This is a genomic window from Thermodesulfobacteriota bacterium (genome assembly GCA_035325995.1).
GTDB lineage: Bacteria > Desulfobacterota_D > UBA1144 > Nemesobacterales > UBA2774 > JADLGH01.
The window spans coordinates 1-55869 of the sequence record DAOKYU010000012.1; the positions used below are offsets into that span (position 1 = coordinate 1).

The following is a 55869-nucleotide window of genomic DNA, read 5'->3' on the forward strand; positions in this document are numbered from 1 at the left end:
CGCCGTAAATCACACATGCGTGTGTGGTCAGGCAAAAGTAGAAAACACTTGCACCGCCCTTACCAGCTAGCTCGGAACGTCCCCCGCAAGGCCGCCACACTCGCAGCCTCCACCAGCTTTCGAAGTAGCAGAGTTATCGCTGCTACCACCTGCCACACTTCCACCACCAGCCAGCTCACCTGTTTTGCCTTTCTCCGCCTTTCCTGAAGAAACGAACACTCGAACCCCCTCCCCTCCATACTGATGTTAAAATATAATCCTTCGGTACATCGCACATGAATTTCGAACGAATACTCCTCTCGAACATAGTACTCATACCACTCGGGCTCGCTATCGTGGCCGCCGTCCTCGTAACGTTCCTCCCACTTGCGGGAGTCCTCGGATTCGAGTACTCGGCCATTATGGGTTTCGCCCTCTCGCTGATCTCCGTCTTCATGTCCGCCGAAATCATGGACAGGGACCAGAAGAGCCATTCCGCGGGCCGCCGCCTCTCCGACCGCGTCTCGGCCGTATTCATGATCAACATCATAATGCTCATCGCAGTCTTCCTCGTCGGCCTCGTGAGCTCGCTGATAAAAGACGACTGCAACATACGCGAGGGCGCGGTGTTCTACCTCCTTATAACGTGCGTAAGCGTCTTCTTCTCGGCCTCCCTCGGCATGCTGACGGGCTTCCTCCTCCGGCGGCGCGGCTTCATCGTCGGGGCGCTGATCATAATCGGCACCATAGTCTATTCCCTCTACGTCCTCTACAGCGAGCCGTCCCTCTTCGTCTATAACCCCGTCTTCGGATTCTTCCCGGGCCCGATCTACGACGCAGTCCTCCCGGTGACGACCACACTCCTCGCGGCCAGGGCGATTACGGTCCTCTGGGGCTGCCTCTTCCTCGCCCTGCTCTCCATAGCGAACGGCCTCGGCTACAGCCGTATCGGTGCGTGGGACTTCGTGAAGCTGATAGCGCTCGTCGCGCTCCTCGCCGCGGCGCACGTCTACAGGTCCGAGCTCGGCATCAGCTTCTCCCGCGAATACATCACGGAAGAGATACTCCCCGCCTCCATCGAAACCAGCCACTTCGTAATCTACTACGACCCCGGCTCGCCCGCGGCCAGGCACATCGATCTCATCGCCGACGAGCACGAATGGCGCTACGCCCAGCTCGCCGAATACCTCGACGTCAACTCCGCCGACAAGATTCGCTCCTACATCTACCCGAACGCCCAAACCCGGAAGCGCGTCGTCGGCGCGGGCGACACGACCATCGCAAACCCGATACACAAGGAGATACACCTGGTCTACGACTCCTACCCGCACCAGGTCCTGAAACACGAGCTTGTCCACGTCATGTCCGCCGACTTCGGCCACCGGTTCCTCAAAATAAGCCCGAAAATAGGGCTCCTCGAAGGGCTCGCCGTCGCCGCCGACTGGAGCGGTGACGATTTCACGCCCCATCAATGGTCCAAGCTGATAATCGAGGCCGGGCTCGCCCCCGACATCGAATCGATCACGGGGCTCGGGTTCTGGTACGCCTCGCCCGGCGTGAGCTACACTCTCATGGGCTCCTTTTCGAGGTATCTCATAGACCGGTACGGCATCGAAACATACAAGAAGGTCTACGGCAGCGGCGACTTCTCCGCCTACGGCAAGCCGCTCCGCGAGCTCATCGCCGAATGGGAGGCGTTCCTCGAAACAGTGCCCACGCCGCCCGAGGCCGCCGCAATGGCCGAGGCCCGGTTCGACGCCCCCGGCATCTTCGGAGCCGTCTGTGCGAGGAAGGTCGCCGCGCTCAAGGAAAAGGCCTTCGCCAACTATGCCGCCGGTAACTTATGGAGGGCAGGCGAGATATTCTCCGAGGCGCGAGGGTACGACGAAAACGACCCGATGCTGATTAACGGCCTCGCCTACTCCGCCTACTACTCGGGCGACTACCAGGGGGCTATCGAGATCGCCGGTCAGCCGGCCGGGCTTTCGAAGGTGGACCGCATCGTACTCTCGAACCTGAGAGCCAACGCCCTCTGGCAGGCGGGAGACACGGACGCCGCGCTCGAAATATTCGACGGCATCGAAAAGCGCTATCTCCCCGATGACGTCCAGCGCGAGCTCGACATAAAAATTTCGGCCATCAGGGAAGGCGGCTCGGCCGAAGAAGGCGCAAGGGAATTCTTCGCCACCCGCGACAGGGCCCTTCAGGCCATAGCCATGGAAGAGGCCATACAGGGCGCCCCCGGCTATGCCCCGGCCTACTACCTTATCGGTAGGCAGCTTTTCAACGCCGGCGAGCACACGAAGGCGGTCCCCTACCTCGAAACCGCCCGCTACCTAGGCCTCCCGTCGGACAGGCTCGCGTCCGAGAACCTCCGCCTCCTGGGCACGTCCCTTTTTGCCGAAGGTGACTACGAAGGCGCGGCCGCCGTGTTCCGGGAGCTCGCATCCCTCAGTCCCCGCGACGAATCCTACGCCGCCGACTTCCTCGGAAGGATAAACCGCTCCGAACAAAATATATTGAAGTAAAATCTGAATCCTATATACTCTTACGTTCCTCGATATGAACAGATACAGTCTCGCGGTTCTCATTGCATCGATCGTCGTCGTAATCGACCAGTTCGCGAAGTGGCTCGTCGTGAAATCGATTCCCCTTTACAGCAAGGTAGAGGTCCTGCCGTTCCTCGACTTCACGCACATCCAAAACCCCGGGGCGGCATTCGGCATATTCAGGGACCTCCCCCAGGCCGTGCGCATGCCCCTCTTCGCTGTGGTGCTGATAGCGGCGGTATCGGTCATATTCTATTTCCTCTCCCGCACCGAAAAAGGCGACGGCATGCTGGTATTCGCGCTCTCGCTCATCCTCGGCGGCGCGATAGGCAACTCCATAGACAGGTTCAGGCTCCGTTACGTCACCGACTTCCTCGACTTTCACTGGTTCGGAGACCCGGCCCTCCACTGGCCCCCCTTCAACATCGCCGACTCAGCGATAACCATAGGTGTTATACTCATACTGCTTGACACCTTCATACTCAAACGGGGGAAGTAAGATGTTCACCGGCATCGTCGAAGACACGGGCGTCGTAAAGTCCGTCGACAAAAGAGACGGGGAATCCACGTTCACTATATCCGTAGGGAAGATGGATCTCGGCGAAGCCGCGCTCGGCGACAGCATAGCAGTAAACGGCGCGTGCCTCACCGTCACGACGTTAGGCGGCAACGAATTCACCGTGGACGCCTCGCACGAAACCCTCTCCCGGACGACCCTCGGCGCAATCGCCCCGGGCTCCAGGGTCAACCTCGAGCGCGCCCTCAAATCTGGCGACAGGCTCGGCGGACACATCGTCAACGGTCACGTGGACGGCGTCGGCGAGGTCGTCTCGAAGACGAAGTCCGGCGGCTCGTACGTCTTCAGGTTTTCCATACCCGAAGAGCTCGCGAAATACGTCGTCGAAAAGGGCTCCGTCGCGGTGGACGGCGTAAGCCTCACGGTCAACTCCGCCGAGGGAAGCGAATTCACGGTGAATATCATCCCCTTCACACTGGCCGAGACGACATTCGGCGGCCTCGGGCCCGGCAGCCGCGTCAACATCGAGTGCGACATAATAGCCAAGTACGTCGAAAAACTCTCGACCGGCGCCAGGGGACAGAACTCCGTTTACCAGCCTTCAGATGACTGACATCCCCGTAAAAAACATATTCCTCGTGGGCTTCATGGGCGCGGGCAAAACGGCCGTCGGAAAGGTGCTCGCCGTGAAGACCGGCTACGAATACCGCGACGCCGACAAGCTTGCCGAAACCGAAGCCGGAATGACCGTTACGGAAATATTCGCCGCGCGGGGCGAGGAAGGCTTCAGGGAGCTCGAATCCGGCATACTGGCCCGCCTCGCCGGCGGCGAAAGACAGGTCGTTTCCACGGGCGGCGGCGCCGTCACGAGGCCCGCCAACATGGACGCGATGAGAAAGGGCGGCGTGGTCGTCTACCTACGGGCGAGCCCCGAAACGATATACGAGAGGGTAAGGCACAGTAAAACCCGCCCCCTCCTCCGGGTCGAAAATCCGTTCGAAAGGATAAAGGAGCTCCTCTCGGCGCGGGCGCACCTCTACGAGCTCGCCGACGCCACGGTCACCACCGACGGCCGAGCCCCCGGCGACATAGCCGACGAAATCGTCCGCCTCCTCGCCCCCCGCGGCGCAAAATGAGCGCCCCCGTTGCCACATCCCTAAAATCGTTTAAAATGAAAGGGATATGTACACCGGCTCCCCGAAAGAACCCCGCAGCGCGAAAAACGGCCCCGGGCTCGAATCAGACGACTGGATGGATATTTCGGTACCCATATCGGACGGCATGGTCACGTGGCCCGGCGATCCGCCCGTCAGGATACTCCGGCTCTCCGATATAGAAGACGGCGACGACTGCACGCTTTCGGCCCTGTCCATGTCTGTCCACACGGCGACGCACATGGACGCGCCGTCCCATTTCACGAACCTCCGGCACGGCATAGACGAAATGCCGCTTTCGGCGGTCGTCGGCAACGCCCGCGTCATAGAGATCGATGACCCCGTTTCCGTCAAGGTCGACGAGCTCCGGGCGCATAAAATTAAAAAGGGCGAGCGCATACTCCTCAAAACCCGCAACTCCCGCGAAAGGTGGGACCGTAAACCCTTCGACGAATCCTACGTATTCCTCACGACCGAGGCCGCGCTCTACTTCGTAGACAGGGGCGTGCTCACGATAGGGGTGGATTACCTCTCCATCGGCGGCTACGGCGGCAACATGGCCGAAGTGCACAGGATAATCCTCTCGGCCAAGATATGGGTCATAGAAGGGCTCGACCTCTCCCGCACCGCGCCCGGGCTTTACGAAATGGTCTGCCTCCCGATAAAGATAGACAACTGCGACGGGGCCCCCGCCCGCGCGCTCATAAGGCCCGTCTAGGAACTGGAGGTCGCACACACATAGTGTGTTTTATGAATTCTACCGAGACTATTCTGCTTAATCCGGCAGCACAACCTATCCCGTTCGCGCTGCCTGTCCCGGCGTAGCATGTTTGCGAAGCCGGACCTGTCCCGACGCGGTCTCGACGAAGGCGGGAGCGCGCCCGAGCCCGTCTATCCGTGGCAACTCGCCGCGCACACGGATTATTGCACTATTCCCCCGGCCACCTGCACTATTCCGTCGATGCCTTCAAGCCCCTCTTGGTCCCAGTCTTCGCCTCCGAAGACGCCGAGCTTGTTCGTGCATCCGTCGAATTCGCTGTCCGAGCAGTGCTTGAGCGGGAAATCGCCGCACGCGACGCTCTTGTCCCTCGTTATCTCGACGTAGCCGCCGCCCGAGCCGGACGTAACTCTGAACCCCCAAGCGCCCGAAAACCAAGCGCAGGGTATCGATGCGCCCGGCTTCATCGTGAACGTCAGCTCCCATGTCCCCAGTCCTACAGTCTGTTCGACTTTCAGGGATACGTCGTGCGAGCTCGAGTTCGCAAGGCCGACAGTCCCTCTCCCGAAGGGCGATTCGAAGCTGGCTTCAGCTCCGTTGCCGAGCTTGTCTCCCACGTGGGGCTGATAATGCCAGTCGTGGCTTATCCCCCCCGCGGTAGCGAGAGTCGGCGAATCGAACGACTCCGGGACGTCCTCGATGCCCCTCGCCTGTAGCACGGTCAGATTCTCGGGCGTGTCCTCGTCCGGCAGCACGCGCACGTCGTATATGGCGGTCCTGTTATCGGCGTCGTAGCTGATGTTAAGCAGCTCGAGAGTAACGGAGGCGGGCTCGGGAAGCCCTCCTCCCACCCTTAACACCGAAACAGGGAAGCCGCTCTCCGAGGTCATGGGGATGAAATGCCTCGCGAACGCATTGAACGGCGCACTGCGCGTGTCGACTTCCGGCTCCAATATGACGCCGTAAATCTCGAACGGCACTTGCTCCATGATAAGCGTGTAAAGCCCCTCGTCTCCCTCCTGAGGCACAAGGCTTCCTGACCGCGCTGTCTGGACGTAGTGGTTGATCCGCGTAGGGCCGTCGAGCTCGGCCTGACCTTCCGAGGAATCACAGCCGGTCTGAAACATAGCCGACACCGAGAGGATAATCACGAGAGACACCACCCCTGAGACTGGCTTAATAACGCTAATCATGATTATCCTCCCGTGCTTCTTCTATTTCGATGCTCAGATTAATCAAGTACTAAACCATTAAAAAAAACTATACTGCCTGAATTACAGGGTCGTCAAACGAGAAAGCGTTTCGAGGCGGTGTATATAGTTGCAGAAGCAACGACACCGGGGAAGTGTGCAGCGGCCGCTCACGACGGGTCGTGCGCATTACACTACGATACATCAAAAACTCCTCCCCCTTTGTAAAATGGGGGGGGTGTCACGCCACGCGTGCAGGATATCGAAGTAGCAGCGCATGGCTATTACCATCCGACGCACTTCAGGTGGTTTCGGCATCATCAGCGCTATGCCGAAAAAAGACACTACGTGTCCGGCCCGGCGGACTGTGTCCGCTGACATTCGAAGTAGCAGCGTCGTTGCCATTATCATCAGACGCGCTTCACGTGGTTTCAGCAACTTCGGTGCTACGCCGTAAATCACACATGCGTGTGTGGTCAGGCAAAAGTAGAAAACACTTGCACCGCCCTTACCAGCCAGCTCAGAACGTCCCCTTCAGCCACTGGAGACCCCCAGCAGTAAACAATCGAAGCGGCGACGTCAGAATCAAGCTCAAAATAACTCGTTACAAACTCACCCAAATCATATAGGCCTCCCTCCGTCCCCCCCCTCACCCCAAAACCTCTATCGCCTGGTTCATCAGCTCCTCCGGAAACCTCGCCACCCTCCCGTCTACGAACTGCACCCTGTACGATTTCCCGTGAGCGAGCTCGAACGATTCGACTATCGTCCCCTTAAGGCCCTTCTCGAACCTGTCCTTCTTCCCTTCTATCGGCTGGGTCAGAACCACCGTCAATCCCTTCTTGTACATCCGGCACCTCTTGGTCAGGATTTCACAATAAAATGATGAATATATCCAACTTCCCCCGTTTTATGCAAATCGCGGTCCCTTCGGGACGCACGAGCTTTACACCCCCGCCGGAATCGATATATACTGTCCGGATAGGAGGGCAAGCCAGTGACCGAATTTCTCGACAAGCTCAAGGTCAGGCTCGACAAGGGCCTTTCGACGGTCAACGAAAAATCCAGGGTACTGATAAGCCGGCAGAAGATACGGATTCACATCACCGAGCTCAAGGCCGAGAGGGAGATTCTCATAAAAGAGTTAGGGAAGCTCACCTACGAATCCTGGGAGCCTTCGGGCGGACTCGGCTTCATAAACAACTCTGGAGACGGAAAGGACAGAAAAGCCGAAGACGACTCGCTCCCCGATAAATGGAAGGAATCGGTCTTTACGGTGCTGAGGAGGATATCCACCGGTGAGCTGAAAAGCCTTCTCCTCGAAGATACGGCGAAGCAGTTCAAGATAACCGCGAAAGCCCTCTACGACGAGGTAGACGAGCTCATCCCCGACTCCGAAAAAAAGGGGCAGAACCTCCAGTGGCTCGGGAGGGTGCTCGGCAAGTCGGGCCTCTCGGTGAAGAAGGCCTCACGCAGGATAGACGGCGAGCGCGAAACGGTATACGTATTCGACAGGAAGAAAGTGGCCGGCGTGCTCAAGGACGTCCCCGAAGCCGAAGGCGATGCTGAAAACGCGGGCGGGGATTCGCTAAATCCTGGAAACCCGGACGCACTCGTAAAGAAGTGCAGGAAAATCCACGAAATAGATATCAGGATTTCGGGGCTCGAAAAGGAGCTCAAGGCCGCCCCCGTCAAATAGGGTCATGAGGCCCCGGCGCGGCCCGATTCGGGAGCAGCGGCTTACTATAAAGCCTTGCCGACTGCCTTTTCTATCTCGCCCTTGGGGACGGCGCCTATAATCTGCTCTACGGCCTGGCCGCCTTTAAAGACGATAAGCGTGGGGATGCTTCTTATTCCGAACTTCATGGTCGTCTGCTGGTTCTCGTCCACGTTCAGCTTTCCGACCTTGAGACGGCCCGCGTAGGATGCCGAAATCTCCTCGACGCTCGGAGCGATCGCCCGGCACGGCCCGCACCACGGCGCCCAGAAATCCACCAGTACAGGCGTCTCGCTTTTTATAACTTCCGTTTCGAAATTCGCATCGCTGAGATCGATAATTCCATTGCTGGCCATGTAAAATCTCCTTTCTCGTTAACTTGAAATTATTATATCAGACTTTCCGGCGGTGTCATAACAAAAGGGCGCGGCGCCCAATCTAACCGGTGTAAGCCCTCATTTCCCCCCGACATTCACCCCTCTGTCTTCTAGTATGGTCCCCTTGGCGTAATCGAGCTCGGCGAGCGCTATGTTGTAGCTCGTAATGGCCGTAATCTCCCTCACGCCGGCGTCGATAAGGTCCCTCTGGGCTTCGAGCACCTCGCGCGTCGTCCCTATGCCGACGTTAAGACGCTCCTGCTCGTTGTTCACGACCTCTTCCGCGAGCTGTATCGACACCTTCGCCGCCTCTATGGCGCGGAGGCTGTTCTCTATCTGCCTTATCGCGCTCCTGACGTCGAGGGCGATGTTGTCCTTCGTCTGGCTCAGCGCGATAACGCTCCTGTCGAGCTCCGCCGAAGCCTTTACGTAATTACCGCGAGCAGTCCTGTTAAAGAGCGGATAGGAGAACACCCCTAAAATCTGCCACGTCGTGAAATCCGCCCCCCAGATCTGGTTGAACGCGTCGCTCGGGCTGTCGAACTGGGGCGGAATCGGCTCGGGCTCCTCTTCGAAGCTGAGCCTGTTGGGGTTTTCGTCGCCGCCGAGTCCCTGGAGCTGGACGCTTCCTTCGACCGCGAGCCTCGGCAGCCTCTGGTTGGAATAGTATTTCCTTAGCGTTTCGCGGTTCTCTATTTCCAGCTCCGCCTGCTCCATCTCGGGCCTCTCCTCGTAGGCTATGCCGAGCGACTCCTCCTCGCTGAATTTCCTGACCTCGGTCGTCGGCTCGTCCACGGCCGAGATTCTTATGGCGAGGTCCATGGCCAGCACATTTTTCAGGTTATCCTGCGCCGCCTGGAGCTCGTTCTCGGCCCTTATCACGCTGACCTCCCTCGCCGCCACTTCCGACTCGGCCTGCGTCACGGCCACGGGCGGAAGAACGCCCACGTCCACCTGTATCCTGTTCCTCTCCTTAAGGTCGATCGCGAGGTCGAGGGCCGTCCTTTCGAGGTCGAGGTTTTTCCTGGCGGCGACCACAAGCCAGTATCTCCTTTCGACCTCCAGGAGCACCTGCGCCACCCTCTTTTCAAGCTCTTTCTGCGAGATAGTGCTCGACCTCTTGGCCGTTACGACGAACGCCCTGTTCACGTCCGTGCCGAAGTTCCTCAGGAGCTCCTGCCCTATGCTGAAATTGACGTTGTTAAACCAGTTGGGGCTCAGGTCTTCGAGAGGCGAATTCGTGTCCGTCCGCGTCGTCTGGACGTTAAAGAGATTGTAGAACGTTCCCGTGGGCAGTATGCCTTCCACGTTGGCTTCCAGGCTGAACTGCTTCTGCCTGATGGCCCCGCTCGGTATGAAGGTGCTGAGCTGCGGCGTCTCGCCGTCGTTGTAAAACGAGACGAGGTTAAAGAGCGGGTCGAACGCCCCTTCCTGCGTCTTTATTTCGCCCTCGGATACGACGACGTTCTGCTTCTGTATCTGTATGTCCCTGTTGTTTTCCAGCGCTATTTTTATAGCGTCGCCGAGGGTGAGATCGAGCTCCCCCCCCGTCCCCGAAATAGTGAAAAGAAGAATCAGGAGAGTCTTGGTCATCCACGCCTCCTAGAGATTGAACGGATGTCAGGCTGCCGCTTTTTCATGCAAGAAATAAAAATATATACTAGAATTTGTCCGTAATAGAATGTCCGGTTACGCGGCCAATCTCAAGCTTGACACGCCGGACGCCGACGGGTACGTTGTAAGTAATTACTTACTTACATCCTACCGGGAAGAGCATTAATGTCAACAGATAAAGCCCTCGAAAAAGAGGCGCCGCAGGCGCGCGAAAAATCCACCACGAGAGACAAGCTCCTCGAGGCGGCGATAAAGCTTTTCGCCGAGAAGGGCTTTAACGGGACCACCACAAAAGAAATCGCCGAAAAGGCCGAGGTCAACGAAGCCCTCATCTTCCGCCACTTCTCCACCAAGCGCGACCTCTACGGCACAATCATAGAAAAGAAAATCTTCGAGGAGCCGGGAATTGAGATAACGCTCGAAACCCACAAGGATTCCAAGGACGACGCCCTCGTATTCACGGCGATAGCGACGCGCATGTTCGACAGATGCGGGAAGGACCCGTCCTTCATGCGTCTCCTCCATTTCAGCGCGCTCGAAGGGCACGACCTCTCCGACATGTTCTTCGAAACCTACGTCGAGTACATCAACATGCTCATCTGCGACTATATAGAAACCCGCATAAAGGACGGCGCGCTCCGCAACGTAAACCCGCTCTACGCATCCAAGGCCTTCATAGGCATGGTCGTGAACCAGATAATCGCCCAGGAGCTCTTCGGCGAAAAGAAGCGCGGCAAGATAGACCAGGAGCAGCTCATAGCCACGTTCGTCGGCATATTCCTTAACGGCATAAAGGCCGGCTGACGACAGGCCGAATTATAAAGAAGCCCATTCCCTTGTTTCGGTAATCGCGAAACGCCCCGCCCGGCGGCATCCGCGTGTGTTAACATTAATCCCGCGCACATGAACGAGACGGTCACGAAAACAAACATCGCCGACTGGATACCGCTGGCCGGGCTTTTCGCGCTGTCCGTCGTATTCGCGCGCCCCTTCATCCCCGCCTGGGGGTTCGTCTTCGCCCTCTCTTTCTCCATATTCTTCGGGTTCAAGTGGCTGACGCTCAAAAGGGCCGTCTCGAGCGGCGTAAGGCCGGGGCTCTGCCGCGCCCTCGGCTACGTATTCCTCTGGGTCGGCATGGACGCCGCGAGGTTCCTCGACGAATCACGGCTGCCCCGGGTCCCACGCGCGGGCGAGTGGGCGGCGGCCCTTCTGAAAACGGCCCTCGGATGCGCAATATTCTGGCTCCTCGCCCGCGAGGTGCACGAGTCCCACGCGCTCACCGGCGGCTACGTCGGCTTCACAGGCTTTCTCATCCTCACCTTCTTCGGCGTGTTCCACCTCCTCTCGCTCGCGTGGAGGAGCCTCGGGGCCGACGCCGTGCCCATAATGCGCTCGCCGCTCCTGGCGTCTTCCCCGTCCGATTTCTGGAGCCGGAGATGGAACCTCGCCTTTAAAAACATCGACAGCGAATTCGTCTTCAGGCCCGCCGCCAGGAGGTGGGGGCTAGCCCCCGCTGTGATCGCGGCGTTCCTCTTTTCCGGTGCGCTCCACGACCTCGTAACGTCATTCCCGGTAAACGCCTGGTACGGCGCGCCTACGCTTTATTTCACGATTCAGGCTGCGGGGGTTATACTCGAAAAATCACGGGCGGGCATAAGGGCCGGGCTCGCCTCGGGGCCGAGGGGGCGCGCATTCACGATTGCCCTCGTCCTGTCGCCGGTCCTTCTTCTATTCCACCCGCCCGCGATAGAGCACGCCTTCATACCGTTCATGAGGGCGGCCGGGGCGCTCTAGGAAGCGGCCGCGGGGGACCGACACATGCTGTTCAGCGTAAAGAAAAATTTCCTCCTGTCCGTCGTCCTCGCGCTTGCGCTGGCGGCACTCGCCCTCGCCCTGAAATACGCCCTCGGCCTCGAATGGCAGTCCCCCGGGGCAGTCAATTTTATTCCCGGGTTCGCCCTCGGCCTCGCCGTCATACTCGCCTCCGACCTCGTTCTCGTAATCATTCTCGCCGCGCTTTTCAGAAACGAATTCATAAAGACGTACATGCAAATGGCCGACTACTTCACCGGCCAGCGTGCGCCCGAGATTCTCGCAGGCGGCCTCCTAGCCGCGGGTGAGGAGACGGTCTTCCGCGGCGTCGTGCTCCAGGGGATGGTTCAGCTCATGGGCTCGGGACCGGCCTACGCCGTCCTTGTCTCGTCGATACTCTTTGGCCTCTTCCACGTAATCGCCCGGAAGCGCCTCGCCCTCTTCTCCGTATGGGCCGTGTGGGAAGGCGCGGTCCTCGGCGCGCTCTACCTCTACACCGGCTCGCTCCTCGTCACTGCGGCCGTCCACGCCGCCCACGACGTCCTCGGATTCACGGTCTTCGCCTTGAACCGCAGGCGCGGATTCTTCCTCACCGGGAGGCCCGCCCGGGGCTGACGGCCGACGTTATGGTAATATAATCGCCGCTGTCGGAATTAACCCCAAAGGAGAAAGAAATGAGCTACGAAACCGAGCTAAAAGCCGCCGTCCACGCGGTAGCGAACGCATGCAGGCTCTGCATGAACGTCCAGTCCGCGCTCGTCTCGGCCGAATCCATGACGAAGAAGGACAAGTCGCCCGTGACCGTCGCCGACTTCGGCGCACAGGCGGTCATATGCGGCGAGCTCGTAAATGCCTTCCCCGACGTCCCCATAGCGGGCGAAGAAGATTCCTCCGACCTGAGAACGCCCGAAGGCGAGACGCTCTCGGCACAGGTGCTCGAATACGTAAGCGCCATAGCCCCCGGCGCGACGAAGGACGGCATACTCGGTGCGATAGATTCTGGAAATTACGATGGCGGACCGTCGGGAAGGTTCTGGACACTCGACCCGATAGACGGGACGAAAGGCTTCCTCCGCGGTGAGCAGTACGCCGTCGCGCTCGCGCTGATAGAGGACGGCGAGGTCGTCCTCGGCGTGCTCGGATGCCCTAACCTCCCGCTCGACCTCGGCGATCCCGCCCGCGGGACGGGATGCGTGCTTACGGCAGTAAAGGGCGGCGGCGCCTACATGCGGCCGCTCGAAGGAGGCGAGGCCGTGAGGATTTCGGCCTCGGAGATTTCAGACCCCTCCCTCGCCCCTATATGCGAGTCCGTCGAATCGGCGCACTCGTCCCACGACGAATCAGGCCGCGTGGCAGAGATACTCGGCGTCGGCGTCCCGCCCCTCAGGATCGACAGCCAGTGCAAGTACGCTGTGATCGCCCGCGGCGACGCCTCGATCTACCTCCGTCTCCCGACGCGAAAGGACTACACCGAAAAGATATGGGACCATGCGGCGGGCTCCCTCATAGTCGAGGAAGCGGGCGGAAAGGTGACGGACGTCACGGGAAAGAAGCTCGATTTTTCGCGCGGAAGGACGCTTTCCGAAAACAAGGGCGTCATAGGCACGAACGGCCTCGTGCACGACAGGGTGCTCGCGGCAGTGAAGGAAGTCACGGGCGGCTGAGAGCGGCCGGGGAGCCTAGCTCCTCACCTTGAAACCCCGGGACGCTTCGTCCAGGAGCGCGAGGTCGTCCTCTCCGAGCGTGAACCCCTTGGCTCCGGCGTTGTCTTCGGCCTGACGTACAGAGGTAGCGCCGGGGACCGCGACCACACCATCGCCGCGAAAATTAATGACCCAGTTTATCGCGGCCTGCGAAAGCGTGACGCCGTGCTTCCCCGCCACGCGCCCGAGCGCCTCGACGACCGGCCGCGACGCCTCTACGTGCGAACGGCTCAGCGCCCCGTAATACCTCCTGAAAAAATTCCTCGTCCCGAGGAGCTCCGGGTTCTCGTGGAACTTCCCCGTGAGAATTCCCCGCCCGAGCGGCGAATACGCGATGATCGTCATCCCGAGGTCCCGCGCCGCGTCGAGCACCCCGTTCGTCTCTATCTCCCTCCGGACGAGGCTGTAATTCACCTGGTTCGACACGAGCGCGAGCCCCATACGCGAAAGCTCCATGTGCGCCCTCCTCATGTCCTCGGCCGAAAAGTTGCTGACGCCGACGTACCTGATTCTCCCCTCATCGGCGAGCTTCGCCATCTCCCTCATCTGCGACTTTATAGGCGACAGCGAATACGGATTGTGTACCTGGTGAAGGTCTATGTAGTCCGTTCCGAGGCGCGACAGCCGCTCGCCTATCGTCTTTGTAATCGACCCGGCGGTCCGGAGGAGAGGCCACCACTTGTCCGCTATGACGACGCTCTCCCTCTTTATCCCGAGCGCTTTGAGAGCACGCGCGAGCGATGCCTCGGACTCCCCACTGCCGTAGAGCTCGGCGGTGTCGAACCAGTTCACGCCGCCCTCGACCGAGACCCGTACGATCTCCCTTATGTCGTCGGCCGTGAGCGGCGGCCATAGCAGCCCCGAAAGCCCCCTGCCCCCGCTGAACTGCACCGTGCCGAGGCCGACGGGCGAGATTCCGAGCGGGCTCTGCCCGAGCCTCCTTAACCGCCGCGAGTCTCCTTTCGCCACCTTCACCTCGCTTTTAAATGACCGGGATTCGAAATATAATAGCAGTATGACAGCCGAAAAACGAATAATAGACCTCTCGATAAAGGTCGAGCCCGCGCCCGGCCCCGAGCACCAGCGGCTCGGGATAAAATACGAGCGTCACGAGGACACGGCTGAATATGTCGCAATGCGCCTCGAATGCGAGAGAGAGGACCTTCCCGGCGGCCTCGGCTGGGCGAACGAATACGTCACGCTCGGCACTCACGTCGGCACGCACATGGACGCCCCCTGGCACTACCATCCGGTATCCGAGGGCAGAAAGGCCCGGACGATAGACGAAATGCCCGTCGAATGGTTCTACGGCGACGGCGTCGTCATCGACGTGCGCCATAAAAAGCCGGGCGAGCTGATCTCGACAGGCGACCTCAAGGCCGCGCTCAATAAAACCGGCTACGAGCTGAAACCCTTCGACATTGTCCTCGTCATGACGGGGGCCGACAGGCTCTGGGGCACGCCCGAATACTGGAGCACGTTCCCCGGCCTCGGCAGGGAATCGACCCTCTGGCTCTGTAACCAGGGGATCAGGGTCATGGGAACCGATTCTGCCGGATGGGACAGGCCGTTTAAGGACATGACGGAGGAGTTCAAGCGGACGGGCGACGCGAGTGTCCTCTGGGGGGCGCACTTCGCGGGTATCGAAAAGGAATACTGCCAGATAGAAAAGCTGACCAACCTCGACCTGTTGCCGCCCTTTGGGTTCAAGGTGGCCTGCCCGCCGATAAAGGTAAAGGGAGCGAGCGCCGGATGGGTGCGCCCGATAGCTATTCTCGGGGAGTCTTCGTAACGCCTCCCGGTTTCGGGGCGGCGAAGACGACTGTCCAGTAGGTCTTGTTCTTCGTATCCTTGTTGTGAAAACACGCCCCGCCTATCTCGGTGATGCGCGGCTGCATCAGCACCTCGCAGTGAACGGGGCTCCTCAGCCACGCCGCCACCACCTCCTCGGACGATTCCCTTCCCACGGATATGTTCTCCCCCACCATCAGCCACTCGTAGTCGAGCTTTTCCACCCTGTCCGACACATCCGTCCCGTCAGACCCTTCGTGGCTTACGAAGTCCCCCGTCGCCATGTCCACCGAATGCTCCAGCGCCGCGCGGGCGAGCGTCGGGTTCCATTCCACCCTTCCCGCGGGCGTGAATATCTTGTACCCGCAGTTACGGCTCTGCGACCTGGCCTTGTTTATGAGGACTACCATCTTCTCCTTGATCACGTCGAAGTCCTCGCACCGGTAGGAATCGTTGGCGAGTGTGTAGCGGAGCTCGTTTCCGCCGCACCCGTACAGCAGAAACACCGCGGCGGGAATGAGCAGGAGCCTCTTCAGCATCCTTAAAATTATACTCGGCGGCGGCCGGGGAATCACCCGAAAAATCACCTGTCGATTTTCTCCCACAGCGGACAGGCCGCCGGGAGAGAACCGCTCAGTCCGAAGACTCTTCGTTACTATGCTTGTCGATGAAGCTTTGCCTTCCCGAGCCGTACTTGTACATCTTGTACTTGAGCTCGTTCTTCTTGTAATAGCTCTGGTGGTATTCCTCCGCGGGATAAAATTCCGTGGCTTCCGTTATCCTGACGACGACGGGGTCCTTGAACTTCCCCGACTCGTCGAGCCTCTTCTTCGAAGCCTCGGCCGCCTTCCGCTGGGCTTCGGAGTGATAGAATATCTCCGGCCTGTACTGGCTCCCCCTGTCGGCGAACTGCCCGCCCGCGTCCGTGGGGTCGATGTTCAGCCAGTATACGTCCAGCAGCTCGCCGTAGCTCACGACCGCAGGGTCGAATATGATCTCGACCGCCTCGGCGTGCCCCGTGGCTCCCGTCGATACCTGCCGGTACGTCGGGTTCTTCACGGTCCCGCCCGTGTACCCGGCTATCGTATCGACGACGCCGTCCATCTTGTCGAAGGGAGGCTCGATACACCAGAAGCACCCGCCGGCGAAGGTCGCCTTCTCGTACTTCTTCTCCCCGGCGTCGGTCTTGCCCCCGTCTTCGGCGAACACGTGCGCGGCAAGCGGCGACGCGGCGAGTAAAGCGAATATGAAAAGCAGCGCGGTTCTTTTCATTATTGTCCCCCCCACGGCTTCGCCACGTACCGCTGCGAAGCTCGATTATACATGCTATAAGGATAGCCGGAGAGCCGGAATTTTATACCGGTTTTCGGGAAAGGTCAGCTTAAAAGCCCCCACTTCTTCATCCTGTAGCGGAGCACCTCGCGGGTTATGCCGAGCATCTCCGCCGTCTTCGTCTGGTTCCAGTTGTTGAGGTCGAGCGCCTTTATGATCACCTTCTTCTCTATCTGGTATAGGGACGCGTCCTCTATCGGAACGTCTATCACCATCTTCTCTTCGGAATTCTGCACCTTCAGGCTCTCGCCGTCCTCGAGCTTGAGATACCTCGGGTTAAGCACCCTGTCCTCGCTGAGGAGTACGGCCCGCTCTATCGTGCTGCGGAGCTCCCTCACGTTCCCCGGCCAGTTGTAATTGAGAAACGTCTTCCTGATTTCCTCCGGGATCTCGGTGATGTTCTTACTGAGATCGACGTTGAAGTACGAAACGAAATGATCGGTCAGGTACGGTATGTCGTCTTTCCTGTCCCTTAGTGCCGGCATCTCGAAGCTGAGAACGTTCAGCCTGTGGTAGAGGTCTTCCCTGAAATCCCCCTTCTTTACGAGCGCCTTGAGGTCGTGGTTCGTCGCCGCTATGACGCTTATGTCCACGCTTATGTCACGCGTGCCGCCGAGCCTCCTGAACGAGCGCTCCTCGACGGCCTTCACCAGCTTCGCCTGGAGGGCGAGGCTCATGTCCCCTATCTCGTCGAGGAACACGGTCCCCCCGTCGGCCTGCTCCAATATGCCTTTTTTCAGGTGTTTTGCGTCTGTGAACGCCCCCGCCTCGTGCCCGAATAGCTCGCTTTCGAGAAGCGTCTCCGGTATCGCGGCGCAGTTTAGCTCGATGAACGGCCTCTGCCTCCTTACGCCGTTATAGTGGAGTATCTTCGCCGCGAGCCCCTTCCCCGTCCCGCTCTCCCCGGTGATCAGGATCGTCTTCGGGTCCGTCTCCGTCAGCTTCTTGAACAGCTCTATGATCTCCTTCACCGGCGCGCTCACGCCTATGAACGAATCGAACCCGTACTTCTCCTGCGCGCGCATCGCGGCGGCGCTCACGTTATTCCTGAGCTCGCTCGTCCTTATGGCGTTTCGGACCATGACCTTCAGCTTGTCGAGCGGAAACGGCTTTTCGATAAAATCGTACGCGCCGACCCGTATGGCGGTGACGGCGACCTCGACGTTGCCGTGCGCCGTCATCATTATCGCCGTCGGGGGATGCTCGAACTTCGAGAAGGACTTTAAAACCTCGAGCCCGTCCGTGTCCGGGAGGCGGAGGTCTAAAAGCACGAGGTCCGGATTCTCCCTCTTCGCGATCTCTATCCCCTCCCTCCCCTCGTACGACGTCAGGACCGAATACCCCTCCTGGGTCAACGCCTTGTGCAGTTGTTTACAGAGGAGCCTTTCGTCCTCGATTATAAGTATTAGAGAACTCATTCGTAATCGTTCCTTGTGTGCGGGCGTCGGCTACGAAGCGCGCTTTTCCTCGTTTCCGAGGTCGTTCGGTATCTCCACTATAAACGTGGACCCCTCTCCCACCTTGCTCGAAATGTGGAGCTTCCCCCTGTGGGCCTCGACTATCCGGCTCGATATCGCGAGCCCGAGCCCCGTGCCCGTCTCCTTCGTCGAATAGAAGGGCTGGAGTATACGCTCCGTCTCGTCGTCCGGTATTCCGCACCCCGTGTCCGAAACCTCGATCTCTATCGAGCCGTTCCCGCACCTGGTCCCTACCCTGACCTCGCCGAAACTGCCCGTGGCGTCGATGCTGTTTATGAGGAGATTCAAAATCACCTGCTCTATCTGCTCGTGGTCGACGTAAAACGTATTCGCACACGAGAGCTCTTTTTTAATTAAAACTCCCTTGGCCTTTGCCTTCTTCCCGACGAGGTTGAGCGCCCTCTCGACGATGTCGTTCGGCCCGCATTCCATGAGCTGAAGGCTCTTGGGGTGCCCGAGATCGAAAAGGCCCTTCACTATCCTTTCAAGACGCGATATCTCGTGCAGCACTTCGCTCATCGTCTGCCTGTGCTCCTCGATCTCGGTCTCGTCCATCATGAGCTCGAGCGCGAGCCCTATTCCCGAAAGAGGGTTGCGGACCTCGTGCGCGACGCCCGTCGCGAGCTCGCCTATAGCGGCCAGCTTCTGCGAATGCGCGAGCTGCCGGTGCTTCTCCTCGATCTCGGCCGCCGCCTCGGCGATCTTGAATTCGAGGAGCTCGTTAAACTCCCTCGTCTTCTGAAGGAGCTTCAAAATTTCGTCGTTCTTCCGCTGAAGCTCGCGGCTGTTGCGGTCGATGTTGTCGATCATGTTGTTAAACGCCTTCGCAAGTATCTCGATCTCCCCCGACGCCCCGCCGGCCTTCACCCTCACCGAATAATCCCCCGACGCCACCGACTCCGCCGCGTTGAACAGGCTCATTATCGGCTTCGTTATCATCCTCGGTATGAACACCGTCAGCATCACGCCGAAAAGGAGCGTAAGCCCCACGGCCGTCAGTGTCATAATATACGAAAACTTTATCTGCTTGTCCGATATCCTTATGGCTTCGAGGAGCATCTGGTTGGCGAAGATCCCCTGCTGCCCTTCCTCCTTCGAGGTCAATATCGTGGAAAGCGTTTCGTAACGCCCCCTTATGTTGGACGCGGTCCTGTCCATGTTGTAAATACTGTATATGGAAAGCCCTCCGATAAGCAGCATGAAAAGAAACATCAGCGCGTATCCGAGGGTTATCTGCTTGCTGAGACTCAAGAAATCCTGCCCCTCCCCGCGGTTCCCGGGGATTCTATATATATGTGATTGTACCTGTTTTTATTGACAACTCATATCGATTTTTTCAGTATCCGTAATAGATTAACTCGCGTCCCGGACGATTTTCAGGCAAGGCGGGCGGCCCCGTCCACCGGAATCCCGCGTTCGTGCTCTCCCGCGCCGACGCCGCCTTCCCGGATAAGCACGGCGCGAAACGCATATGGATTATTCCGTAGTTTCAGGTAGATTATAATCCCTCAGAATGGTACTGTTTTTATTGTTCATATGACAATAAAGCGTCTCGGGCTTAATTTTCTCGGAATTACGTCTCTTCTCTTTTTCCTTTCCGGCTGCTATTCCAACAAGGAAGCGGTGCAGGAGCTTTACGACAGGCAAACCGCCCTCGAAGCACGGATGGAAGAGCTCATAAAGGACGTCGATGCCGTGCTTTCGAAGATGGACGCCGACATCCAGGCCGTCGAATCGAGCCAGGCGAAGCTCGCCCGCGATATCGAAAGCATGAAAGAAAAGAACGTCGTCCTCAAGCAGAAGGTCGACAAGGTAGTAGCCAAAAAAGCGGCGAAGAAGGACAAGGCCGCCTCGGCCTCGGCCGCAGCGGCGGCGAAAAAAGAGCCCCCCTCGAATTCGCCCGCGATGATTTATTCCAGGGCGGTCAAGAGCTACAACGACGGAAAATTCGAAGACGCCATACTCGAATACCAGAGGCTGATAGATACATACCCCACAGACAAGCGCGTCCCCGAGGCGTATCTCAGGCAGGGCATGGCGCTTATCAACCTCGGGAGGAAGCAGGAAGCCAAGTACTTCCTGAACGCCCTCATCGACAAGTACCCGAATTCGAGCGAGGCACAGACGGCCCGCGAAAAGCTGAACACGTTATAGCGCCCGAGGGGTTATATCCGTTTTAAGGCCCTTGCCGCACCCGTTCCACGATCTCAGGCTGAAATCGTATCCGTAGTCTTGGTCGCTATCACGAGCTCTTCGTTCGTCGGTATGACGTAAACCCTGACGCGGCTTTTGCCCGTGCCGATGACGAGTGCATTCCGCGAGTTGGCTTCACTGTCGAGCTCCACGCCGAGCCACGAGAGCCCCGCGCATACCTTCTCCCTGACGAGAGCGCTGTTCTCGCCTATCCCGGCGGTGAAAACGAGGGCGTCCAGCCCGCCGAGCGCCGCTGTGAGAGAACCCGTCTCCCGGACTATCCTGTACGCGAAGTAGTCTACCGCGAGTCTAGCCCCCGGCGCGTCGCTCGCCTCGAGGTCCCTCATGTCCGACGATAGCCCCGATATGCCAAGGAGGCCCGATTTTTTGTAGAGGAAACCCTCGACTTCGTCGGCCGTCATGCCCTTTTCCCTCTGCAAATAGAATATCACCCCGGGGTCTATGCCACCGCTCCGCGTGCCCATCGGCAGACCGTCGAGGGCGGTGAACCCCATCGTAGTGGCGACGCTCTTCCCGCCGAGCGTGGCGCACATGCTCGCGCCCGCGCCGAGATGCGCCGTGACGACCCTCCCCGAGGCCGTTTCTGGGCTTATCTCACCGAGCCGCGAAAGCACGTATTCGTACGAGAGGCCGTGAAAGCCGTACCTGACGACGCCTGCTTCGTAATAATCCATGGGGAGCCCGAACATCTGCGCGAGCCCGGGCTGCGTTCTGTGAAACGACGTATCGAAGCACGCGACGTTCGGCACGCCCGGATACGCCCTCATCATCGCGCGTATCCCCGAAACGTTATACGGCTGGTGGAGCGGCGCAAGAGGCTCCAGCCGAGAGAGCTTCGCGACGACTCCATCGTCGATGAGAACCGGGCCCGTAAACCCGGTCCCCCCGTGGACGACCCTGTGCCCGACCGCCGACGGCCCTCCCCCGGGAAGGATGTCCCCGAGCCTCCCTTCGAGCCACCCGAAACACTCGTCGTGCGTGCGCGTCCCGTCTTCGAGGCTGCCCGAGGAAAGCGTGGCCCCCTCGCCGTCCGCGAGGGTATAAAAAGGCTCCCTTCCGATCTCCTCGATCATTCCCCTGCGGCGAAGCGTAAGGCCGCCTCCGCCGTCCGGCTCGTACACGGCGAACTTAATGCTCGACGAGCCCGTATTGATCACAAGCACAGGTTTTTTCATATGGTATCCGTAAAGATTCAGATTTATGCCTTGATCGGCTTTCTCGCGTGCACCATGAGGGCCACGATGGCGCACGACGCGAGCTTCGACCTGAGCGAGTCCGACCTGCTGGTGAGCACTATCGGCACGCGCGCCCCGAGCACGACGCCCGCGCTCTCGGCCCTCGCCATGTACGTGAGCTGCTTTGCGAGCATGTTCCCGGCTTCGAGGTCGGGGACTATCATTATGTCTGCGTCCCCCGCGACCTCCGATTTTATCCCCTTTATGTCCGCGGCCTGCCTGCTTATCGCGTTGTCGAAGGCGAGCGGCCCGTCGAGAATGCCGCCCTCTATTTGCCCCCTGTCCGCCATCTTGCAAAGCGCGGCAGCGTCTACGGTCGACTGTATCTTCGACGTCACCGTCTCGACCGCCGAGAGTATGGCGACCTTCGGCTCGGGCACTCCCATCATCTGCGCGAGCTCTATCGCGTTCCGGCAGATGTCGGCCTTCTCGTCGAGGTCGGGATAGATGTTTATCGCCGCGTCCGAGATTATAAGCGTCTTCGGGTATGTCGGGACGTCCATGACGAAGGCGTGGCTTATGCGCCTCTCCGTCCTGAGCCCGGTGTCCGACTTCACCACTTCCGCGATAAGTTCGTCCGTGTGAAGGCTTCCCTTCATGAGCGCCTCGCACTCCCCCTCCCTCACGAGCCTCATCGCCTCGGCCGCCGAGGCGTGGCTGTGCGGCGCGTCGACGACCCTTAGACCCGATATGTCCAGCCCGTGCTCCTTGGCGATCTTGATTATCCTTTCCACCGGCCCCACGAGGACGGGGACGATCAGGTCCTCCTTCCAGGCCTCTACGGCCGCCGTCAGCGACGACTCGTCGCAGGGGTGCGCGACGGCCGTAAGCGGCGACTCGAGCACGCTGCACTTCTGGACGAAATTCTCGTACTTGTTGAACGTCTTGACTATTATCTCCGGCCCTTCCGTCCGCTCGACGGATATCTTCTCGCGCGGCGCGATAACGGCCGCCGTCCCCGTCATCACGGTCTCGCCCTCGCCGTTCACGCACACGCAGTCGAAATCGACCTTCCCCGTCTCGTCCTCCTTCGAGGCCACCTTCATCGTGAGCGTAATCGTATCCCCCGACGCTATGCGCTTTATGAAATCGAGGCTCTGCGAAACGTACTGCGTCCCCGGGCCGGGGAGCTCCGAGCCCAAAAGGGCTGACGCCAGGAGCCCGCACCACATGCTCGGCGCTATTAGCTTCCCGGAGTTATGCTTCCCCGCAAAGCCCTCGTCCAGGTAGCAGGGGTCCATGTCGCCCGAAAGAGCGGCGAACTTCTCGACGTCGTCCCTGCCGAGCGTCTTCGTTATGCTCGCCGTATCGCCTATTTTTATCTCGTCGAAAGTCTTGTTGGTGATCGTGCCTTCCGTCATCTATGGCCGCTCCTGTAAATAAATTATATCCCCCGCCGCCCTTATAAGTATTCAGGATATGTGTGAAATGGAAGTTAAGACGAAAATTCTACCTGTCCCGCGCGGGCGGGAGGACGGTAAGAACCCTCCCGGCGTAAAGACTCGCGTAGTGTGAAAACCACGATCCGGGCGGGTACCTGAACAGAACGTCGCTCTTCGCGAGGAGGAACATCTCCACCGCGCTCGCCTCCGCCGTCTCGGCGGGCAGCTCGTCGTGGAGCTCGCCGCCGAAGTCGCTCCCGAAGGGCTTTGGATACGTAACGACGCCCCCTATAGAGTGCGTCAGGAGCTCCTCGATGGGCCGGGAATCCGTCGAAAGGAATACGACCCCCTCCCCGCCGCCCGCCATCCCCCGCGCTTTATTTATCCCGTCTATGCACGCCTTGATCCCGGGCGCCCACTCGCTCCAGTAGGGCGTGTGGGCCGACCGGGGGAGGTGCGGGCCGTAATATCTCACGTGAGCCCCCGTAACCTTCCTCCCGGCGAAATTCTTCTCTGCGAAATCGTCGGCGATCCCGGCGAGACGGGGCGCGAGACGAATGGCGTCGAAAAAGGGCTTCAGCTCGTCCCCGGGCCCGTAGCAGCCCTGCGTGACGAGCACGCGCGATTTCACGCCCGAGAGGTCCTTCACTATAGCGTCTATCTCGGCCTCCCTCCTCTCGCTTTCCCGCTTGAGCGCCGTGCCGTCCCCGTCCATTCCGAGCGCCGAGAGCATGCGCGCCCTGAAGAGCCGGGCGTCGGGACGGGGCGAGATGGCGAACATCGCCCTCAGCAAAAGCCTCGAAAGAGCGTCCACGCGGTCGGGGACTATAACCCTGACCCCGCCGATGTTCTCGGGGACCGCGAAGAATCTCGGAAAGGCGTTCTCTCCGGGGTCGCCGAGATAACGCGAATCAGTCCATAGTATGACGAGGCTCCTCCCCGCCGCACGGGCGTAACGCCAGGCGTTCGCCGCGGCGAGGAGATTGTCGCCGAACCCCGAGTTCCTCCGGGAGATGATAAAGCGTCCTCTAGTCAACAAATTGAAAAAGAACATCGCCTCTATTTCCCGAGGGGGAGTAAGATTAATCCATCTCTATTTTTCTTAAAATTCCGGTTTTTGATATAGTCACGATAAATGGAGGCTGCATTGCACTTACAAACTTACCGATGGCAGGTATGGATTTCGATAAAATCTCGCCCATTTCTTCGGCCGTTATGTTGCCGCTGGTGAGTGTAAACATACGGACTTTATGCCTACGAACCATCTCGAATTCAGGTTTTCTGTATCTGATCTTTTTATCTTTGGTAATAACTATCCAGCTGTTCTCACCGGCATGTCTCAGCCATTCTTCATCAGCCGCATCCGGAGGGAAATGATCATCAAGACAATGCACTACAATCTCAATGCCTTCATACTTGTCCTGACTGCTAAGTAAGATATTCGCTACTTTATGCTTGCCCAAGGCCCGGTCGAGGAAGAAAACTAGCTGCTCAGGCGGCCTCTTTCCATATCCGGTATCTGAGCGCTTCCTCGATTTCTTCCTGGCTGCATTCATAATCATTTGTTAACTCATCGATCGATTCGCCTGCTCCGTACCGCTCGATGACGATTTCTATGGGGATACCTTTTCGAGCCAGCATCGGCCTGCCGAAAGAAATTCTGGGATCGATCGAGATGAACCTCGGCTCGTCGGGTTCCCCCCTTCCCGAAAATGGGTAAAGCTTTATAGGAAGACCGTGAATGTCGCGCTCGATCCTTTTCAAGTATTGTTTGATCACGTCGGCTAGGATAATCTGGCCTTCCTGGTTATATACCACGGCCGCCTCGCGCAAAAATAAATCTATTCCGTCGGTTTCGAACTCCTTGTCGGCCAGAGGATGACTGGAACCAAATTGCGAGGAAATGAAATTCAGACCTTTCCTGACTTTCGCCATGGATATTTCATGCTTCCTGCGAATCGAAGCGAGCACATAAGCCTCTATCAGATTTATAAAAGATAAAGAAAGCGGGCGCTCCTGTGCGGGGATAATAAGCGGAGCGAAGTCGCGCTGTCTGCCTATCCACGCCCGAAGTGTAGACACCGGGATCCTCAAATAAGAAGCCGCTTCGGGAACACTGTAGGACGGCATATATCTAATATCTGTCATAGTGTTCTGACTAGTGTTCAAGGTGTCTCTTTCCTCCAGGGCGATAATATCAATATTTATAATACCACCAAGGTATACAAATCAAGCAGTAGCAGATTCGGAATAAAGAAACCTGCCGCGCTGTTTTCACAGGCGGCAGGCTCGCTAAAGGAGGTAATGGGAGAGTACTGTCTTTTCTTCCGGGTTAAAAATACGCCTGGAGCTGGGCCCGGAATATGTTCTCGTCAATGTCCGGAGCGCCCTCCGTAAACGTATTTCTTATGAACGAATAATCGGCCTGGATCTTCCACCTGTGGTCCCTCGACAGGTAGTAGTTGAGGCCCGGGGTTACGGCCCAGCTCGTATTCGAGACGCTTACCCCGGGCGGCACGACGCCCGAGGACGTATCGTAATCTATGTACGAAAACCTTCCCGCGAGCTCGACGGTCTTGGGCAGTAGGAACACGCCGCTCTGAACGTTAAAGCCCTGGTCGTAGGCGGTATCCTGCGAATCGGTATCCGGGGACAGCCACCTGCCGACGTATTCGCCCTCCACGCTGAAGAACGGAACCTTGAAGTTTATGTCGCCCGTCAGTGTCGTGAAGTCCGACTGCGGGAATCCGAGCTCGGCCACCCTCTGGCAAACGAGCCCGTTCGGCGTTTTCCTGTCGCAATTGAGCCCGGGCAGCGTCGATGCCGCCGCGCCGATTACGAACGTCGGGCTCCTGGCGAAGTTCGGCACGGCCTCGTATGCCCTCGCCGTGGCGAACTGGCCGTTGGGGTTGAACTTGGCGTCGTCCCCGCCGATTCCGAGCTGAATCCTCCCCGCGTAAAGGAGGTTCGAATCGACGCTCGTGCCGTTAAGCCCGTCGCCGTTGAATACGCCCAGCGCGTACGAGAAGTTGTTGTTCGCCCCGAGCCCGCCCTGGACCGAGAATCCGCGGTCCCTTTCGAGCGTGAACTGCTCGTTCACTATGGACCTCTCGACGAGCTGGAGCGAGGTGGAAGACGTGAGCTCCTCCCTGTAGAACGGGACCTTCCACTGCCCCACCCTCGGCGCGATTTCCTTCCGGTAAGCGAACGTCAAGTAAGCGTCCCTCAGAATCGTGCCGCTCGACGCGTCGAACATGACGTAATAAAGGAACCACGGCCTGAACGCGTTGCCGTCGAACCTGAACTGAAGCCTCCTCACCCGGAAGTTCGTCGACGTAAGCTCCTCGTCCGTATCGTTGACCGATAGCTGCGCCTGAGCGTTTATCCTGAACCTCAGCTTGTAGTTTCCGTCGTCGCTCTCGAATATAAGGCCCTTGTCGTACTTGGCGAGAAACTTGTTATACCACGCTTCGTCGTCCTTCTTTTGCGACTCGGCGACTTCGGACACCTTCTCCCGGTCCGCCGCCCTTTCGGCCTGTAGCTGCTCTATCTGCTGCTTGAGCGCATCTATCTGCTGCTGGTTTTGCTGCTGCAGTATCTCTATCTGCTGCTTTAGGTCCTCGATCTGCTGCTTCGTCGACTGGGCGCTCGAGCTCGCCGGCGACGCCAGCACCAGCAGCAAGGCGAGCGCCCCGACGTACCTGTTAAACCTGTTTATCATCTAACTATCCTCCTCTCTGTCTTTTTGTATCGACCCGCACTAACGCCCCCTGAATCGGGGCTCCCCTTCCGAGATCCCCTGCCCGGGCTGCGCGTACTTCGTGTATCTTACGCCCGAGCTTCGGGTCCGCTCCAATATGGGCACGCCGAGCGCCCTCGAAAGCCCGCGCCTGAGCGGCTCCAGCTTCTCGCTGAAAGACCTCAGCCCCTTGACGTACTCGGCCGGATTCTCCTGCCAGAGAAGAAACGCGGCGAAGACCCGCTTGAGCCTGTCTTTCACTTCAGCCGACTCGAACGTCCAGTGAAAATCGCCCTCGACCGGGTAAAACGTCTGGAAGAAGAGGAGCTGCTTGATTATGCTCCTGTGGTCCCCCGCGTAATACACGTCGAAAAGCCCCGTTCTCACCCAGCTGTAACCGCTGCCGAAGCTCTCTGCAAAACTATCCTCGAGCCCGAGCCTCGCGCCTGCATACCCCGCGAGGTTCACATAAACGTAAGCCGCCTCCGGAGTAAAATAACCTTTTTCCGGAAATTCCGCGCCGAACCTGTTGAGACTGCCGACGAGATAAATACCGTTATAGCCCCTCGCCGGCCTGAAGCCAAGCTCGGGCTCGAGTTCGAGATCCCCTACGTCCCCGATCTCCGATAATGACGTCCTTATTTTCTCCCATTCCTCGAGCGTTATCCTGATCGTATCTTCGGATTTCATCTTGCTTTCTCCTGTAAAATCCCTGTTTTTGTGCAAAGCTCCGCCGTTAGAGCCTTTTTTCATCCGAAAACCGGCTCGATCCCGCGCGGAGAACCCCCGCGCCCTGTCCCCGGACAACGGCCTGTTTCAGGCCCCCGCCGGATCTCCCCTATGTCCGGTAAATACTATCCCCCGGCGGGTCTACAATAGTACGTAGCCCTGTTCCTTATGAAGTGCTTCCCACGGCCCGCCCCGGCGGCTCCGTTAAAGCCCCTCTCGATCACGTTTTCCATCGCCGTTTCTCCGGTCGGTCTGTATCGCATCGAATCCCGCTTCCCACTTCTCTTAAATACCGCTCTTTATTCGCATACAGCTCCGCCGCCGGGCGCCCGTTCCGCCAGGAAGGCGCGCAATCCCTGCGGAGTCCATCCGCAGCTCCCCCGTAAAGGGCTCGACTCCGCCCCGGCCAAAAGGGGAAATCCGTTTGTAATCAGAAAACCCGGCTAACAGCCCGGCATGGTACGACAATAGTAAGTGCCGCGCAGCCTGAGACCGTACCCGAAAAGCCTTGTCGAAACGATGTAAGCCGGCCTACGCATTCAAGAGCCCCCATCTTTCCCTGACGCGGTTCTCCAGTTTCGTGAATACGAGCCTGTCCACCGTGATGCCGATCACTATGATGATTATCATGACGGCGATAATCTGGCTTATGTCGTTGAGCTCGCGCCCCATGGTAAGCAGGCGTCCGAGCCCTATGCTCACGTACAAGAGCTCCCCGGCCATGAGAGCGCGCCACGCGAACGACCATCCCTGCTTGAGCCCGCTTATTATAGACGGCAGCGCCGCCGGGATGATAACCTTCATGTAAAGGTCGATCCCGTGCGCGCCCATGGTGCGCGCAGCCCTGAGGTATATGGGCGGCACGTTCTTGACGCCCGCATCGACGCCTATAGTCACGGCGAAGAGCGAGCCGAGGACGACGACGAGTATGATCGCGCTCTCGCTGAGCCCGAACCAGAGCAGTGCAATCGGCAGCCAGCATATGCTCGGCAGCGCCTGAAAGCCGAGCACTATGGTGCCGACCGTCTCGTCCAGGACCTTGACCCTCCCGATGGCGAGGCCGATAAGAAGCCCGCCTGCCACCGATATGAAATAACCGATGAGCACCCTCTTCATGCTCGCGAGTATGCCGATGGTAAAGCTGTTGTCCTGGAAGCCGGCGAGGAGCGAATCGAAAACACCCGACGGTGACGGAAAGAGATACGGCGGCCAAATCTTGAGGGCCGCGACCCCCTGCCATATCCCTATAAGAAGAAGATAAAATACGGTAAGGAGAATAATCTTGCGCTTCATCAGACGGCGGCCTCCTGTACTTCATCGACAGCTTCGCCGTTCTCCCTTATCTCGTCCGTTATCCACTTCGTATAAAGAAACACCTCGGGATGACCCGGCTGCCTGGGTCTTTCGATATCTATCTCGTGCTCCGATTTAATCCTGCCGGGGTTCTTCGCGAATACCAGCACCCTGTCGCCGAGTATGACGGCCTCCTCGACGTTATGCGTGACGAATATAATCGTCTTCCGCGACTCGACCCATATCCTCTGGAGCTCGTCCTGGAGCGACTCCCTCGTCTGTATGTCGAGCGCGGCGAACGGCTCGTCCATGAGGAGTATCGCGGGCTCCATAACGAGCGCCCGTGCGAGGGCTACCCTCTGCTTCATGCCCCCCGAAAGCTGGTGAACGTATGAGCCGTGGAAGTTCTCGGCAAGCCCGACGAGCTTCAGGTAATCCTGGGCCATTTCCTTTCGTATCTTGGGCGCGACCCTCCTCAGCTTGAGCCCGAACTCAACGTTCTCCCTCACTGTAAGCCACGGGAAAAGCGCCCCTTCCTGAAAGACCACGACCCTGTCCGACCCCGGCCCTTCGACCCGCTTCCCGTTGGCGAATATCTGCCCGCTCGTCGGCTTGTCGAGCCCGGCGATAAGATTAAGCAGCGTCGACTTTCCGCATCCCGACGAGCCGACTACGGTCACGAACTCCCCGTCCCGGATAGTCAGGTCGATGTCGTTGAGGACCGATACCTTGCCGTCCCCGGAGTTGAAGGTCTTGGAAACGTTTTCGACCTTGAGCCTGGCATCCCTGTCCTCGACCTTCTGGATGAAAATATTCCAGACGCCTTCCTGCTCTACGGTGCGGAAAGGATAGCCCCTTCTCTCGCAAAATCGCGGCGCGTTTTCGAGCGCCGTGGGCTCGTGGTCCGACACCGCCAGCAAGACGTCGTTCTCTCGGAGATCCCTCAGCGTATCCCTTATCACGTTAAGCGGATGCGGGCATATCGCCTGCCTGAGATCGATAACCTTCTCCGGCTTAAGCGAGTCCAGCTTTTTCGGGGGATTCACGGTTTTCATAATCGGTCCTCTGCTATCTTTGCTGCGCATATATTATACTCAGTTCACAGCGGTTTTTGGGGAGCCGACCGTAATCTCCTCGAGCCCCCTCTCCTTTAAAATGCCGTTCAGAATCGTAAGATCGTAGATATCCGCAAGGTCGGGTTTCTTCCTACCGAGGAACCCCAGATCGTACGCATCCGCCGCAACCTCGTACAAAGAGCTCGTAACGGGGTCGTACGTAAACTCGATCCTCGGGAATCCGGCGTTGAGAATGTCATCGGGGAGCGCCTTTCCAGTCTCCCTCTTTATCTCCTCGTTCAAAACCTTCTTCGCCTCTTCGGGATTCTCGTTAATCCAGTTCGTTATGTCGAGGTTCGTTTCGAGCCAGGTCTTTACGAGGTCCGGATGCTTCTTCAGAAACTCCGTGCTCACCATAATATGGGTCGTCACGTACTCCCCGTTCGGCCAAAGGTCCTTCTCGTCGACGAATATTTCGCCCCCGCCCTCGACTATAAGTCTCGATACCCACGGCTCCACGGTCCAGGCCCCGTCGAGGTCCTTCTTGATGAAGAGAGTAAGCTGGTCGGGATTCGCGAGCGGCGCAAGATCGACTGTCCCGCCCTTCTGTTTTAATTTATAGCCTTTTTCCGCCAGCCACGTCCTGAGCGCGACGTCCTGCGTGCCGCCTATTGCGGGGGTCGCCAGCTTCTTGCCGTCGAGGTCCTTGTCCGTCTTGATGCCCGAGTCCTTCCTGACGACGAAAGCCGCGCCTCCGCTGGCCGCACCCGATACTACGCGGAGCGCCTCTCCGTACGATTTGACATATCCGTTTATGGCGGGATTCGGGCCGATGTAGGCTATGTCCAGCTCCCCCGCGAACAGTGCCTCCACGGCCGTGGGCCCCGCGGTGAATATCTTCCAGTCTACATCGGCATCGTCCCCGTAGGCCTTCTCGAAATCCCCTCTGGCCTGCCCTATAACGCCCTGCGCGTGCGTAACGTTGGGGAAATGCCCGGCTCTAATTGTTACCTTCTTACCCTCGGCGCCGTAGCCCGGAACGGCGCCCGCGATGCCTGAAACCAGCACCGCAATCAATAACAACTTCAGATTCATTAAATAATCCTCCCTATTTGGGTTGCTATAAAAGTGGCAAGCCGCGTGCCACCATAAAATATCCTTTATTCGAGGTCGGTTAACCGCACAAAATCGTGTCCTGCACGGCGATCTGTATATATTGTAACCAGAAACACGATAAATTTATGTCCATGTGTTTAAAATTTATACCCCGTTCAGCCCGGGATACGCGGGGAGAGTCAATCCTGTAATACATTTATAACATATTGCGAACCCCTATGCAGCCCCAAAATCCGGCCGAGGCGGACCGTGTCCGCTGACATTCGACGCTCGCAGCGAAGCAATACCCCTCCGGGCCGGCGGGCCACGCCCGCTGGATATCGAAGTGGCAGCGCTTTGCCATTACCACCAGCCGCGCTTCAGGTGGTTTCAGCAACTTCTATGCTACATCGAGAATCCCTTAATATTGCAAGCCGCTCGCGGCGCAGCAATACACTTCCGGGCCGTCAAAATTCGCGTTAAGAAAATCGAGCGGATGAGCGTTAAAAATCCGATGTGGGGCTGTGGGCCGGTGGAGGATTTAGCGAAGAAGCGATGATTTTTAGCAGAATTTTCCCCGGCCCGTGACTTTTGCTACTTTTGGTCAGTCAAAAGTAGAGAATCACTTTTCCATACCTACCAGTCACCACCGTACGTCCCCCACAAGGCCGCCAATTGTGCAGCTTCCACCAGCTTTCGAAGTTGCAGTAGATCCTTTGCCTTTGCCGTTAAAGGGTTCGTAAAGGCAGTGAACTCGAATTTGATTGAAGAGCACCACTATCCCCTCATCCCAATCCACCATATTGCAAGCTGCTCAAAAGCAGCGCAGCAATACCCCTCCGGGCCGTGCGGACTGTGTCCGCAGACAATCGAAGTGGCAGCGCTCTGCCCTTGACACCTGCCGCGCTTCAGGTGATCTCGGCACCTCCCGCGCTATGCCGAAAACGACACTACGTGTCCACGCCTCGCGTGCAGGAATCCGGCGTAGCCGACTTGGAAATTCATAGCAACGCCCGGTCGTCCGTTCTATTTAATCACCAGACTTGCCCCGCCGAAGACATCGAGTGGATGAGCGTTAAAAATCCGACTCCATTATTCTCCCCTCTCCCCTTGGGGAACGAATGCGAGCAAGCGAGCATTCGGACGCCCCCGGCCGACTGCACGAAAGTTTGTCTATTGCAGCTCGAAAGTATCCGAAATCAAAATAGGGATTAAGGGTGAGGGGGTACCTTACAAATTAATCAGAGAAACAGGATTTAGCGAAGGAACGATGATTTTGCACGCCACGCGTGCAGGATTCCGAAGTAGCGAAAGCCTTGCTATCATTTTCTGACGCGCTACAGGTGGTTTCGGCATCATCAGCGCTATGCCGAAAACGACACTACGTGTCCCCGGCCCGGCGGACTGTGTCCGCTGACATTCGAAGTAGCAGCGTCGTTGCCATTATCATCAGACGCGCTTCACGTGGTTTCAGCAACTTCGGTGCTACGCCGAGAAACACACTTGCACCACCCTTACCAGCCAGCTCAGAACTCCCCCTTCATCCACCGGAGACCCTCAGCAGTAAACAATCGAAATAGCAGCATTACGCTATTACCACCAGCCGCACTTCAGGTGACAGCCGAAGGGCATAATTCCGATAAGCCCTCCAAAAGAAATCCGCCGCGGGAAGCGGGGCTTCCCCGGCGGACGAATAGTCCCTCAGTCTCTATTTAATAATTCGTATTACCCCGCCTTCGGAGGCACGTATACCCACAAAAGCTCGGAGCCGTTCTCCGTGCAGTGCACCTCGTACTCCGACGCCGGCGGAAAGCCTATCCACGTCCCCTGGCCGACGGTTTTCGTCTCCCCTTCGCTCAATATCTTGAAGCTCCCCTTCGTAACGAAGTAGGCGACGTGGGTCTCGGAATTCTTCCACTTCTTCAATTCCTCGCCCGAATTGCAGCGGTACCAACCGAACCAGAACGGATACTGCGCGTTCCCGGCAGGAGCGCCGCTAAGCTGGTCGGCAGCCGGCCCGAAGGCGAGCGTCAACATGCCGGTGCTGCCTGGAATCACGTCCCCGCAGCTGAACTGCTTTAAACCGGAATTATCTGTAAAGCCCATCTGTGACACCTCCTGTGGTGGATTTACCTCTTAATCCGTTCTAACACACAGGGTATGGGAGCACAACAAAAAATTGGGGAGGGTCAAAGTTCTTATATCTCCCATGATTTTCAAGCCCGGCTTAAGCCATGCCAATATCCGGTTATTCGGGCAAAACCGCATTAAATTCATTTAAAAAAATCACCGTTATAATATAATCAAGTGCTATAGCACAATTTAAGGGAGGGGGCATGAGTCCTTTCAGATATCTGTTTATAGCTTTAGCTTTGAGTTTTATTATTGCTTTCCCATATAAAGCGTATTCTATGGAGCACATACCTTTCTACGCCACAAATAACAGCGGCGGAGATACGAGTATATGTTGCCATGGTCCGTGGAGACACGCCTGCGATCTGAACTCAAGTGAATCATGTCTTATAAAAGAAGGAGCCGTTGACTATAACTTTTATACGGTAGATGTCACTATATTCTCCCCCTACGGCGCCTGGCTGTGTTGTCTGTCAAACACGGTTTCCGACTGCTCCGGTCCTGTTCAGTCGCCAACGCCGGTCGATTGCATCGGGCAGAATTTTACGCTCGCAAAAGGGGATACCGCGGTATATATTACATTCACCGAGGATTCACTTACCGTGACTCCGGATAATCCCTCCTCCGACGCATCGACCACGCAAGCCCGCGCCTTTGGAGACTCCGACACGTCGACCACGCAGGCAAACCTCGGGGATGACAACACCAGGCCGAGACGGGACCGCGATACGTGGAGTTTCCAGGGCACGGAAGGAGAAAATATAGTAATTACTCTCGAAAATGTCCCCGAGTCGGGGCACAGCGGAGAGCAGGCTACCCTGATTCTTCAAAACAGGGGCTCCACGATAGAAACCAGCACCGCCGAGCTGCCTTTTGAAATCGCGGCGACTTTGCCGTCAACCGGGGAATACGAGCTCGTTGTCAGTCAGAACAATATCCCCGAAGACGTCAGGTTCAGGGGGAAATATTACCTCAGCGTAAAATCCTCCCTCGGGACCGTACGGGACATAAAGCCGTCCGAAGACGTCGAGCAGTAGAAGTCTATGCGACATTTAATCCCTTCCCCCGAGGCGGGGGAAGGTCAGGACTGGGGTCCCACCAAATATCGCGAGCCACGATTCCGAGCGAGCGAGGAATCGGACGTCCTCGGCAGACTGCAAGAAAGTATATCTGGTACTGCTCGGAAGCATCTCAAACCAAAATAGCAGGAACCTATTCAGTTTTCCACCAGCCATCCATTAAGAATCCTTTGCCTTTCCAGTTAAAGTGCTCGTCGAATCTCTAAACCCGCCTCCAATCAATACCCACGCCTGTACCTCATAAAAATGCGCCTCACCTCCCCATCCCCTCCAGCACCCCCCTGCTCTCTTGGGCGAGAACCTCCACCAGCTCCGCCGCCGTGAGCCTCCTCGACATCGGGGCCGCCTGTCCCGCCCATAACGACATAAACCTCGCGTCCCCCTTTGCCTTGGCGGCGGCCCTGATAGGCACGGTGAGGGACTGGTAAACACTAAAATGCGGGACTTCCGCCTCGAGGCTCGCCATATCCTCGAAGAAGCGGTTCCTTATACCGCGCGCGTATTTGCCCGTGTATACCCTCGTGAGGACGGTGCTCGTATCGTCCGATTCATCTATGGCGCGCAGCCACGCCTCCGGAACGGAAGCCTCCGCCGCGCCGAGAAAGGCCGTCCCCATCTGCACGGCCGACGCTCCGAGCGCAAGCGCCGCCACTATCCCCCGGCCGTCCATTATCCCGCCCGACGCGACGACGGGGATATTCACGGCGTCCGCGATCTGCGGCACGAGCGCCATGGTGCCGGTCATCGGCAGGTGCGGCGTATCGGGGAATGTCCCCCTGTGTCCCCCGGCCTCTATACCCTGCGCGACCACGGCCGAGCAGCCGGCCTCTTCGAGCCTCCGGGCCTCGGCGACGGAAGTCGCAGTGCCAATGACGGCGACGCCTCTACTCCGCAGCATCTTTATCTGCGAAGCGTCGGGCATCCCGAACGTGAAGCTGAAAACCGGGACGTCGTTGTCGACAACGACCGCGAGCTGGTCCTCGAATGTATAGCTGTCTTTCGCAGATGATCCCGGCCCGGGGGCGCCGACCTCGGCCGCCATCTCCGACAGCTTTTTTGCCACCCTCGGCGAAGGCGCGGCGGCCGGGGGAGACTCCTCCGGTATGAACAGGTTCACCGAGAAAGGCCTCTCCGCAAGCTCCTTTATTTTCTTGATTCCGGAATCGAGCGCGTCGGGGGTGACGTACCCGCCGGGATACGATCCGAGCCCGCCGGCGTTCGACACGGCTGCCACCAGCTCCGGCGGAACGAGCCCGCCCGCCATGGGGGCCTGGATTATCGGGTGCGTTATACCCAGTCCTTTACAAAATTTCCGCGCGTCTTCCGGCCAGAATCTTTCAGCCATTTCTATCCTCCGTCCAGCGGTACATAAAATTATTGTACCGGACGAAAGCGTTTATGCCCCGGCCTCCGCCAAGGCGCCGTCGAATAAGTTTCAAGTGTGATTCGAATCCCGTGTAGCGGGTCTACGTCCGAAGAGATATTCCCGGTCCGGAAGGCTCCATTTTTTCCCTCGCTCTCTCTATGAGGAGCGGCGAAAGCTCCTTCTCCCAGAATCGCATGAACCCTTCCTGGTTCGGCCCGGCGGGCACCAGCACGACGTGATCGTAACCGGCGTCGGTGTAACGCCCGATTGCGTCGGCGTAAAGCCCGGGATCGGGCCCGCAGACGACCAGGTCCGCGATGTCCTCCTTATGAACGACGCTGCTGTGCGCTTCGAAGTGCGCCACGTTCGGCAGCTCCGCGTTGACGCTCCACCCCGCCGTCCCGAACCTGAGCCGCTCGTATGCTATATCGACGGCCTCCTCCTCGCTTTCCGCCCACGACGCCATCATCTCGGCATATCTCGGGCCGTCCTCGAACCCCCCTGCGTCCGTCCAGTGTTGTATAAGCTTCGAATCGGGCTCGACGGTAAATATCCCCTCGGCCTTGTCCGCGGCGAGCCGCGCGGCTTTTCTCCCGCCTATCGCGACGACTATCTCCGGCGGCTCGGCCGGCAGATCGAACACCTGCGCCTGCTCCAGCTTGAGATGATTCCCCTCGTACGACTGCATGCCCCCCCGCCAGAGGAGGCGTATGATGTCTATGGACTCGGACAGCATCTCGTGCCTTATCCTTACAGGAGGCCATCCGTTCCCGACGACGTGCTCGTTCAGCTTCTCGCCCGAGCCGAGCCCGAGCGTGAACCTCCCCCCGCTCAGTATCGCCATCGTCGCCGCAGCCTGCGCTATTATAGCCGGGTGGTATCTCACGAACGGGCACGTGACGGCCGTGACTATCCCGACGCTCTCCGTGGCCGCCGCGACGCCGCCCAGCACGCTCCATGCATACGGCGAATGCCCCTGGCTCCACAGCCACGGATGGTAATGGTCCGAGATCGCGACGAAATCGAACCCGGCATCCTCCGCGAGCCTCGCGTTATGGATAAGCTCCTTCGGCCCGTGCTCCTCGCTCATAAGCTTATAACCGAATTTAGTCATGATTCCCCCTGCCGGCTCTCCCTTCGTCAAGCCCCGGCAAAAACCTCTATCATCTTTTTATTAAACGCCGGTATGTCGTCCGGCTTCCGGCTGGTCACGAGCTTCCCGTCCACGACCACCTCCTCGTCCCGCCACTCCGCGCCGGCGTTTTTGAGGTCCGATTGTATCGTATGGTACGACGCCATTTTGCGCCCCCTGGTGACGCCCGCGTCGATCAGCGTCCACGGGCCGTGGCATATGGCCGCTACAGGCTTATCGCTATCGAAGAACGATCTCACGAACTCCTGCGCGTCCTGGTTCCTACGGAGATTATCCGGGTTCATCACCCCGCCCGGGAGGAGGAGCGCGTCGAACATGACCGGGTCGGCCTCGGAAAGCTCTTCGTCGACCTTGAAGTCGTCGCCCCAGTCCGTGTGGTTCCACCCCTTCACGTTGCCCCTCTCCGGAGAAACTATCACGGTCTCTGCCCCCGCGCTTTCGAGCGCCTCCTTTGGAGCCGTAAGCTCCACCTGCTCGAACCCGTCCGCCACGAGTATCGCGACCTTCTTTCCTTCGAGATTATTTCCCATTTTCGATTCTCCGTAACGATTTATTGAGCCGCGCGCCCTCCCCGTTACCCCCGCGCGGCTACGTGATACATGTGCAACATGCGTGCCAGTGCGGCGCGCCTGAAAATATCGGGTAATCAGAATGGATTACAGAAAGGTATTATCTTCCGCCGGGAGCATGCTGGAAATTATTTTCCGGAAAGAGCTGTTGAGTAGATAACATTTGTAAAGGCTTTTTAACCGCCCGCTTCCGTCTCGCCTATTCTCTTCATCAGCAGCTTCCGCTCGGGCTTCATCGTCGCGAGTGAAAGGGCCTTCCTGAAATGCCCGGCCGCCGCGGCATTGTTCCCGAGCCTCTCTTCGAGCTCCCCGAGGACGGCGTAGAGTAAGAAATACGATTCGAGCTGCTCACGCCCCGGTATGCCTCTCACCGCTTCGATGCCCGCGCCCGGCCCGTGAACCTCCGCCACGGCTACGGCCCTGTTGAGCGCCGCCACCGGGGAGCTGTCCATGCCGACGAGGATGTCGTAAAAATAGAGGATGCGCTTCCAGTCGGTCGATTCGTAATCCCTCGCGGCGGAGTGGCAGGCGGCTATGCTGGCTTCGAGGTGATAGACGCTTGGCTCCCGCCCCTCCATCGAGCGGACGAGGTGATACATCCCGCGCGCTATCATCCCCTGGTCCCAGAGCGACCTGTCCTGCTCCCTCAGCGTCAGGATATTTCCGTCGCCGTCGGTGCGGGCGTCGAGCCTCGCGGCGTTAAGCAGCATGAGCGACAGGAGCGCGTGAACGTGCGGCCTGTCGCCGACGCGATGTTCCGCCAGTATCCCGCAGAGCCTTATAGCCTCGAGGCAGAGCTCCTTCCGTATGATGCTCTCGCCTTCGGACGCCTTGTAGCCTTCGTTGAAAAGTAGATATATAGTCTCCAGCACCGAGTCGAGCCGCCCCTTAAGCACCTCCCCCGTCGGGAGGTCATAGGGGACGGAAGCGTCCCGGAGCTTCCTCTTCGCCCGCGTGAGCCGCTTCGTCACGGCGGCTTCGGACGTCAGAAAAGCCCGCGCTATTTCCTCGGTGCTGAACCCGCAGAGGGTCTTCAGCGAAAGGGCGACCTGCGCCTCGGGCGGTACGAGCGGATGACAGCACATGAACATCATCCAGAGCCTGTCGTCGCCTATCTCATCCTTGAACGCCACCTGTCCGTCCCCTCCCGCTGCGGGCCCGGCGTCGTCCATGAACCGGGCTATGTCGTCCGTCTTGTTCCGGAACGTCTTGTCCCGCCTCATGAGGTCGAGCGCGAGGTTCTTCGAAACCTGTGTGATCCACGCCGCCGGGTTTCCGGGTATGCCGTAATAGGGCCACGTCTGGAGCGCGCGGGCGAGCGCCTCCTGCACCACGTCTTCCGCGAGGTTAATGTGCCTCGGCCCGAATATCCTCGTCAGCGTCGAAACCATCTTGCCCGCCTCGTGGCGGAAGCAGTGCTCGACTATCCGCGAGACGTCCCCTGGCCCGGCGTTACTGTCCGCGCCGGAATCGCTCATCCGCAGCCTGTCCGCCGGCCTCTACTTCGAGCCGGCCCCGGCCGCACGCGCGGCCTCTTCTTCCCGGCGGAGATTGAGCGCGGCAGCGCATTCGCTCGCCAGCGGCCGGACTTCGACTTCAGCTCCGTAATCGAGGCCCGGGTAGTTCTTGGCGATCTCGACGGCCTCGTCCATGCTGTCCACCGTCAGTATGAAATACCCGGCTATGGCCTCTTTCGATTCGGCGAACGGGCCGTCGGCTACCAGCTTGCCGTTCTTCCCCGAGATCACCTTGCCCTCGAAGTGGAGCGGCTGCCCCGCCCTCGCCTTGCCCTCGGCCGTCAGGCTGTCGAGCCAGCCGTGCATCTTCGTCACTATCTGCTGTATCTCCTCGGGCGAGAGGCCCTTGTGCCATCCCGTGCCCCTGAACAGCATCATGTATTCCGTTACAGGTTCCATGACCATCGTATTTCTCCTTTCCTTCGTTTCTTTCCGTCATGCACATCCGCGGCGGTGCATCCGCGCCGGCCGCGGCGATGCTTACGGCTCCAGGTTAAAGAGCGGCTGTCCAGTCTTCATGTCGAACGGGACGGAATAGTGCTCGTGCGCTATCTTCCATTCCCCGTCCGTCTTCCTGAAGCACTGCGTCACGCGCATCCAGCACGTATTGAAATTCCCGTCCGGCCCCTCGCCGCCGCAGTGAAGGAGACTGTGCGCGAAGGCCAGGCTCCCGTCGGCCGTGACCGTCATCTCGCCGGGCTCGAACATCGACTCCCCGCCCGGGCAAAACTCGAAGCACGCCTTCCAGTGCTTCCCGTACTCGTCCTTGCCGGTGAACCGGAGCTTCTCTACGGCGTCGAAGGACACCACGTCGTCCGCGTATATGGCCATTATCTTATCGAGGTCCTTTTTCCTGACCGCTTCGGACCACTCTTTCACCATGCTCTTGATTTTCGCTTCTTCACTCATAAATGCCTCCCTTCGGCTTTTATATATACGACGTATTCGTCAGGTCATTATGGACACGTTCGCCGCCTGATTTTCAGGGCGCAATAAATTCTCGGCCCGGCTCATAGATATCCCGTCTCGGCCGGTGGATTCTCCCAATCGTTATTCCTCCCGTCCTCGAAGCGGACACTCGCCGCCGAAAGCTCCTCGTCTGTTGCATCGTCGAGGCATGCTATGTTCACGGCGTAGAACTCCCCCGAAAGCTTCTCTCCCTGGAACTCGATGTCGAGATGCGCCCTGCCGAAAGGCTTTATCCCGCACCGGCTGCAGAAGAGGTGATGGATCGTATCGCTCCCGAATCGATAATCCGTAAGCGCCTCCCCGCCCCGGAGCAGCCTGAACTCCGCCTCGGGCACGAGCGTTTTCCAGTACCTCCCCTTCCTGCACACCGAGCAATTGCACTTGCTGGTGCCGTTTTCGAGGTCGGCCTCACACTCGAACGAGACCTCGCCGCAGTGGCAGCTTCCCGAATATTTTTTCTTCATATCGGCTCCTTTCAATCTCTTGTATACGTCAGCAGGACGAGCCCGCCAGCGAACGCCTTCGTCTCCTTAAGCCTGAGCCCGACCCTGTGCCCGACGCCGCCGAACTGCGTCTTCCCGGCCCCGAGGATCACTGGGTTGACGAATATCCTGTACTCGTCCACGAGCCCGGCGGCCGAAAGCGCGGAAACCATGGTCCCGCTCCCGAATATCACGATGTCCTTCCCGCCCTCGGCCTTCATCCTCTCCGTCTCGTGCACGGGGTCGCCCCTGTTCACGACGGCGTTGTTCCACTCAACGCTTGCGAGCGTCCTCGAAAAGACTATCTTCGGAAGGCCGTTCATCGCGTGGATGATCGCCTCGTCGTTCTCGGCGGGCGAGGCGTCCGGCCAGTACCCCGCCATGAGCTCGTACGTCACCCTTCCGAAGAGGAGTATCCCCATCGATCCGAGCCGCTCCTTCGTATAATCCATGAAATCCCCGCCCACGCTGAACCAGTCTATCTCCCCCGACGGGCCCGCGATGAAACCGTCCAAAGATACGAGATTAGAGACGACGACCTTTCTCATCGGCGCTGCTCCTAAACCGTGGGGCTGTACTCGGCGCCGGCCCGCGCGGCCCTTCCGAAAAGAAGGCGTCAACGCTTATAGACCTCGGCCCCGATAGAAGAATTGCAAGCGAAACCATGAACAGGCTGAACGGGTAAGACGCCCCTATCATGAAGCCCTGCGGCAGCGATACCACCGTGGCCACGAGCATATTTATCGCGATCGCCAGCGCCGCGGGGCGCGTGAGAAGCCCGATCGCGATAAGCAGGCCCCCGATCAGCTCCGTATAATTGCTCAGGTGAGCGAGCGGGGCCGAAAAGCCCATCTGCGTAAATGCCTCGAGCGTCGCTTCGAGCCCCATTCCGCCGAACCATCCGAATACCTTCCCCGCCCCGGCGACGAAAAGAATCCCGCCGAGCACGAGGCGGAGAAGCAGAATCGAAATGCTCAACATCGTTTTATTGGTTCCGGTCAGTAAACCCATATATCCTCCGTCCCGGGTGTTATTGTTCTGAAAGCTCTTTTATCTTTTGAATTGCCTTGTCCCAGAGCCCGGAGGTGGCCTCGGCATATTCCCCTGAGACGAAGGACTCTATGGCGAGGATGGTTTTCTCGCCGTTCGCCGAAAGGGTGTAGGCGTCGAAGCACCCGTTCCACTCCGCGTTCCCGGGGCTGTTCGGCGTCTCGGCCCCCTTTACCAGGACGCCGTCGTAAGCTATCTTCAGCCGCTCGCCGAGCGCCCACGCCGTAACCTTCCCCCTAAGCCCGTCCCCCTCGCCGTTCTTCAGATAAAACGTCTCGCCCGGGCCGAACTCCCCGTCGACGTGCGAGCCCTCCGAGAACTCGCTCATCCATATCCCGGCATGCACGGGGGTCGTAAGAACCTCCCACACGCTCTCCCTGGGTGCGTCGATCTCTATAGACTTGTGTATCATTTCCCTGCTCATATCGCTCCCCACTGTCGTCGCGCCCTGCCCTATATCCGCCGTCTATATCGGCCCCTGAAGCTCCCTCAAAAGAGCGGCCATCCTGTCCATCGTCTCGCCCGCGCCCTCTTTCATGCCCGACTGCGCCATCCCGTCCCTGTCCTCGCGGGACTGGAAACGAACGACGTCCCTGAACGTCGTGACGCCGTCCTTCTCCTCGAATGTTATGGTCTCGACGGACTCGTGGCCGGGCATAAGCTCGAAATTAAACGTGTACACGAGCCGCCCCGGCGGCGAAACCTCCCTGTACACCCCGCTGAACGCGAACTCGTTCCCGTCCTTGTCCTGCTGAACGAAGCGCCACTCACCGCCCTCGCGGACGTCCATCTTGTCCACGGTCGTTTTGAGATTCGCCGGGCCCCACCAGCGCGGAACGAGCTCGGGGTCGGTGCTGGCCTTGAAAACGAGATCCCTCGGGGCCCCGAAATCACACGTAAGCACAATCTCCTTATCGCCTTCGAACTCGAAAAATCCGTCTTTCGGCATTTATTCTCTCCCGCGATTTTCGATTACCTTTCGTTTGATGCCGGGGGGCGGGCGCAGATGCCCGGCGCGAAGAATTTCCGGACGCCCGCATCCCGCAAGATAGCCCTCGATATCAAAGCCTAACCTATTTCTCTTCGAGAACTGATAATATATTTCCCGCCGGGTCCTTGAACCACGCGATGCTCATTCCGCCCTCGGTGAGGACGCCGTCCGAATCCGTTTTAATCCCTTCCGTGTCGTACACCTCGAAACGGACTCCCCTGCTCCCGAGCTCCTTCATCATAGATTTCAGGTCGTCAACCCTGAAATTGAGCACCGTGAACGTCGCCGGAGCGTGATCCGGCTTTTCGTAGATCATCGTTCCGCCCTCGCCGCCGACGCTCAGGATCGGCATCCCGTCCACCGCTTCCACCGGTACCCCCAGCGTCTCACCATAAAACTCGCGCGCCTTCTTCAAGTCGTTCACCGAAAAACTGCCGAACATCTTTGCATTCTCTAGCATCTGCCTCTCCTTTTGCTGTTCTCTCCACCAGCCTTCATATACACGACGATCTTTGCGCGCCGTTTTGGACACCCCGCGACCGTCTCATTTAAAAAGGTTACTTAGCAAGCCGGTAATGTGGTAGAATGAAGATATCTATATTCGCAAGGGGGTGATAAGTATGCGGAGCGACATAGATACGAGACTTCTGGATTACTTCCTCTACGAACACGCCGATGTAGACAAGGCCCACAGCCTTGCCACCGTTTCCGAAAAATCCGACGAAAAAGACAAGGACGCCCGGCAGCCCGACGACGACAACAAAGACCGGAATCACTAGAACAGGGAAAGGTTTAAAGGAAGCGATTTAATCAAGCGCGTGCAGGGTGGAGGATTTCTTACATCCCGACGGGAAACTTACATATCCCCGCCTTAGGATATTTTTGCACCCGCTTCGCCCTGACTCGAAGCACTTAAGGACTAAAATCTCACGGGGGCGCTCGGCACTATCACGGCTTATTTCTAAGTATTTCCTACAAGCTCGATTCACTACCTTGCCCTGACAGGCCCCTTCCACCCGCCTTATAAGCCTCGGCCTCGCCCGAAGAAACCCAGCCGCCCCCGAGCGCGCGGTAGAGGTTGACGGCCGCCGTAAGGCGCGCCAGCTTCGCCTGCGCGTATTCGTCCTCCGTCACGAGCTGCGCGTTCTGCGTATCGAGGAGCGTCTGGAAGTCTATGGCCCCCGCGTCGTAGAGGCGGAGCGAAAGACTGTACGCGCGCTGCGCCTGCTCCATCGCGGTCTTGAGAGAAATCTCACGCTCGCGAGTGTACTTCACGGCCGCCAGCGCGTCCTCCACCTCCTGAAACGCCGTCAGGACGCTCCCGAGGTAGAGCTGCGCAAGCTCCCTCTGCTCCGCCGTCGCCAGCTCTAGCCCGCCCTCGAGGCTCCCCCCCTCGAATATCGGCTGGGCTATAGACGCCGCAAGCGACAGAACCATCGTCGCCGGGTCGCCGAAACCGGTCGTCGAAAGGAGGTCCCCCGCCCCGAGCGAGATAGACGGGAAGAACGCCGCCCTCGCCGCGCCTATGTTGGCGTTGGCCGCTATAAGCGACGCCTCCGCCGCCAGAAGGTCCGGCCTCCGTTCGAGGAGCTCCGACGGCTGCCCCGGCGCGATATCCGGCACGCTCACCCCGTCGAGGTTCTCCCGGTCCACGGTAATAGTCTGCGGCGGGGCGCCCAGCAGCACCGCCAGCGCGTTCTCGGCGTTCTTGATACGCTCGGCGATCACGGCCCGCGCCGCCTCGGTGGACGCCACCGCCGTCCGCTGCTGCGCGAGGTCTATCTCCGATTCCGCCCCCTCGCGCACCCGCGCCGTAATAATGCGGAGCACCTCGCGCGATATGCCGAGGTTCGCGTCGGCGATAGCCAGGCGCTCGCGGAGGCTCGCCAGCGTGAAATAACCCGTGGCCACGTCCCCCATAATTGCGAGCTCGAGCGCCCCCTGGTCGTATATCGAGCCTTCGAGCCCGGCCTCCGCCGCGAGCACACGCGCCCTGTTCGCGCCGAACAGGTCCAGCTCGTACGATACGTCCACCCCTGCCTGGAGGAACGTGTCGCTGCCGTTCCTGCCGCTCGTCCGGACGGTCTTCGACCAGTCCGCGTCCGCCCCGAGCCCCGCCGACGGGAGGAGAGTAGCCCCCGCTATCTTGAGAGCAGCGCGCGCCTGCTCTACGCGCTCGACGCCGGCCCCAAGGTCCGTATTGTATTCGAGCGCCCGCGCCATGAGCGCATTAAGCTCCGGGCTCGAAAAAGACTCCCACCATTCGGCGGCCACGTCCACGTTCGTCCGGACCCCGGCCTCCCCCCACGCGGGCGGCGTCTCCACGACGGGGCGCTGATAGGCCGGGACGAAAGAGCAGCCCGAAAGGAACAACGCCGGCGCCAGTAATATTGCGATTATTTTTTTCATTGCTTTTTACTCCGAGCTCAATGCCACTACAGGGTCGAGATGCGCAGCTTTACGCGCCGGAAGATAACCGAACAGGAGCCCCGTCCCCACGGCGCACGCGAACGCCAGCACGGTCGGCCCCGGCGTAAAGGCTATGTTCACGCCGAAAAAGGACAGCACGATACCCGTTGTGTACCCGAGTATGACGCCGACGATACCGCCTATCGTGCACACGACCGACGCCTCGGTGTTGAACTGAAGGAGGATATCCCGCCGCCGCGCGCCGGTAGCCATGCGGATGCCTATCTCCCGCGTACGCTCGACGACGCTGACGAGCATGATGTTCATCACCCCGATACCCCCGACGAGGAGCGAAATCGCCGCGACCGCCCCGAGCAGTATCGTCAGGGTGTTCTGGGTCTCGGTGGCCATCGCCAGGAACGAGGCGGTGTTGCGAACCGAAAAATCGTCCGTCCTGTGCCGCGCCAGCAAAAGCTCGCTTATCTCCGTTTCCGTCTCCTCTATCCGGCCGACGTCCTCTACCTTTATAGTGATCCCGGTCAGATAATTCGACCCGAATATGCGGACCAGCCCTGTCGTGTAGGGCACCCACACGGTATCGTCCTGGTCGCTGCCCCACGGGGCCGCACCCTTGGACTCCATGACGCCGATAACTTCGAACGGTATATTGCCGACGAGTATAAATTTCCCCACGGGGTCCTTGTCGTACGGGAATAACGTCTCCGCCACCGTCGTCCCCAGCACGATCACGGCCGAATACGAATTGACGTCGGCCTCCGTAAAAAACGTGCCGTCCCTGACCGCCCAGTCCCGCGCGACGGGAAACCCGGCCCCGACGCCTTCCACAGTCGTCGCGTAATCGATGTTGCCGAACCGGAGCGTCTTGCGGCTGCTCCGCGACGGCACGACGGTCACTATATTACCCAGCCCCTCGCCTATCGCCTTGGCGTCGGCGGGCACCAGCGTCGCGATGTCCCCCGACGACCGTATCCCCGCGCCCCCGGGCCTCACGTATAAGATGTTGGTGCCGAGAGAGCTGATGCTCTCCAGCACGTTCCGCTTGCTGCCCTCGCCGATCGCGAGCATGGTGATCACGGCGGCCACGCCGATAATAATGCCCAGCAGCGTGAGCGAAGTCCGGAATATATTCACCCTCAAGGACCTGAGGGCCATTTTGACGGACTCCATAGTCTCCACAGCCAGGTTGGCGACGCCGCGCCCGTCCTCCCCGGCGGCCCCCGAAGGGGATTCGATCATTTCTTCAGGGCCGTCGTCGTGCACGACCCTCCCGTCTTCGAGACGTATCTGCCTCCGTGCGTGGCTCGCGACTTCCTCTTCGTGCGTGATGACGATAACGGTGCGGCCCCTCCTGTTGAGCTCTTCGAGGAGGGCCATGACATCCTCGCCGCTCTTCCTGTCGAGCGCCCCCGTCGGCTCGTCCGCCAGTATCACGGGCGGGTCGTTCATCAACGCGCGCGCAACGGCCACCCTCTGCTGCTGCCCCCCCGAAAGCTCGTTCGGGCGGTGGTGCAGACGCTCGCCCAGCCCGAGCTCCGTCAAAAGCTTCCGTGCGCGCTCCTTTCTTCTCCATCCCTCCATACCCGCATAGAGGGCCGGCACTTCCACGTTCTCCCCGGCGTTGGCCGTGGAAAGGAGATTGTAGCGCTGAAAAATAAATCCGAACGTGTTCCGCCTGAGGGCCGCCAGCTCGTCCGGCGACAGCCTCGACACGTCCTTCCCCGATACCTCGTACAGGCCGCCCGTCGCCCTGTCCAGCATCCCGATAATGTTCATGAGGGTGGACTTCCCCGAACCCGACTGCCCCATGATGGCGACGAACTCGCCGGGATGGATTTCGAGGCTTATATCATCCAAAGCCTTGACGGTCGCGTCCCCGCTGCCGAAATAGCGCTTGATATCTTTCAGCCTGATAAGTGGTTCAGCCATTTATAACCTCATCGGCATACGCCTGCCCCCGGCCTCGCCGGGGACGGCCTTGACGTTCTCGAGGACGCGGTCCCCGACGTCGAGCCCTTCGACCACCGCCGCCTGCGTACGGTCCGATAGCCCGATGATAACGGTCCTGGCCACGGGCCCCGAAGGCGTCACGACGTACACCTCGTACGCCTGCCCTTTCTCGTTATCCTCTTCCGGCACACGGCTGCCGAGCGCGCTGACCGGTATAAGCGGCACGTCCTCCGCGCTGGCCAGCACGAAAAACGTCTGCGTCGTCATGCCCGGCAGAAGAACGTGGTCGTCGTTATTCACGTCTACAAGCACGTTATAGAGCACGACGTCGTTGATTTCCTCCGGGGTCGGCAGTATCTGGCGCACCTTCCCCTCCCAGCGTCTCCCCCCCGATCCGAGAGTCGTAAAATACATGGGGACGCCTACCTTTAGCTTCATCACGTCGGCCTCGGCCACCTCCGCCTTGGCCGTCATTATGTCCAGGTTGGCTATCTGCACTATTGTCGGGGTCGTCTGGTTGGCGTTGATCGTCTGCCCCTCCTGCACGAGCTGGTCTACTATCGTGCCGTCCATCGGGGCGTATATTTTGGTATAGCTGAGGTTGGTCCTATCGGCTTCGAGCTGGGACTGCGCTTCCTCTATCTGCGCGTCGAGCGACAAGACCTTCGCCTTCGCGACTTCGAGGGATATCTCGGTGTCCTGCATCACTTCCTTGCTGACGGCCTTGTCGTCGTAAAGGTTCTTGTAGCGCTCGAATTTCCACTCCGCCTGCTTGACGAGAGCCTCCTGCTCCGTCTTCTCCGCCTTGAGCTGATTGAGCCGCGCCAGGGTGGCCTCGACCTGCGCTTCGTAGATGTCGGGATCGATCTCGGCGATGAGGTCTCCCGTCCTGACGTCGTCGCCGATATCGACGTGCATTATTTCGACCTTGCCCGATACCTGCGCTCCGACGTCCACGTAATATCTCGGCTCCAGCGTCCCCTGCGCCGTCACGAGGGACTGAATACCGCCGAGCTTTACCTCCGCAGTGTTTGCGGCCCCGTTCGAGGCGGCGTCCGACTTAAGGTATAACCATGCGCCCCAGGCAATGCCGGCAACCGCACAAACCACGACTAAATAAAGCAGCCTCTTAACGTTCTTGTTCATCGATACCCGCCGGGTCTCATTTGTCTTTATATACGTTGTGAAATGTATAAATCCTTCGATACAGAATATTCTTTTTCCGAAGACGCATACTATCGGGTTTTACGGCGTTTATTCAGATTTATTCAACATTCCCCGGGGAGAGATCATTCCGGCACGGTGCCCGAAATTTCATTCGATACGACACCGCCTCAGACTACATTGGTTTTTATCTTTGAAATATTGTACCGGGCTATGGAGGAATCCTCGATTCCGATATCGAAATTTAGTTCCTTTCCCGCTGCGGCAGACAAACACCGCTACAAGGTTCATTATGAATGATAGATACAATATCACTGCTGGAGATACAAAGCGGCAGCCCATATTATCGAGATAGAGCTATCTAAGAGTAATGACGAAAATAAACATTCATCTTTGGACACAGCAAATCGACTTCAAGATGCTGTTTATTACAGCCTTAGTCGCGACTTTATCTGTAGCAATTATAACAATTCTAATAGCATTGAATATTTCAGACTGAGGTAAGGAAGATGATTATAATCGTGCATGTAATTTATAGGTTTCCTTCAAGAGTCTCAATTATTTTTTCTATCTGATCAATTCTGTATAAAATATCGATTCTGCTTACGCATTCTTCGATAGCTATTTCAAATGATGCAGTGTTACTATTTTCTCTTTTTATTTTCCCGATTGCTTTAGAGCTGCCCATGATTACCTGTCTGATTTTTTGTATTTCTGAACCTATAAACTTAAGATCATGCATTACCGATTCTCTTGTCACATGTTCAGAGTTATTACTAGTTCCCATGATATATAAACCCCCTAAGCTATAGATTCAAAATACTAATTAAACCCGGGACAAACCAGATTACAAATCGATAATATATCATTGATTTGCTAAGCGGAGTGGAATGGAATACGCAACAGCACTCGTCGCATGAGCTCCCGAATATCCCGAGGGTTCCATTCGAACTATCGCTGGAAATCCGGCACAAGAAATCGCCCCTCTCGTAACTTCCCCATTAAGGTGTTAAGGCTGATATGATCCGGTTTCTGTACATCTTTCATGCATCCTCATCCTTGTTAGAAGTTCATCATAGTTACTTGTGATATTACTGTCAATGACACGACCTGATTGACAGGGTTATGTGTGAGCGATTCGTCTGATCTATGGACAAGGATGATTTATAAAATTGATGACCGATTTACGTGATTGCAATAAGTTCAAATTAATAAAAGTAAGAGAGAGGGCTAGAAAGCAACTTCCTGGTTTTATTGGTAGCGGGGGGAGGATTTGAACCTCCGACCTTCGGGTTATGAGAGCTAAATTTGGATAATGCGTGAAATTGCGTTAAGAAGTTCTAGCTTGTGTATCGTACCGTAAATACCCTACTTATTCAAAAGTTGATAGTATATATTATACCAATGAGTAGCGTTAAATAGCGAAATAGTCAGATCGAGCAGGTGACCATTCAAGTGACCACAGAAAACAGAAAGCTTAGAAGTCGGCCGTCATTTTCTGGAGTTAATTTTAAGCTGAACAAAGAGTGGCTTGCCGCTTGTGCTGGCTGGGAAGTGGAAGGGAGGGCCTTAAGACAACATCCAGATAAAAAAACGATTCTCAACGAAGCGGAAAATCTTATAAATACCCCTAATCAATTAATCGAACGGACAAAAATAGACCCATCGGTCATGGAGACTGACAATGGCGTTATTGTAGCGCTAAAACTCTTGAGTCACTTTTCTTGTGCACCTAAATCTGAGAGATCAAAGCAGGCCGCAGATATATTACGAGCGATTGGACGTCTAGATCTATTACCCAGAACGGCAGGAGGTCGACCCGAAACAAACAAGACTTTGAACCTATGGCTTTATTTCTGGCGATATGAGCCAGAAGATTTAATTGATGCCGTAAACGATTACAAAGTGAGGTTGTTATATCTCTTAGGGAAATGCCCTGAAAAGCATGGGCGCAGACAATTAGACGCCCCTAATAAAGTTTTTACACCCAAAGGAAGGCCGCCTATTTATGAATGTTGTATTGAGCATGCTTTCACGGCCGAAACAGGTGAACCGCTTCCAAAAGAATTTGACAGTTATATGTCAGCCACCCCGGATTTAAGCTATATTACACTCCTTTTTTTCCATTATAAGTTTGATGTGCCATTTTGGAAATTACTCGCTTTTTATCGCAGAATTAACGAAAAACGTAAATTTCGTTTCGATCGGAAGGTTACAAAAGAAACAAAACTTGAGTCAGAGTTAGAGCTAAAAATCGCTCGATTTCCTCCCCATCGATACCCATTTTTCGATTTTAATATAGCGGGATATAGGGGACTCGACGATATACCCCAAGACCCCGTAGAGCGGAAAAATATTTTTGAACAAACTCTATTGGGAAGTATATAGGCAATTCCCTAGATGAAATTTCTAATATTCTCAGCCCATTAAACTGTCTACCACCGTAGATGCCTTCCAGTCATTATCGTATTAAAAAAAAACGATAAAGAGGATGAAACATGACTGGAAAGCGGTTAATCGATAAGAAACAACTCGGGGAGAAACATCCCTACCTTTCTAATCAGTGGAGACTCAATTACTTAATACGAACAGGTCAAATTCCGATTGTGAGAATAGGTCGGGGAAGAGGCAGAATCGCATTCGAAGAGTCAGCTATAGATCGGTGGATCGAGGAGCATACTTGCAGAGAGGTGTCTGAATGAGTGGAGTTATACTAGAAGAAATCGAACGGTCTTTGTTAAACGCTATCATAGAGGGCGACATGAGCTTTGACGATCTTAAAGGTATGGGTCTATGCGCCGAAGACTTCAGCAGTGAGACTCACCATCTGATATTCGAGGGCATGGGACGCTTACATGAAAAGCGCGAACCAATAGACGTCCTGAATTTATGTAACGAACTCGACGGAACTTCAAGGCCAAACGGCAGGGCGTGGAGTAGCTATATTACGAACGTTCTAGGTGTAGCCCTTCAGATAGGCGACATCACATATCACGTCAAAAAAATCCAAGAGGCTTCCCGACTAAGGAAACTTTCTGAGGCCGGCTATCGTCTTTATGAGGCAGCACAAAAAGGCGACGCTGAATCCGTCCACAGTTGGCGAAAAAAAATCACAGAATTTAAAACGCCGCAGGAGAAGGATACTGAGGATAAGTGTATTGCCCTGGCTCATCACGACCCGAGACCCAAACCGTGGATAATTAAGGACCTTATTCCTGACGGGTTTCCGAGTATGATTTATGGAGCAGGAGGCATGGGGAAAAGTTTTCTCGCGGCGTACTTGGGAATTGAGGCATGTAGAGGTGGGCAGAGTTTTATGGGCCATAGATTCCCCGAGGAGCCCCTGAACTCATTGATTATAGATTACGAGCTTGATGTGGATGTCCAGACAGAGAGAGTGTCGAAAATCGCCAGTGGTTTGAACCTCGATGGGATACCCGACAATCTTTACTACTACACTCCTACGAAAGCTGCAACCCAAGCATTGCCAGAGTTTCGAGGACTGATCAAGCAACACAACATACGTTTCGTCATAATTGACAGTTGGGGAGGCTCAGGAGTGGATGGTGGCAATCCCGAAGATACGACCGCCTTCCTCACAGATCTTCGGAATCTGAAGATAGCAACCCTAATACTCGACCATCAGGCAAAGACTCAAACCGGTGAGAGTTACGATAACAAGACTGCCTTCGGTTCCGTTTACAAATACAACATGTGTAGGTCCGTCTTCCAGCTATCAAAGATAGGCGAGAGCCAAAATCCGATGACGCTACGGCTGAGACACAAGAAGAGTAACTTTGGCCCGGAGGTGGACGACCTCGTTTTCGATGTGCGTTTTGAGGGGGACCGGGTTCTGTTTACAGAGTCGAGTATGCAGACTCCAGAGGAGCGAGACCTGGAGCGTATCTGCAAGGCTATTGCGACTCTAGAGGTAGAGGGAGAGAGGGTTAATCAGAAGAAACTCGCCGAATGCTTAGAAGGAGTAATAGGCCAAAAGCGATTAAGGCATTTGCTGGAAAAAGGAGATGATGTACTCTGGCAAACATTGCCCGGAGAACGAAACGAAAAGATATATAAATTGAGAACGGCAGAACAGCAATCTAATAATAAGTGCTATTCTGAAATCCTCAAGAATAGCGCTAAAATCGAAAATTACGAACTTCCGAGGTGTTGATTTGATAGATAGCTTGAGAGTCGAAAAAGAGGCTATTACGATCGGTGTGTTAGAGGCTCTTGAAAAGCGATCCACGCCTGGGCTGTATGACTTACTTTACGTTCATGACCGCAAACTCGATAACAGGATCAACCAGCTCGAATATGATATTGACGAGAGTTTTCAAAGCGGCGCGGCTTTAACCGAACTCATGGAAACATTTAGTGGGGTTCTGGGGGCTCATTTAAAGGGGAATATGGCTATTTCAGAGTACGACTTTGGGGAACCCACCATCGTCCAACACAATAGTCAAGCGGATAAAAGAGATGCAAACGCGAGAGTGTCTCGAGAACGGCAGAACGGCAATGATTTAATAACTGCATTTTTGCCGCTCTGGAACTGGCCAGTTTTGACCATTATTATAGCGGTAGCCTACTTTAAATATTACAGTTTTTGGGTGGAGGCGTTTTTTGGTGAATAAGAAGCATATCAGGCTAGCATCGGCGAGAGACGTACACAAACTCCTATCAAAGATGATAAACGAACGAAGGCGAGGAGAGATAGGATCAACAGAGTGTCGTGACATTGGATATCTCGCTAAGATACTTTTGGACAGTATAGAAGCAGGGGAAGTAGAGGAGCGGCTCGCGGAGATAGAGAAGAAGTTGGAGGAGAAGGAACATGAGTGCGAAGGCTAAAGTGAAAGCTCTGGAAAAGAAGTTGAAGAAAATCAAGGAAGCAGAGGACGAGCTAGAAGTTAGCATCGAGCCTGTTGTCTGCAATTGTCCCATAAAAGACGAGGAGGATTGGGAGAGTGAATGTCCGGCCTTTCACGGCGGGACCTGCAAAAGTATTTCAACAGGCTAAAATGTAGTGCGGGGCCGAAAAGCGATTTTAAGGTCTTTTTATTGCGAGTCTTTAGTTGGGTTTTCTTCGATAGAGAAAAGGCCACATTGTTTAAGTTAGAGGGCCAATTCGGGCCACGAAATAAAATCTATATATTTTGTATTTTATATAACGGTTATATCTATCAAAATATTGTCGAGTTTTAATCTAATCATATTGAATCTGTACGCACGAAGGGCAGTAAGGTCGGTCCCATTTGGCGTTTAATTTATAGAAAATCATGCTACGTGAAACAAATCCTTAGTAAAATAGTCTTTAAAATAATCCGTAAATGTCATTTCTCTTTAGTTTTGCCGGTAGCAATGTCCAATTTCTGGATTAAAAATGCTTTTTCCTGAAATATTTAACACTGATCTTGCACCTGTTATATCATGTGTTATAATTCAATTCTACTTCTTGGCTACAGGCTAGCAGCAAAACTGGAGGATCTACCTTGTGGATCGAACAGTACAATTTTGTGATACTTATCAAGGAGGTCCGTATACAGCTTGACCTTAGCCAAGAGAATCTCGCGAGGGAGATCGGGGTAAGCTATGCCACGGTCAACCGGTGGGAAAATGGGCGGTTTCTGCCATCCAGAATGGCATTGAGATTTGTTGAAACCTATTGCGATAAAATGATCGAATTGGGAAGACTACAACTGCCTGAAAATCTATAAAGGAGTTTTTATAAACTCACCTAAAGCCAATAAATGAGCTGACATTTTGTGATTCTGGGAATTTCGTGGAAATGAAACGGGATACTCTGGAACAGGCTCGTGACAGCCTCTTTATTGATAAAATTCAAAGTACATTCAAGGCAGCCGACGCCGATTTACTTAACCAAGCGTACACCTTTTCTCAGGAAAAGTCATGTGGTGATAATTTAACGGGTTATAGGGCAGCCAACCTGCTTTTTGAACAAAGCGCAGACGCGATCACAATCGCCAGCGCCCTGCTTGCACCCCTTATATGGCAAGACCTGATTGATGCCGCTTTTGTCCGGGAGCGATACGGTCCCGACGTCGCCATAGCTGTTGAAGATCTGCATGGTGCATTTTTCCCACCTTTAGATGCCCAGCCTGTAGATGTGAACGCTTTATTGGCCTCCATGACTGGCGTCCCGCGAAAAGCCATTTTATACATTACATTTCGATTGTTGGGTTTGGAATGCAACACCGATGTATCCGACCCAACCGTCCGGAAAATGGCACAAGAGACCATAGACTTTTTGGTGCCTATAGCCGATCGTTTGAGCCTAGGGAATTTACGGCACTGTTTGGAAGACGCATGTTTCCGCATACTAGATCCAAATGGATATGGAGAACTACAGGATCTTGTTAAGCCAATCCAGTTGGAAGACGAGAAGTGTCTTGGAATTCTTCTGACCGGCGTAAAACAGCTTCTAGTAAATAACGGCGTAAGGGGCAAGGTTGAGGGACGTACCAAGAGTCTGTATGGCATACATTCCAAAATGGCACGCACAGGAAAGAGCTTGGACGAAATCATGGACCGTATTGGTATACGGGTCATCGTCACTTCAGTTCCGGAATGCTATACAGTACTGGGTATTGTGCATTCGCACTTCAAGCCTATTCCCGGCACTTTTGATGATTACATAGGACTACCAAAAAACAATGGATATCAATCCCTTCACACCTGCATTTATCCCGTACGAGAAATCTCTCACAAGCCCATCGAGTTTCAGATACGCACCGAGTTGATGCACCGGGATGCCGAGCATGGAACGGCAGCGCATTGGCGTTACAAAAGCAAAGCAGACACAGCAACGTGCAATCAACAGCAAATGCAATGGATGGAAGGACTTATCCGTCAGCACCAGGAAGCAAACAGCATCGAAGCATTTATCGAGAGGCTGCATAGACAGGTATTCCGAGATCGTTTGATAGTTTTCGGAAATGGGGGGCGAATTGTTCGCCTGGCAGAAAACTCTACAGTGAGGGATTACCTCAAAATCATTAATGCTCCGGCCCCGCAAGATATGAAGGTGAAAGTTAATGGTCGAGTAGAAACCATAGAATACACTCTTCGGGATGGGGACTCCATAGAAGTGCCTGTGAACAGTTCAACGACAAGTTCTGATTTTAATGCTTATACAATGCATAACCCCTTTTTCGTTGCTGAAAAACAACTCTCTATTAACACAATGGTTAACGACGAGAATTCATCAGCAGAGACTATGGCATGTGACGAATAGCAGGAGAATCGATATGCTCGAATCAGGTAACCATTCTTCCTATCCACACAAAATAGCTATAATCGGAAACTATTTGCCACGCAAATGCGGTATTGCGACATTCACAACCGATTTGCTGACCAGTCTTATACAAGAAAATCCGACTGGCGAATGTTGGGCAGTGGTAATGAACGATACCCACGAAGGATACAGATATCCGGCACAAGTGCGTTTCGAAATTAACCAGCTTGTCTTGCCGGAATATCGGCTTGCAGCCGATTTCTTAAACACGAATCGCGTAGAAGTGGTTTGTCTCCAACATGAATTCGGGATTTTTGGTGGTGAGTGCGGTGCACATGTATTAGAGTTGCTTGGCAATCTGCGTATGCCAGTAGTTACCACACTGCACACAGTACTACGATCCCCTTCAGCTGCACAACTGACTGTTGTGAAGCGTATCGCGCAACTTTCAGATCGCTTGGTGGTTATGAGCCATCGAGCTCGTGAAATACTTCAGAATGTGTATGGAATCACTCGTGCAAAGATCGCACTTGTTCACCATGGCATCCCCGATGTGCCATTCGTTGATCCAAACTACTATAAAGATCAATATGGTGTAGAGGGGCGAAAGGTCATCTTGACATTCGGACTGCTTTCTCCCGGCAAGGGCATTGAAACCATGATCGATGCTCTGCCTGCTGTCGCGGCGCGCCATCCGGAGTCCGTTTACATAGTTTTAGGTGCAACACATCCTCATGTAAAAAAGGAACAGGGAGAGTCCTACCGGTTGTCCCTGCAGCGTCGGGCAAGGGAGCTAGGAATTGGAGACAATCTGATTTTTCATAATCGTTTTGTAGACCTTAAGGAGTTGTGTGAATTTCTCGGGGCGGCAGATATCTATGTGACTCCCTACCTGAACAAAGAACAAATAGTCTCCGGGACTCTTGCTTACGCCTTGGGTAGTGGTAAGGCCACCATTTCTACTCCTTATTGGTACGCGGAAGAAATGTTGGCCAATGGTCGCGGACGATTGGTACCGTTCATGGACTCAGCAGCGTTAGCTGAGCAGGTCAACTATCTCTTCGACCACGAAGTGGAGCGCCATGCCATGC

At 56.7% G+C, this 55869-nt stretch carries 60 protein-coding genes (1 of these 60 only partly in view); 22 read left to right on the plus strand and 38 right to left on the minus strand.

The window, feature by feature from the left end; genetic code table 11:
* Nucleotides 1–275: 275 nt before the first annotated feature.
* The 5 genes from PKC29_13380 to PKC29_13400 are packed head-to-tail and all read left to right on the plus strand — an operon-like array spanning nt 276 to nt 4917.
* Nucleotides 276–2507 carry a hypothetical protein gene (locus tag PKC29_13380; protein HML96409.1) on the plus strand — a complete coding sequence of 744 codons (2232 nt, stop codon included), beginning with the start codon at nt 276–278 and terminating at the stop codon, nt 2505–2507.
* Between the two features lie 34 nt (nt 2508–2541).
* A complete protein-coding gene (gene lspA / locus PKC29_13385) occupies nt 2542–3027 on the plus strand; it encodes a signal peptidase II (protein HML96410.1) in 486 nt (161 codons plus the stop codon).
* 1 nt (nt 3028) lies between these two features.
* On the plus strand, nt 3029–3658 hold the full coding sequence (locus PKC29_13390; GenBank protein ID HML96411.1) for a riboflavin synthase: 630 nt from the start codon (nt 3029–3031) through the stop codon (nt 3656–3658).
* Nucleotides 3651–4181, plus strand: coding sequence for a shikimate kinase (locus PKC29_13395; GenBank protein HML96412.1), 531 nt, complete (start codon nt 3651–3653; stop codon nt 4179–4181). Before PKC29_13390 ends, PKC29_13395 begins: the two co-directional genes overlap by 8 nt.
* A 46-nt stretch (nt 4182–4227) precedes the next feature.
* Nucleotides 4228–4917: a cyclase family protein gene (locus tag PKC29_13400; protein ID HML96413.1), complete on the plus strand. Its 690-nt coding sequence runs from the start codon at nt 4228–4230 to the stop codon at nt 4915–4917.
* 203 nt (nt 4918–5120) lie between these two features.
* Here PKC29_13400 and PKC29_13405 read toward each other — a convergent pair whose 3' ends face one another.
* Together PKC29_13405 and PKC29_13410 are read right to left on the minus strand one after the other, a co-directional pair.
* The gene (locus tag PKC29_13405) at nt 5121–6110 is read right to left on the minus strand and encodes a hypothetical protein (GenBank protein HML96414.1); all 990 of its coding nucleotides are present in this window, start codon (nt 6108–6110) and stop codon (nt 5121–5123) included.
* A 646-nt stretch (nt 6111–6756) separates the two neighbouring features.
* A complete protein-coding gene (locus tag PKC29_13410) occupies nt 6757–6957 on the minus strand; it encodes a hypothetical protein (protein ID HML96415.1) in 201 nt (66 codons plus the stop codon).
* Between the two features lie 147 nt (nt 6958–7104).
* On the opposite strand from PKC29_13410, the gene PKC29_13415 reads away from it, so the two are divergent.
* On the plus strand, nt 7105–7806 hold the full coding sequence (locus tag PKC29_13415) for a hypothetical protein (protein ID HML96416.1): 702 nt from the start codon (nt 7105–7107) through the stop codon (nt 7804–7806).
* A 44-nt stretch (nt 7807–7850) separates the two neighbouring features.
* Here PKC29_13415 and trxA read toward each other — a convergent pair whose 3' ends face one another.
* Nucleotides 7851–8180 (minus strand): thioredoxin, encoded by a 330-nt coding sequence (trxA, locus tag PKC29_13420; protein HML96417.1) that lies wholly within the window; start codon nt 8178–8180, stop codon nt 7851–7853.
* 99 nt (nt 8181–8279) lie between these two features.
* Entirely contained in the window at nt 8280–9794 is a 1515-nt protein-coding gene (locus tag PKC29_13425) for a TolC family protein (GenBank protein HML96418.1), read from the minus strand.
* A 186-nt stretch (nt 9795–9980) separates the two neighbouring features.
* Here PKC29_13425 and PKC29_13430 point away from each other — a divergent pair, with 186 nt between their 5' ends.
* The 4 genes from PKC29_13430 to PKC29_13445 all read left to right on the plus strand — a co-directional run bounded on the left by PKC29_13430 (nt 9981) and on the right by PKC29_13445 (nt 13291).
* Entirely contained in the window at nt 9981–10619 is a 639-nt protein-coding gene (locus PKC29_13430; protein HML96419.1) for a TetR/AcrR family transcriptional regulator, read from the plus strand.
* A gap of 99 nt (nt 10620–10718) precedes the next feature.
* Entirely contained in the window at nt 10719–11609 is an 891-nt protein-coding gene (locus PKC29_13435; protein HML96420.1) for an MBOAT family protein, read from the plus strand.
* Nucleotides 11610–11633: 24 nt separating this feature from the next.
* Nucleotides 11634–12242, plus strand: coding sequence for a CPBP family intramembrane metalloprotease (locus tag PKC29_13440; protein HML96421.1), 609 nt, complete (start codon nt 11634–11636; stop codon nt 12240–12242).
* A 59-nt stretch (nt 12243–12301) separates the two neighbouring features.
* Nucleotides 12302–13291: a 3'(2'),5'-bisphosphate nucleotidase gene (locus tag PKC29_13445; protein ID HML96422.1), complete on the plus strand. Its 990-nt coding sequence runs from the start codon at nt 12302–12304 to the stop codon at nt 13289–13291.
* A 15-nt stretch (nt 13292–13306) separates the two neighbouring features.
* Here the strand turns inward: PKC29_13445 and PKC29_13450 are convergent, their stop codons facing one another.
* Nucleotides 13307–14299 (minus strand): aldo/keto reductase, encoded by a 993-nt coding sequence (locus PKC29_13450; GenBank protein ID HML96423.1) that lies wholly within the window; start codon nt 14297–14299, stop codon nt 13307–13309.
* Between the two features lie 46 nt (nt 14300–14345).
* On the opposite strand from PKC29_13450, the gene PKC29_13455 reads away from it, so the two are divergent.
* Nucleotides 14346–15122: a cyclase family protein gene (locus PKC29_13455; GenBank protein HML96424.1), complete on the plus strand. Its 777-nt coding sequence runs from the start codon at nt 14346–14348 to the stop codon at nt 15120–15122.
* Here PKC29_13455 and PKC29_13460 read toward each other — a convergent pair.
* The 4 genes from PKC29_13460 to PKC29_13475 form a co-directional block, all read right to left on the minus strand.
* A complete protein-coding gene (locus PKC29_13460) occupies nt 15100–15660 on the minus strand; it encodes a CAP domain-containing protein (protein ID HML96425.1) in 561 nt (186 codons plus the stop codon). The genes PKC29_13455 and PKC29_13460 overlap by 23 nt on opposite strands.
* Before the next feature lie 94 nt (nt 15661–15754).
* Nucleotides 15755–16393: a peptide-methionine (S)-S-oxide reductase MsrA gene (gene msrA, locus PKC29_13465; GenBank protein HML96426.1), complete on the minus strand. Its 639-nt coding sequence runs from the start codon at nt 16391–16393 to the stop codon at nt 15755–15757.
* Between the two features lie 104 nt (nt 16394–16497).
* Nucleotides 16498–17871: a sigma-54 dependent transcriptional regulator gene (locus PKC29_13470; GenBank protein ID HML96427.1), complete on the minus strand. Its 1374-nt coding sequence runs from the start codon at nt 17869–17871 to the stop codon at nt 16498–16500.
* Nucleotides 17872–17901: 30 nt separating this feature from the next.
* Nucleotides 17902–19182, minus strand: coding sequence for an ATP-binding protein (locus PKC29_13475; protein HML96428.1), 1281 nt, complete (start codon nt 19180–19182; stop codon nt 17902–17904).
* Between the two features lie 285 nt (nt 19183–19467).
* Here PKC29_13475 and PKC29_13480 point away from each other — a divergent pair, with 285 nt between their 5' ends.
* The gene (locus tag PKC29_13480; GenBank protein ID HML96429.1) at nt 19468–20085 is read left to right on the plus strand and encodes a tetratricopeptide repeat protein; all 618 of its coding nucleotides are present in this window, start codon (nt 19468–19470) and stop codon (nt 20083–20085) included.
* A gap of 53 nt (nt 20086–20138) precedes the next feature.
* Here the strand turns inward: PKC29_13480 and PKC29_13485 are convergent, their stop codons facing one another.
* From PKC29_13485 to PKC29_13545, 13 genes are all read right to left on the minus strand, one after another.
* Nucleotides 20139–21320, minus strand: coding sequence for an acetate/propionate family kinase (locus PKC29_13485; GenBank protein ID HML96430.1), 1182 nt, complete (start codon nt 21318–21320; stop codon nt 20139–20141).
* Between the two features lie 23 nt (nt 21321–21343).
* Entirely contained in the window at nt 21344–22741 is a 1398-nt protein-coding gene (locus tag PKC29_13490; protein ID HML96431.1) for a bifunctional enoyl-CoA hydratase/phosphate acetyltransferase, read from the minus strand.
* Nucleotides 22742–22829: 88 nt separating this feature from the next.
* Nucleotides 22830–23801, minus strand: coding sequence for a nodulation protein NodZ (locus PKC29_13495; GenBank protein ID HML96432.1), 972 nt, complete (start codon nt 23799–23801; stop codon nt 22830–22832).
* A 43-nt stretch (nt 23802–23844) separates the two neighbouring features.
* Nucleotides 23845–24318: a hypothetical protein gene (locus PKC29_13500; GenBank protein HML96433.1), complete on the minus strand. Its 474-nt coding sequence runs from the start codon at nt 24316–24318 to the stop codon at nt 23845–23847.
* Nucleotides 24254–24697 (minus strand): DUF433 domain-containing protein, encoded by a 444-nt coding sequence (locus PKC29_13505; GenBank protein ID HML96434.1) that lies wholly within the window; start codon nt 24695–24697, stop codon nt 24254–24256. Before PKC29_13505 ends, PKC29_13500 begins: the two co-directional genes overlap by 65 nt.
* Before the next feature lie 397 nt (nt 24698–25094).
* The gene (locus PKC29_13510) at nt 25095–26483 is read right to left on the minus strand and encodes a porin (GenBank protein ID HML96435.1); all 1389 of its coding nucleotides are present in this window, start codon (nt 26481–26483) and stop codon (nt 25095–25097) included.
* 39 nt (nt 26484–26522) lie between these two features.
* On the minus strand, nt 26523–27191 hold the full coding sequence (locus PKC29_13515) for a hypothetical protein (GenBank protein HML96436.1): 669 nt from the start codon (nt 27189–27191) through the stop codon (nt 26523–26525).
* Between the two features lie 164 nt (nt 27192–27355).
* Nucleotides 27356–27493: a hypothetical protein gene (locus tag PKC29_13520; protein HML96437.1), complete on the minus strand. Its 138-nt coding sequence runs from the start codon at nt 27491–27493 to the stop codon at nt 27356–27358.
* Nucleotides 27494–27761: 268 nt separating this feature from the next.
* Entirely contained in the window at nt 27762–28523 is a 762-nt protein-coding gene (locus PKC29_13525) for an ABC transporter permease (GenBank protein HML96438.1), read from the minus strand.
* Entirely contained in the window at nt 28523–29578 is a 1056-nt protein-coding gene (locus tag PKC29_13530; GenBank protein HML96439.1) for an ATP-binding cassette domain-containing protein, read from the minus strand. The genes PKC29_13525 and PKC29_13530 overlap by 1 nt, the downstream gene beginning before the upstream one ends.
* A gap of 39 nt (nt 29579–29617) precedes the next feature.
* Nucleotides 29618–30673, minus strand: a complete 1056-nt coding sequence (locus PKC29_13535) for an ABC transporter substrate-binding protein (GenBank protein HML96440.1) — start codon at nt 30671–30673, stop codon at nt 29618–29620.
* Between the two features lie 1725 nt (nt 30674–32398).
* Nucleotides 32399–32779 carry a hypothetical protein gene (locus PKC29_13540; protein ID HML96441.1) on the minus strand — a complete coding sequence of 127 codons (381 nt, stop codon included), beginning with the start codon at nt 32777–32779 and terminating at the stop codon, nt 32399–32401.
* 142 nt (nt 32780–32921) lie between these two features.
* Nucleotides 32922–33095 (minus strand): hypothetical protein, encoded by a 174-nt coding sequence (locus PKC29_13545; protein HML96442.1) that lies wholly within the window; start codon nt 33093–33095, stop codon nt 32922–32924.
* Nucleotides 33096–33408: 313 nt separating this feature from the next.
* Between PKC29_13545 and PKC29_13550 the strand changes: the two genes are divergently transcribed.
* Nucleotides 33409–33843 (plus strand): hypothetical protein, encoded by a 435-nt coding sequence (locus PKC29_13550; GenBank protein ID HML96443.1) that lies wholly within the window; start codon nt 33409–33411, stop codon nt 33841–33843.
* Between the two features lie 295 nt (nt 33844–34138).
* Here the strand turns inward: PKC29_13550 and PKC29_13555 are convergent, their stop codons facing one another.
* The 12 genes from PKC29_13555 to PKC29_13610 all read right to left on the minus strand — a co-directional run bounded on the left by PKC29_13555 (nt 34139) and on the right by PKC29_13610 (nt 42442).
* Entirely contained in the window at nt 34139–35230 is a 1092-nt protein-coding gene (locus PKC29_13555) for a nitronate monooxygenase (protein ID HML96444.1), read from the minus strand.
* Between the two features lie 121 nt (nt 35231–35351).
* Nucleotides 35352–36365 (minus strand): TIGR03557 family F420-dependent LLM class oxidoreductase, encoded by a 1014-nt coding sequence (locus PKC29_13560; GenBank protein HML96445.1) that lies wholly within the window; start codon nt 36363–36365, stop codon nt 35352–35354.
* Nucleotides 36366–36391: 26 nt separating this feature from the next.
* The gene (locus PKC29_13565; GenBank protein HML96446.1) at nt 36392–36934 is read right to left on the minus strand and encodes a type 1 glutamine amidotransferase domain-containing protein; all 543 of its coding nucleotides are present in this window, start codon (nt 36932–36934) and stop codon (nt 36392–36394) included.
* A 215-nt stretch (nt 36935–37149) separates the two neighbouring features.
* The gene (locus PKC29_13570) at nt 37150–38451 is read right to left on the minus strand and encodes a sigma-70 family RNA polymerase sigma factor (GenBank protein ID HML96447.1); all 1302 of its coding nucleotides are present in this window, start codon (nt 38449–38451) and stop codon (nt 37150–37152) included.
* Nucleotides 38452–38472: 21 nt separating this feature from the next.
* On the minus strand, nt 38473–38889 hold the full coding sequence (locus tag PKC29_13575) for a YciI family protein (protein HML96448.1): 417 nt from the start codon (nt 38887–38889) through the stop codon (nt 38473–38475).
* Between the two features lie 81 nt (nt 38890–38970).
* A complete protein-coding gene (locus tag PKC29_13580) occupies nt 38971–39399 on the minus strand; it encodes a nuclear transport factor 2 family protein (GenBank protein HML96449.1) in 429 nt (142 codons plus the stop codon).
* A gap of 101 nt (nt 39400–39500) precedes the next feature.
* A complete protein-coding gene (locus PKC29_13585; GenBank protein HML96450.1) occupies nt 39501–39923 on the minus strand; it encodes a GFA family protein in 423 nt (140 codons plus the stop codon).
* An 11-nt stretch (nt 39924–39934) separates the two neighbouring features.
* Nucleotides 39935–40489 (minus strand): dihydrofolate reductase family protein, encoded by a 555-nt coding sequence (locus PKC29_13590; GenBank protein HML96451.1) that lies wholly within the window; start codon nt 40487–40489, stop codon nt 39935–39937.
* A complete protein-coding gene (locus PKC29_13595) occupies nt 40467–40952 on the minus strand; it encodes a DoxX family protein (protein ID HML96452.1) in 486 nt (161 codons plus the stop codon). The genes PKC29_13590 and PKC29_13595 overlap by 23 nt, the downstream gene beginning before the upstream one ends.
* 19 nt (nt 40953–40971) lie before the next feature.
* Complete coding sequence (locus PKC29_13600; GenBank protein HML96453.1) at nt 40972–41415, minus strand: SRPBCC domain-containing protein; 444 nt, start codon at nt 41413–41415, stop codon at nt 40972–40974.
* Between the two features lie 42 nt (nt 41416–41457).
* Nucleotides 41458–41940 (minus strand): SRPBCC family protein, encoded by a 483-nt coding sequence (locus PKC29_13605; protein ID HML96454.1) that lies wholly within the window; start codon nt 41938–41940, stop codon nt 41458–41460.
* 124 nt (nt 41941–42064) lie between these two features.
* Complete coding sequence (locus tag PKC29_13610) at nt 42065–42442, minus strand: VOC family protein (protein ID HML96455.1); 378 nt, start codon at nt 42440–42442, stop codon at nt 42065–42067.
* Between the two features lie 160 nt (nt 42443–42602).
* On the opposite strand from PKC29_13610, the gene PKC29_13615 reads away from it, so the two are divergent.
* A complete protein-coding gene (locus PKC29_13615; GenBank protein ID HML96456.1) occupies nt 42603–42761 on the plus strand; it encodes a hypothetical protein in 159 nt (52 codons plus the stop codon).
* Between the two features lie 193 nt (nt 42762–42954).
* Here PKC29_13615 and PKC29_13620 read toward each other — a convergent pair whose 3' ends face one another.
* From PKC29_13620 to PKC29_13635, 4 genes are all read right to left on the minus strand, one after another.
* Entirely contained in the window at nt 42955–44391 is a 1437-nt protein-coding gene (locus PKC29_13620) for an efflux transporter outer membrane subunit (protein HML96457.1), read from the minus strand.
* Nucleotides 44392–44397: 6 nt separating this feature from the next.
* Entirely contained in the window at nt 44398–46338 is a 1941-nt protein-coding gene (locus PKC29_13625; GenBank protein ID HML96458.1) for a MacB family efflux pump subunit, read from the minus strand.
* On the minus strand, nt 46339–47505 hold the full coding sequence (locus PKC29_13630) for an efflux RND transporter periplasmic adaptor subunit (GenBank protein HML96459.1): 1167 nt from the start codon (nt 47503–47505) through the stop codon (nt 46339–46341).
* 550 nt (nt 47506–48055) lie between these two features.
* Nucleotides 48056–48310, minus strand: coding sequence for a hypothetical protein (locus PKC29_13635; GenBank protein HML96460.1), 255 nt, complete (start codon nt 48308–48310; stop codon nt 48056–48058).
* A 668-nt stretch (nt 48311–48978) separates the two neighbouring features.
* On the opposite strand from PKC29_13635, the gene PKC29_13640 reads away from it, so the two are divergent.
* From PKC29_13640 to PKC29_13675, 8 genes are all read left to right on the plus strand, one after another.
* Nucleotides 48979–49911: a hypothetical protein gene (locus PKC29_13640; GenBank protein ID HML96461.1), complete on the plus strand. Its 933-nt coding sequence runs from the start codon at nt 48979–48981 to the stop codon at nt 49909–49911.
* Between the two features lie 310 nt (nt 49912–50221).
* The gene (locus PKC29_13645; GenBank protein HML96462.1) at nt 50222–51697 is read left to right on the plus strand and encodes an AAA family ATPase; all 1476 of its coding nucleotides are present in this window, start codon (nt 50222–50224) and stop codon (nt 51695–51697) included.
* A 1-nt stretch (nt 51698) separates the two neighbouring features.
* Nucleotides 51699–52157, plus strand: a complete 459-nt coding sequence (locus PKC29_13650) for a hypothetical protein (GenBank protein ID HML96463.1) — start codon at nt 51699–51701, stop codon at nt 52155–52157.
* Entirely contained in the window at nt 52147–52374 is a 228-nt protein-coding gene (locus tag PKC29_13655; GenBank protein HML96464.1) for a hypothetical protein, read from the plus strand. Before PKC29_13650 ends, PKC29_13655 begins: the two co-directional genes overlap by 11 nt.
* Nucleotides 52358–52543 (plus strand): hypothetical protein, encoded by a 186-nt coding sequence (locus tag PKC29_13660; GenBank protein HML96465.1) that lies wholly within the window; start codon nt 52358–52360, stop codon nt 52541–52543. The genes PKC29_13655 and PKC29_13660 overlap by 17 nt, the downstream gene beginning before the upstream one ends.
* Nucleotides 52544–53015: 472 nt before the next feature.
* Nucleotides 53016–53240, plus strand: a complete 225-nt coding sequence (locus PKC29_13665) for a helix-turn-helix transcriptional regulator (GenBank protein HML96466.1) — start codon at nt 53016–53018, stop codon at nt 53238–53240.
* Nucleotides 53241–53311: 71 nt separating this feature from the next.
* A complete protein-coding gene (locus PKC29_13670) occupies nt 53312–54778 on the plus strand; it encodes a hypothetical protein (protein HML96467.1) in 1467 nt (488 codons plus the stop codon).
* Nucleotides 54779–54791: 13 nt separating this feature from the next.
* On the plus strand, nt 54792–55869 hold the beginning of the coding sequence (locus tag PKC29_13675; GenBank protein HML96468.1) for a glycosyltransferase family 4 protein. The gene runs 1256 nt beyond the window's last position; the window shows 1078 of its 2334 coding nt (coding positions 1–1078); the start codon lies at nt 54792–54794; its stop codon lies off the right edge, out of view.

What these genes read in the sequence shown, in the direction of transcription:
- PKC29_13380 (HML96409.1), top strand. Translation starts at nt 276, where the DNA reads ATGAATTTCGAACGAATACTCCTCTCGAACATAGTACTCATACCACTC.
- lspA (HML96410.1), top strand. Translation starts at nt 2,542, where the DNA reads ATGAACAGATACAGTCTCGCGGTTCTCATTGCATCGATCGTCGTCGTA.
- PKC29_13390 (HML96411.1), top strand. Translation starts at nt 3,029, where the DNA reads ATGTTCACCGGCATCGTCGAAGACACGGGCGTCGTAAAGTCCGTCGAC.
- PKC29_13395 (HML96412.1), top strand. Translation starts at nt 3,651, where the DNA reads ATGACTGACATCCCCGTAAAAAACATATTCCTCGTGGGCTTCATGGGC.
- PKC29_13400 (HML96413.1), top strand. Translation starts at nt 4,228, where the DNA reads ATGTACACCGGCTCCCCGAAAGAACCCCGCAGCGCGAAAAACGGCCCC.
- PKC29_13405 (HML96414.1), bottom strand. Translation starts at nt 6,110, where the DNA reads ATGATTAGCGTTATTAAGCCAGTCTCAGGGGTGGTGTCTCTCGTGATT.
- PKC29_13410 (HML96415.1), bottom strand. Translation starts at nt 6,957, where the DNA reads ATGTACAAGAAGGGATTGACGGTGGTTCTGACCCAGCCGATAGAAGGG.
- trxA (HML96417.1), bottom strand. Translation starts at nt 8,180, where the DNA reads ATGGCCAGCAATGGAATTATCGATCTCAGCGATGCGAATTTCGAAACG.
- PKC29_13425 (HML96418.1), bottom strand. Translation starts at nt 9,794, where the DNA reads ATGACCAAGACTCTCCTGATTCTTCTTTTCACTATTTCGGGGACGGGG.
- PKC29_13430 (HML96419.1), top strand. Translation starts at nt 9,981, where the DNA reads ATGTCAACAGATAAAGCCCTCGAAAAAGAGGCGCCGCAGGCGCGCGAA.
- PKC29_13435 (HML96420.1), top strand. Translation starts at nt 10,719, where the DNA reads ATGAACGAGACGGTCACGAAAACAAACATCGCCGACTGGATACCGCTG.
- PKC29_13440 (HML96421.1), top strand. Translation starts at nt 11,634, where the DNA reads ATGCTGTTCAGCGTAAAGAAAAATTTCCTCCTGTCCGTCGTCCTCGCG.
- PKC29_13445 (HML96422.1), top strand. Translation starts at nt 12,302, where the DNA reads ATGAGCTACGAAACCGAGCTAAAAGCCGCCGTCCACGCGGTAGCGAAC.
- PKC29_13455 (HML96424.1), top strand. Translation starts at nt 14,346, where the DNA reads ATGACAGCCGAAAAACGAATAATAGACCTCTCGATAAAGGTCGAGCCC.
- PKC29_13460 (HML96425.1), bottom strand. Translation starts at nt 15,660, where the DNA reads ATGCTGAAGAGGCTCCTGCTCATTCCCGCCGCGGTGTTTCTGCTGTAC.
- msrA (HML96426.1), bottom strand. Translation starts at nt 16,393, where the DNA reads ATGAAAAGAACCGCGCTGCTTTTCATATTCGCTTTACTCGCCGCGTCG.
- PKC29_13470 (HML96427.1), bottom strand. Translation starts at nt 17,871, where the DNA reads ATGAGTTCTCTAATACTTATAATCGAGGACGAAAGGCTCCTCTGTAAA.
- PKC29_13480 (HML96429.1), top strand. Translation starts at nt 19,468, where the DNA reads ATGACAATAAAGCGTCTCGGGCTTAATTTTCTCGGAATTACGTCTCTT.
- PKC29_13485 (HML96430.1), bottom strand. Translation starts at nt 21,320, where the DNA reads ATGAAAAAACCTGTGCTTGTGATCAATACGGGCTCGTCGAGCATTAAG.
- PKC29_13490 (HML96431.1), bottom strand. Translation starts at nt 22,741, where the DNA reads ATGACGGAAGGCACGATCACCAACAAGACTTTCGACGAGATAAAAATA.
- PKC29_13500 (HML96433.1), bottom strand. Translation starts at nt 24,318, where the DNA reads ATGAATGCAGCCAGGAAGAAATCGAGGAAGCGCTCAGATACCGGATAT.
- PKC29_13505 (HML96434.1), bottom strand. Translation starts at nt 24,697, where the DNA reads ATGGCGAAAGTCAGGAAAGGTCTGAATTTCATTTCCTCGCAATTTGGT.
- PKC29_13510 (HML96435.1), bottom strand. Translation starts at nt 26,483, where the DNA reads ATGATAAACAGGTTTAACAGGTACGTCGGGGCGCTCGCCTTGCTGCTG.
- PKC29_13515 (HML96436.1), bottom strand. Translation starts at nt 27,191, where the DNA reads ATGAAATCCGAAGATACGATCAGGATAACGCTCGAGGAATGGGAGAAA.
- PKC29_13520 (HML96437.1), bottom strand. Translation starts at nt 27,493, where the DNA reads ATGCGATACAGACCGACCGGAGAAACGGCGATGGAAAACGTGATCGAG.
- PKC29_13525 (HML96438.1), bottom strand. Translation starts at nt 28,523, where the DNA reads ATGAAGCGCAAGATTATTCTCCTTACCGTATTTTATCTTCTTCTTATA.
- PKC29_13530 (HML96439.1), bottom strand. Translation starts at nt 29,578, where the DNA reads ATGAAAACCGTGAATCCCCCGAAAAAGCTGGACTCGCTTAAGCCGGAG.
- PKC29_13535 (HML96440.1), bottom strand. Translation starts at nt 30,673, where the DNA reads ATGAATCTGAAGTTGTTATTGATTGCGGTGCTGGTTTCAGGCATCGCG.
- PKC29_13540 (HML96441.1), bottom strand. Translation starts at nt 32,779, where the DNA reads ATGGGCTTTACAGATAATTCCGGTTTAAAGCAGTTCAGCTGCGGGGAC.
- PKC29_13545 (HML96442.1), bottom strand. Translation starts at nt 33,095, where the DNA reads ATGTGCTCCATAGAATACGCTTTATATGGGAAAGCAATAATAAAACTC.
- PKC29_13555 (HML96444.1), bottom strand. Translation starts at nt 35,230, where the DNA reads ATGGCTGAAAGATTCTGGCCGGAAGACGCGCGGAAATTTTGTAAAGGA.
- PKC29_13560 (HML96445.1), bottom strand. Translation starts at nt 36,365, where the DNA reads ATGACTAAATTCGGTTATAAGCTTATGAGCGAGGAGCACGGGCCGAAG.
- PKC29_13565 (HML96446.1), bottom strand. Translation starts at nt 36,934, where the DNA reads ATGGGAAATAATCTCGAAGGAAAGAAGGTCGCGATACTCGTGGCGGAC.
- PKC29_13570 (HML96447.1), bottom strand. Translation starts at nt 38,451, where the DNA reads ATGAGCGATTCCGGCGCGGACAGTAACGCCGGGCCAGGGGACGTCTCG.
- PKC29_13575 (HML96448.1), bottom strand. Translation starts at nt 38,889, where the DNA reads ATGGAACCTGTAACGGAATACATGATGCTGTTCAGGGGCACGGGATGG.
- PKC29_13580 (HML96449.1), bottom strand. Translation starts at nt 39,399, where the DNA reads ATGAGTGAAGAAGCGAAAATCAAGAGCATGGTGAAAGAGTGGTCCGAA.
- PKC29_13585 (HML96450.1), bottom strand. Translation starts at nt 39,923, where the DNA reads ATGAAGAAAAAATATTCGGGAAGCTGCCACTGCGGCGAGGTCTCGTTC.
- PKC29_13590 (HML96451.1), bottom strand. Translation starts at nt 40,489, where the DNA reads ATGAGAAAGGTCGTCGTCTCTAATCTCGTATCTTTGGACGGTTTCATC.
- PKC29_13595 (HML96452.1), bottom strand. Translation starts at nt 40,952, where the DNA reads ATGGGTTTACTGACCGGAACCAATAAAACGATGTTGAGCATTTCGATT.
- PKC29_13600 (HML96453.1), bottom strand. Translation starts at nt 41,415, where the DNA reads ATGAGCAGGGAAATGATACACAAGTCTATAGAGATCGACGCACCCAGG.
- PKC29_13605 (HML96454.1), bottom strand. Translation starts at nt 41,940, where the DNA reads ATGCCGAAAGACGGATTTTTCGAGTTCGAAGGCGATAAGGAGATTGTG.
- PKC29_13610 (HML96455.1), bottom strand. Translation starts at nt 42,442, where the DNA reads ATGCTAGAGAATGCAAAGATGTTCGGCAGTTTTTCGGTGAACGACTTG.
- PKC29_13615 (HML96456.1), top strand. Translation starts at nt 42,603, where the DNA reads ATGCGGAGCGACATAGATACGAGACTTCTGGATTACTTCCTCTACGAA.
- PKC29_13620 (HML96457.1), bottom strand. Translation starts at nt 44,391, where the DNA reads ATGAAAAAAATAATCGCAATATTACTGGCGCCGGCGTTGTTCCTTTCG.
- PKC29_13625 (HML96458.1), bottom strand. Translation starts at nt 46,338, where the DNA reads ATGGCTGAACCACTTATCAGGCTGAAAGATATCAAGCGCTATTTCGGC.
- PKC29_13630 (HML96459.1), bottom strand. Translation starts at nt 47,505, where the DNA reads ATGAACAAGAACGTTAAGAGGCTGCTTTATTTAGTCGTGGTTTGTGCG.
- PKC29_13635 (HML96460.1), bottom strand. Translation starts at nt 48,310, where the DNA reads ATGGGAACTAGTAATAACTCTGAACATGTGACAAGAGAATCGGTAATG.
- PKC29_13645 (HML96462.1), top strand. Translation starts at nt 50,222, where the DNA reads ATGAGTGGAGTTATACTAGAAGAAATCGAACGGTCTTTGTTAAACGCT.
- PKC29_13660 (HML96465.1), top strand. Translation starts at nt 52,358, where the DNA reads ATGAGTGCGAAGGCTAAAGTGAAAGCTCTGGAAAAGAAGTTGAAGAAA.
- PKC29_13670 (HML96467.1), top strand. Translation starts at nt 53,312, where the DNA reads ATGAAACGGGATACTCTGGAACAGGCTCGTGACAGCCTCTTTATTGAT.